We start from the raw sequence: 57,671 nt of genomic DNA, 5'->3' as shown, positions 1-57,671 counted from the left end.
CAAGGGCTTTCGAACATGGGGGCCAGATTTAACTTGGCATAGCTCTATATGTGCTGAAAAAATTCCTTAATAAAACCCCTTTCCCGATTTATATCTATATCGAGTTTAAGGTTATCTGATACATTTTTGTCCAGAAATCCTGCCAGAGTGATAAATAATTTTGTGTGGTTTCACGTAAAATAGTTTCACTTTCAGGGCTAATAGCCTGAATGCAAAGCATCCAGAGATCATTGGCATGATTATCATCATTGGCTAAATTATCCTCATCATTGGCTAAGCCATGACACGCGTAATAACCTTGATCAAAAATATCACCAAATTTTTTCAAATTTAGATGCAACGCTTCGCTAAAGACGATAACTTGTTTTTCAGTAATTGACAAAATAAGCAATAATGCTATGTAACTATCATAGTGCCCACGAATAAAATTTTGTAGCTCTAGAGCTTCAGGTTCAATGCTGTTTTGTGAAAGAGGATCTACTTCAAAGGTTTCCAGTATTTTTAGATAGTACGCAAGATGCGATTTTGCTGGTGAACTTTGCTGAAGATCAGCAGTATCAAAACCTAACTCATCCAATAAATTGAGTGAAAGTAAATAACGTGCATAGATCTTTGATAAAATTCGATTATGAAGATGAATATTCGTATTGCTTTCTAACTGTTGAGCTTGAAAGATCAGCATACTTAATGCATCAGTAAAAATTTTTACAATACAATTCAAGTAATTGATATGTATAATCTTTAATTGCTCAAAATTTATTTTTTGACTTTTTAGATCGCTTAAAATCGGATGTTCAAATAAAGCATGATCATCTATGTCCACTTTCAGACGCCTAACCAGTTCTGTATTAAATGTCCACAAATCCGTAGGAATGGCATTTTTAATAAAAGCCATGGCCTCAGCGCGTGAGTGTTCAGATTGCGTAAATGACAGATTGTGAATCATAGATTTTTCTTTCACATACAGAGCATTCAGTATATAAAAAAAGAAATAACCAATCTATAGAGAAGAGAGAGGAATCGTAAAAAAAACTTTTAGGAATAAATTAGTTATAAAAAATACCTGTTTATATAGAAAGTCATTCTTGTATCATCACTAGACTTGTGTTTTGATAAGCCCCCAGAACAAGCTAAGTGATTAAATTTTTATCACATTTTCATTTAAGCTTAAACTTAAATGTTATACTGTCGAAATTATTTAAACTAAATTATCTAGTTATCGCCGCTGTACGCCAAATGATGTATTTAGCAGGAATCTAAAAATATGTCGAAAAAAGATGACATTATTCATACAGCCTTACGACTCTTTAACGCCAATAGTTATAATTCTGTTGGCGTGGATCGAATTATTCAAGAGTCAGGCGTAGCGAAAATGACTTTTTACAAATACTTTCCTTCAAAAGCCAAGTTGATAGAAGAATGTCTGGATCAACGTAATATAAACTTACAAGAATCTTTAACAGCTTCTTTAGCAGCTTGCGATGAACACGACTATTTAGGTCGCATTAAAGCTATTTATTTCTGGTATTCCGCTTGGTTTCATACGGCTGATTTTAACGGTTGTATGTTTCAAAAAGCAGTGGAAGAAGTTTTTAAAATCTATCCTTCGACTATTCGACCTGCACTTGAATACAAAGAATGGCTAACCAATATTATCCTTGGGTTACTAAGCCAACTTCAAATTAAAAATCCAGTTTCTCTTACAAATTTGTTAGTAAGCATTCTGGATGGCATGACTATGCAAGCTCAGATTGATAAAAATTCAGTCAAAATTGATGAATACTGGGCAAGAGTTGAACGCTTGATAGAGTTTGAACAAAAGCTATAAAGAAATAAAGCGTGAGTGATTATTATTTTTTTATCGTTATCATTATATTATTTCACGCTTGCGTCTGAAACCTAAGCAACTTTTTGAATAAAAATAAATTTATTTAAAAAGCTGAATGTGCATAATTAAGATTATGCCTTCTTATACATTAGTACATGCACGTGGAGGCTTATGTACTAATCTCCGAAAACATACTGTCATCGTTTTGCTCTGCGCTATCCTCTCTTTGTTATAACGAACGGAATACTCTAAAATTATTATAAATATACATACAAGTCTGTATGGATAAATATCATTATAAATAAGTTCTAGAAAAGCACAACTTTTTTTTTAGATTATGCAATTTTACCTGTTTAGGTTTATCAAATTATTTGGCTTGGTTTTCTTCTTTTATCCTTATAACTCGTATAAAATTTGATTAGAAGTGATCTTGTATTTATTTAATTCAAGTCATTTGAATGCATTCGTTCTATACTTATGCCCGCTGTAAATTTGAGGGTAAAAAGATGCAAGCAGAGTTTAAAATCGAGGAGATGCGAAATTCCGCGGAGAGTGTGGTTACAACGTTAAAATCTTTGGCCAATACAGACCGCCTACTTATTTTATGTCATCTTGCCCAAGAAGAACTAAACGTGTCTCAAATTGAAGAAAGAACACAAATTAGTCAGCCTACCCTTTCCCAGCAACTCATGATGTTGCGCAAAAGTGAAGTCGTTCATACCCGTCGTGCAGGCAAACAAATTTTTTATTCAATAAAAGATCAAAAACTAATAGATGTTTTAGCAACGCTTTATCGCCTTTACTGTCCGCAGTCACTTTAATTTTTCATTTTATCTATCTTTTTATCCATATTTTTCAATTTGTTCTTGAATTGCTTTAAAAAAAATTTAAGTTTCAAAGTCATTATGTATAAAATACTTTTTTTGCTCATTTAGCAGTATATCGCTAAGGCTTATTTATGTTTTCAATTTTATCTCGCTTAAGTCTTGTTACTAAAATATTTATTGCAATTATTTTAGGTTTTTTTGTTGCTCTGCTTTTCCCTAGTTTTACTCCTTATTTGAGTTTACTCGGTGAGCTTTTTATTAAGGCATTGAAGTCTGTTGCTCCAATTTTAGTGTTCATCTTAGTGATGAGTTCAATTGCCAATTTTAAAGTAGGTCACAATGCTAACTTTAGACCTATTCTTTTGCTGTATGTCACGGGTATGGTTTTGGCTGCATTAAGTGCTATTGTCGCAAGTCATTTTTTCCCAAGTTTTTTATATTTAAATGTCAGTTCTCAGAGTGACTTACAACCAGCAGGTAGCCTTACCGAAATTTTAAAAAACCTTTTACTTAGCTTTGTGACTAACCCAGTTCAGGCACTTGTGGAAGCTAATTTTATTGGAATTTTGGGTTGGGCAGCTGGTTTAGGTATAGCTTTACGTCATAGTTCAAATACAACTAAACAAATGTTGACGGATACATCTCATGCGATAAATCATATCATTCGTGTTGTTATCAATTTTGCTCCGTTGGGTATTTTTGGGTTAGTAGCCGTGACATTTGCTGATGCAGGCTTGGCTACTTTAAAAAATTATGCTCAATTAATCGCGGTTCTGTTAGGAACTATGTTATTTGTGGCCTTAGTTATTAACCCTATTTTAGTCGCATTGGTTATTCGCTCAAATCCATATCCTCTGGTTTTAAAGTGTTTAAGAGAAAGTGGAATCACTGCATTTTTTACCCGTAGCTCGGCAGCTAATATTCCAGTCAATCTGGATTTAGCTAAACGCTTAGGTGTAAATGAAGCGACAGCAAGTGTTTCCATTCCACTTGGAGCAACCATTAATATGTCTGGTGCGGCAGTGACCATCACTGTATTAACTCTTGCTGCTGTGCATACTCTGGGCATTGAAGTTGACTTTGTAACCATGATTATTTTATCGATTGTTGCTACAGTCTCAGCATGTGGTGCTTCAGGCGTCGCAGGTGGTTCTTTATTATTAATTCCAGTGGCATGCGGTTTGTTTGGTATTCCATCTGAGATCGCAATGCAGGTTGTTGCAATTGGAATGGTCATTAGTGTTTTACAAGATTCTACAGAAACTGCGCTAAACTCATCTACAGATGTCATATTTACAGCGGCAGTTGATATTGCATCGCGCAAATAGTCATAATTAAAGTTGAGGTCTTATGCCTTTTCAAAGTCTACCAAACTGGGTGCAATTTGCAGCATTTTTACTGGCTATGAACGCGGGTATGATTAATGTCCTGTCACTCATTACGGTGCTGCATCAATCTATTTCACATATGACAGGCAATGTCAGTATGTTAGCAATGGATCTGGTTGACTTTAGATTTAGTAATGTTCTCTATTTATTTTTAGTCGTCATTTGCTTTGTAATTGGTTCATTTTATAGTGGGTTTATTTTGGGAAATAGCCAGTTCCTATTGGGTCGCCGTTACGGAGTTCCATTGAGTTTGGTGGCTTTATTTATTTTTATTTCCTGGCTGCTACTTCCCTACTTTCCTCGTTATGGTTTACTCTGGGCCTGTGCCGCAATGGGGATACAAAATGCAATGGTCAGCCACTACAAAGGTACAATCATTCGTACTACCCATTTATCTGGTGTTCTGACAGATATCGGTCTAGCGCTTGGGTATAAAGCACGTGGCTTACCATTGGATAAACGTCGTATTACTTTACATTTATTAATTTTAATTGGCTTTTTTCTGGGTGGAATTATTGCCGCAGTTATCCATCCTTTTCTCTCTATTCAAGCGTTCCTAGTTCCTGCGATTTTAAGTTTGATTCTGAGTATTGCATACTGGATCATTTACCTTCGTCATTCTTCTTTGCATCAATAATTTGGATTTAGTTATGGTTAAAAATGCATTACAGGCTCAACTGCTTAAAGCTGGGTTAGTTGATAATAAAAAGGCTAAGAAGCTCAATAAACAGACCCAACATGAGCAACGCACAGGTCAAAACAATGAAGCTGAATTAAAAGCGAATATTGAAAAGAGCAAACTAGAAAAGCTTGAAAAAGATCAGGCACTGAATCAGGAAAAGCAACGTCAGCTTGAAGAAAAAGCACTAAAAGCAGCAATCATTCAAATGATTTCTCAACATAAGATTAAAGATGTTGAGGGTGATATTGCTTACCAATTTATTGACGAAAATAAAGTCAAAAAAGTCTATATCTCTCAGACCGTTTATAATGCTCTGGTGTCTGGCAGTCTGGTAATCGCAAAGGATCAGGAAAATTATGCTTATTTGCCTAAAGCATTGGCTGATAAAATTAATCAGAAAATGGAAGGCTTCATATTAGTCAACAATGCTCAGAAAAATGAGCAAACGACAGATGAAGAGGATCCATATGCTGCATACGCGATTCCAGATGATTTAATGTGGTAATTTAATTTTATTTAAATAATTGATTTTATTATTGTAAAAAGTCTTTTTCAAATCGTATAAGAAAAGTAGCTTTATACAATGTTATAAAGCTCAACCTTTACACTTTAGCCCATTATTAATTTGTGCAAAGGTGTAAAGGCTTGGATTTTTTAAAACTTTTCCATGATGTTGAAAACTGGATTGATCAATATCCATGGCTTGAGATGTTGACCTCATTAAGCGTTCTCATCCTTCTAGCAATTATCGCAAATTTCATCGCAAAACAGATTGTTGTTCGCGGTATTCGTAAGATAATTAGCAAAATTAAATTCGCCAATCAATCTATTTTTGCGCAACATAGTGTAATTCGTCGTATCGCTAGCATTGTCCCGGCTATTGTGATTATGAACGGGATTACTACTGTTCCACACTTATCCGAGAAAGTGATTATTTTTGTACAAATGGCTTCGCAAGCCTTTATCTTTTTGACAATCGCTCTTGCGATCAGCGAAATGCTGAACATTTTTAATCTAGTTTATCAACGTAATCCAAATTCTAAAAATAAGCCGATCAAAGGGTATCTACAACTGGTCAAACTGATGATTTTCATCGTTTGTGCTTTAATGGTTCTTGGTACTTTCCTGAAAAAAGATGTTTTTACTTTACTTGCTGGTTTCGGTGCAATGGCTACCGTGTTAATGCTGGTTTTTCAGAATACCATCCTTTCCTTAGTCGCCAGTGTCCAAATTTCATCTTACGATATGGTTCGTATTGGTGACTGGATTGAAATGCCTTCACTTAATGCGGATGGCGACGTCATTGATATGTCATTACATACGGTGACTGTACAGAATTTTGATAAGACTTTTACCACCATTCCAACCAATAAGCTTATTACTGACACCTTTAAAAATTGGCGTGGAATGAGCCAAGCGGGTGCAAGACGCATCAAACGTTCACTATTTATTGATCAGAGTAGTGTTCACTTTATGGCTGAACATGAACAAGAGAAGCTGAAAAACTTTTTATTACTCGATCAATATCTTGATACCAAACAATCTGAACTAGAAACTTTTAATCATCAGCTCAGTAATCAGACGGTATATAATCAACGCCGTTTAACTAATCTGGGAACATTCCGCGCCTATATTGAGTTTTATTTAAAACAACATTCTGGTATTGCTCAAAATCAGTCTCTAATGGTACGTCAATTACAGCCCACCAGTAATGGTTTACCTCTTGAAATCTATGCATTCACAAATACCACTGTATGGACTGCTTATGAAGCGATACAATCAGATATCTTTGATCATTTACTTGCAATTATTCCTGAATTTGGGTTAAGAATTTATCAAGCACCTTCGGGAGCAGATGTGAAATCTTTATCATCAGGTATAATCGTTGAGAATTTTACGCAAAAAGACTAAGAGAAAATTATGCTGCTGCAATGGTTCGAAAAACTGGTTAACCCCTATCCCGAAACAAATTTAAATGAACCATTGCCTACTTCTTTTTTTGCATTCGTATGGCAATCCACAAAAGGCGTACGCCCTTTTCTGATTTTATTAATGCTTTGTACAGCAGGTGCAGCTAGTTTTGAAGCTTTATTATTTTCACAAATTGGCCATTTGGTGGACTGGTTAAGTCAAAGTAAACCAAGTAATTTTCTTGAAAATCATACTCAGCATTTGATTATTTTAACATTTATTCTTTTTGGAAATATTCTGTTTATTTGTTTGCAATCTATTGTGAAACACCAAGTGTTATTTAGTAGTTTTCCAATGCGTCTACGCTGGCGTTTTCATAATTTGTTATTACAGCAAGGTTTGGATTTTTTCCATAATGACTTTGCAGGACGTTTATCAGCTAAAGTTATGCAAACCGCATTGGCTGTGCGCGAGTTCTGGATGATTCTAGGTGACATGCTGGTTTATGTAATTGTCTATTTCATTACTATAAGCGCAGTCCTAGGTGCAGTCTCACCGATCCTATTAATACCTCTGGCTGTATGGCTGGGCTTGTTTATTTTAAGTGCTTGGTTTTTTATTCCTCGACTCAGTAAAGTGTCCAAAGAACAAGCTGATGCACGTGCGGTTATGACAGGACGGGTAACCGATGCCTATACCAATATTCAGACGGTTAAACTCTTTGCACATGCTGGCCGCGAAAGCAAATATGCCAAGGAATCTATGAAGGAATTCATGGAGACTGTGTTTAAACAAATGCGTTTAGGGACTTTATTTGAAGTCAGTACCACCTTACTAAGTGCTGTATTATTTATTGGTGTTATTGGTACAGCAGTCTGGTTATGGCTTAATGGTCAGGCTGGTTTAGGTGTTATTGCGGCAACAACCGCCATGATTTTAAAATTAAATAGCATGTCAGAATTTATGATGTGGCAAATGTCAATGCTTTTTGAAAATGTCGGAACTATTCAGGATGGTATGCATACACTTGGCAGACCAGTCACTATTCAAGATAAACCTGATGCCAAGGCCTTAGTCGTGACCCAAGGACAAATCAAATTTGAAGATGTCTGTTTTGCTTATAATAAAAAAAATGTGATTGACCATTTTAATCTTGATATTCGTTCTGGCGAAAAAATAGGAGTGGTTGGTCGTTCGGGGGCTGGCAAATCGACACTGATTCAATTGCTTTTGCATTTTTATACCCTTAACCAAGGTCGTATTTCGATTGATGGTCAAAACATAGAAGATGTTACTCAGGACACTTTACGAGCCAATATTGCATTAGTCACACAAGATACTTCTCTTTTGCATCGTACCGTTGCTGAGAATATTAAATATGGTAAACCAGATGCAACATGGGACGAAATCTATGAAGCAGTCAAAAAGGCACAGGCAGAAGAATTTATTCCGCAATTGACTGATATGCGCGGCCGTAAAGGTTATGAAGCCTATGTGGGCGAACGTGGCGTCAAACTTTCAGGTGGTCAACGCCAGCGTATCGCAATCGCTCGGGTATTTTTAAAGGACGCGCCTATTTTAATATTGGATGAAGCCACGAGTGCTCTGGATTCTGAGGTTGAAGCAGCTATCCAATCTAGCCTTGATGCATTGATGCAAGATAAAACTGTAATCGCGATCGCCCATCGACTTTCAACTATTGCGCAAATGGATCGTTTGGTTGTTTTAGATGAAGGTCGTATTGTGGAACAAGGTACACATGAAGAACTCATTGAAAAAAATGGTTTATATGCCCAATTATGGAAACGTCAAACGGGTGGCTTTTTAGTAGAACAACATGAAGTTGAGGACAAGGAATAATGCTGTATCTGGAAGATTTAAACGTTGGGGATCGTTTTATTAGTCGTGAATATGAAATGACGGTGGAAGAAATTAAACAATTTGCTGGCCAGTATGATCCCCAACCTTTCCATCTGGATGAGGAAGCCGCAGAAAAAAGTTCAATTTTTCAAGGATTAGCTGCCAGTGGTTGGCATACGGCTGCTGTGACTATGCGATTATGGACAGAATGCTTCCCCATTCAAGGCGGTTTAATTGGATCTGAGTCCAGTTTACGTTGGCCACGCCCTACACGTCCTGGAGATAAAATTCATGTGGAAGTTGAAATCGCATCGATTACACCCTCAAAAACTAAAAATGATCGTGGTATTGTGAGCTATATCACACAAGCATTGAATCAAAATGGGGATGTTTTATTGATATCAACGACTAAAATTGTAGTTTTTAGGAAAAAAATATAAATTGTATGCATGAAATTTTGTCCAACAATTTCTATATTTTTATTTTAAATTTCATGCCAAGATGTAACAGTTTATACGAAGCAAATGTTAAGCCACGGATAGCGAATGAAAATTAATTCAGCTCGTCAAGAACAAGGAATACCAGGGGTTTATGGCTTATTGCTATTAGACGTTGTATCCCGTTGGGGGTATAACGATCAGACCTTATTTGCTCCATTTCATTTAACTAGTGAGCAATTGGCCGATCCTGAATATCGAATTCCCATTCATGTTGCCAATGAACTGGTTAAACATGCTTTACGTTTAACTGGGGAAAGTACATTGGGGTATCATTTAGGTAACCAGATGCGCATTTCCATTCATGGTTTTATTGGTTATGCCATCATGACTGCGCACGACATTACGGATGCTTTGGCTTTAGCCACGCGTTTTATTCAATTGCGTATGCCCTTTTTACAGCTTTACTTCTCGACCTTTGGCCCTAAAGCGACATTACAGTTGCAATGTGATTTTGATCTGGAACCCTTGCGAACCGAGATTATTTTAGCTTTGACTATTGGCATTATGAGTATGGCTAAAGCATTGACAGGTAATGATGAGCTAATAGGTGAAGTTGATCTGGATTTTGAAAAGCCAGAAGGCTTCGATAAATATTTAAGTAAAATGTCTTTAGATATGCGTTTTGGTCAACCGCATTTAATTTCAAGTTTTGACAAACACTATTTGGGATTAAAAATGGTGAATGCTGACCCCATTGCCAGTCAAATTGCCATTAATCAATGTGAATCCGAATTATCTGCTTTAGGTGAGCGTCGCCGACTTGCCATGCGTGTGCGTGATATTTTGACCCATTCAGAGCAACATTATCTAAGTATCGAAAGCGTTGCTGAACGCTTACATATGTCTGATCGTACTTTAAAACGTCAGCTTGCAGCGGAAGGAACCTCTTTTTCAACATTGGTCGATGAAGTTCGTTATCGACATGCAACCTCTTTGCTTTCAAGAACCGATTATAGTCTTGAACAAATTGCGGATGAACTCGGTTATTCTGACGTTGCTAATTTTAGCCGCGCCTTTAAACGCTGGAGTGGTCGTAGCCCAAGTAATTGGCGTAAAGACCCGTATTTATAAGCTTTTATTTCTATTTAAAAACATGTATAACCACTTTTAAAATAAGCGAACTTTGGATGTCGAGGAGCTGCAATGAATCATCCTTCTGAATTGAAATATGCAAGTACCCATGAATGGGCAAAAATTGAAGGTGATCTTGTCGTCACTGGTATTAGCGACCATGCACAAGATGCTCTTGGGGATTTAGTATATGTTGAAACCCCTGAAGTAGGTAGCCGTGTAACTGCGGGTGCTCAAGCGGGTGTAGTGGAATCTGTTAAAACAGCATCAGATATTCATGCTCCAGTGTCAGGCACGGTAGTTGAAGTCAATACAGCACTTGAAGATGACCCTGATTTTATTAATGAGGATCCATATGGTAAAGGCTGGATCTACAAAATTAAACCAGACAATATTGCGGATGTTGATCAGTTACTTTCAAATACTGCATATGAAGCTGGACTATAAATAAAAAACCTCTCCTGACAACAATGAAGGAGAGGTTTTAAAACTTAAGCTGATTGGCGTAATGGATTTTGACTAAGTTGACTAGACATATCCAATAATAAACGTTGAGTTTTATCCCACCCCAAGCATCCATCAGTAACTGACTGACCATAGTTCATATCACTGGATATTTTCTGATTACCATCTATCAAGTGGCTCTCTAACATTACTCCACGTACATGACTTTGTTGTCGCTCAGCGAGAATTTGCTTCAGAACTTCGGGTTGTTTCATTGGATCTTTAGAACTGTTGCCATGACTACAGTCAATTACCAGCGCAGGAAATTCGCCGTTGTGCTTTGTTTTGATCTGATCAATTGAAGCTAAATCGTAATTGGGACCATGATTGGCACCACGTAGAATCAAATGAGGGAATGGGTTACCCTCACTATGTAAAATCGCAGGCAAGCCGTGCTGATTCATACCTAAAAATTGATGTTGATTCTTAGCAGATTGAATAGCATCCAAAGCAATCTGGATTGAGCCATCTGTACCATTTTTAAAACCGATCGCATAGGGCATGTGGCTGGAAATTTCACGATGAATCTGAGATTCACTCGTACGCGCACCAATTGCGCCCCATGCTAAAAGATCATCAAAATAACCTGTTGCCATTGGACTTAGAATTTCGCTGGAAATCGGCAAACCCATTTCCACTATCTGTAAATACAAAGCACGTGATTTCTCCAGCCCCAATTGCAAATCAGATGAACCATCCAGATGTGGATCATATAAAAAGCCTTTCCAGCCTATAGTCGTACGTGGTTTCTCAATATAAGTACGCATAACCAGAAAAATTTGATCTTTCACTTGTTCTTGTAATTCAACTAATTTTGTTGCGTATTCTAGTGCAGAAACTGGATCATGAATGGAACATGGGCCTGTGATCACCATTAATCGTGAGTCTTTACCTGAAAGTATATTTTGAATCGTTTGACGATGTTCATTAACTTGTTTTGTAAAAAAAGGAGATAGCGGATATGCCGCTTTTAATTCAGAGGGTAAGCTCAGTGAAATTTCTTTTGAAGTATTTTGTGCTATTAAAGTTTTATTGAGTGCGTTCATTTAATTTTTCCTTTGGACTGATTTCATTTTCAGTCCGAGCATTTATCTAAGCGATGTGGGTCTATTTAGTTGCGGGTTCTGGCTAAAGTAAAACCAATAAACATTGCTAAAATATGAAGTCATAAAGTTATACATGGCACATCTCCAAAATAAATAATGGTTTGAAATAGATATAAAAAAACCTGACCGGGGTTGCCGATCAGGTATTAACTTGAAGGGCAACCATTTTTGCTGCCCGAATGCAATCAGGCAACTATTTAAATTGCCAAAAGTAATAATAAGCGTTGTTGATCACAGGTTGTTTTAACATTTCTATTTCAGTTAAATAAAACATATCTTGGTGTCCAACATACTCTGTGTTTAGGGATTTGACAAGTGTTTGTTATCTATTTTTACTCATTTTATCTGATTGAAGCATGTGGAAAAAATCATCAATACTGTTTAGACCCCTATCTACTTTATATAATTGGGCAGAACAATATACACATTTTAAATGTTTTCACTGTCACCTTATTAGTAGGTTTTATCTGTAAACTTTTATCAAAAAGACATCGAGATATTTATCTTCATCTGGCAGGAAATGGTAATGGAGAACATTTTTATGAATGGCCAATCCTCTGCCTCAGGAAAATTCATTCCTGAGGCATATATGTAGCTAAAACAAAAATAGGGCGTTTAGAAGTGAATTACACTACGAATCGATTTCCCTTCGTGCATCAAATCAAAGGCATGATTAATATCATCTAATGGCATAGTATGGGTCACGAATGGTTCAAGTTGGATCTCACCTTTCATGGCGTCTTCTACCATACCAGGCAATTGACTACGTCCTTTCACACCACCAAAAGCGGTTCCCAACCATTTCCGACCGGTTACTAACTGAAATGGTCGTGTTGAAATTTCTTGGCCAGCCCCTGCAACACCAATAATGACTGACTGCCCCCAACCACGATGTGCACATTCCAGTGCTGAACGCATTACATTAACATTTCCGATGCATTCAAAAGAATGATCTACGCCCCAACCTGTCATTTCTACAATCACTTGTTGAATAGGTTTGTCATAGTCTTTAGGATTTAAGAAATCTGTAGCGCCAAATTGTTTAGCCAATTCAAACTTATCTGGATTCATATCAATCACGATAATTCGGCCTGCTTTAGCTTGACGGGCACCTTGTACAACCGCTAATCCAATACCACCTAGACCAAATACAGCAACACTGTCACCCTCTTGAACTTTGGCTGTGTTATGTACTGCACCTATTCCTGTAGTCACACCACAACCGAGTAAGCAGACTTGTTCGTGATTGGCTTCTGGATTAATTTTTGCCAAAGAAACTTCGGCAACGACTGTATATTCACTAAAGGTTGAACATCCCATATAGTGATAAATTGGTTCGCCATTATAAGAAAAACGCGTCGTTCCATCTGGCATAACACCTTTACCCTGTGTAGCCCGAACAGCGACGCATAGATTGGTTTTCCCAGATTTACAGAATAAACATTCTCCACATTCAGCTGTATAAAGTGGAATTACGTGATCACCCGGCTTTACACTGGTCACCCCTTCTCCAACCTCAACCACAACTCCAGCCCCTTCATGGCCTAAAATGGCAGGAAAAACACCTTCTGGGTCATCACCCGAAAGTGTAAAAGCATCAGTATGACAAACCCCAGTATGGGTAACTTTAATAAGAACTTCACCCGCCTTTGGCGGAGCTACTTCAACCTCTACAATCTGTAAGGGCTGACCAGGACCAAATGCAACAGCAGCACGTGATTTCATGCGTTCTCTCCTTCTTATCTTTACTTTAAGTACGATTTCAAAATTTTGGCAATATCTGCCAATTCTTCATGACGCTGTTGTTCCGTGGTTTCTCCAACCACCAAAGTGTCTTTGAGGTGAATCTCTAGCACTTCATTCATTAAACCATTCATCGCTCCACGAGTAGCGCAAATTTGTTGAAGAATTGCGGTACATGAACTGTCTCCTTCCAGCGCGCGTTCGATGGCTTGAACTTGTCCCTTTATTTTACGTAGGCGAAGGATAATTTTCTTTTTATCTTCGATTTGCTTTGGCATAAGCAGTTCCATTTATATCTTTTCATACTATACCCCAGTATAGTACCAATGTGAATATACTTTTATCAAAAATAGATTTAAGTATCTGGCTACATGATGTCGTCACCTTTTTCTATTAAAATTTTATTAGCTAAATATCAACAATTCATATTTGAGATAATTGATACAATTCAAATAACTAGCTTGAAAATAATTTTTACTTTTCTCATGTTTTAAGGAATGGGTGTATGCAAAAAATTTGGAGTAAATGCTTTGAACCAATAATAAGAATATGTCTGACATGTATGTTTTTTATAGTGATGACGACTTGGTTCCCCCAATCTAGTTACGCCTCTCAAGGAAATAATATTTTGAATAAAAGTAATTGGTTAAATGACCCATCTACCAAAGAAAACCTTGAAAAAGGACGAACTGCATTTATTCCTCTAGATGATGCTTTTGCCAGCATTGCTTCACGTATCCATCTTATTCGGAAAGCTCAACATACCATTGATTTACAATATTATATTTGGCAGAACGATTATGTTGGCCAGCTTATGCTCAAAGAATTAGTAAAAGCAGCAGATCGTGGGATAAAAATTCGCCTGATGATTGATGACCAAAATGGTAATAAACTTGATCCAACACTGCGCGCTTTATCTCAACATCCCAATTTTCAAATCAAGCTGTTTAATCCTTATCAGTTTAGGCATTTTAAAGTCATAGACTACTTGTTTAGGTTCAAGCAGATTAATCATCGTATGCACAATAAACTCATTATTGCAGATGATACAATCGCGGTCACGGGTGGCCGTAATATTAGTAGTGAATACTTTGATGCCAGTTATAAGTTTCAGTTTACTGATCTGGACATTTTATTTTTTGGCACGGCTGCAGATCAAGCCGAAAATCTCTTTAATGAGTTTTGGAATAATGAACTGAGTATTCCCGCCAATCAATTGGTCGGAAATGGAACCGCCAAACAGCTTGTCGCACTTAGAAAAGTTTATGAAAAAATTGGTAATAGCTATACACCGACTGAAAATCGTATCAATGATGCACAAAATGAACTGAATGAAGCCTTGCAATTACGTTCTGTACAGTGGGCCAAAGCGTATTTTGTCGCAGATCGTCCCCATAAGATTCTTGGACAGGCGCGTGATCAAGAGCTGATTTATAATCAAATGATAAAAATTATGGGCTATCCTCAACAGCATATTGAACTGGTTTCAGCTTATTTTGTTCCTACTGAAAAAGGGGCAGAATATCTTTCCCAATTAAGTCGACAGGGAACAAAAGTTCGGGTTTTAACCAATTCATTTGCCGCCAATGATGTGGCTATTGTTCATGCTTTCTATTGCCAGTACCGAAAAAGACTATTGCAAAATGGCGTCAAACTTTATGAGTTTAAACCCTTATTAGAGCGAACAAAACCTACATGGTATGAAAAAGTGACTGGGCGAGTCATTCCTGCCAAGGGAAAGAGTAGTTCCAGTTTACACGCGAAGTTTTTTGATATTGATGGAAAGGTCTTTATTGGCTCATTCAATTTTGATCCAAGATCGGCACATTTAAATACTGAAGTGGGTTTGGTGGTTGAATCTGATGCATTACAAAATGAAATTACAGAAGTATTAGATCAATATTTACCCCAAGTTGCCTATGAACTGAAACTCAATGATCAAGGAAATATCAACTGGATAGAGTATAAGAGCGATGGAAAAACTATGACGTATGATCAGGATCCTGGAACCACAAAATTTCAGCGTTTTATGATGAAAATCGTGGCTTACTTACCTATTGAATGGATGATGTGATTAGACTTTACACTTAAATAAACATAATCCTAGAATTTCCAGTGGAATATCAACATTTATATCTTCACTTCTTAAACTAAACCAATATTTTCAAATAGTGGACGATAAGCCTCTGCTTTTTTTTCAAGAGATAAAGGATAAGCTCTGGAAGAAGATGGCATACGATATAAAGAAAGTTTTCGTTCTAAAAAATAGGCGTGAGTTGAATGTCCAATCTGTGGTTTTTCAGTATTTTCTGGTAAGGATAACATCAGTGTATCCGTGGCTTTATCTCCTGTCGTCATTACTGTATTACAGTAGGGAATTTGTTCAAGCAAATCCTGTAGATTGGTCGGCGTAATGATTTCCAGAAATTTATCTGAGGCGCTGCCTTTTAAACGTTGGATTTGTAATGCTGTATCAAAAATAGCTATCCCTTTTTCGATTAAAAACTCGCGTATTTGTTGTTCTTTAAAATTTTTATCAGCTAAATTCAGAAAATGGTTTTTGTCATTAAAAAAAACATAACCAAAAATTCGCCACATATCGTTCTGAAAATTTGGATAATAAAAATCCATTTTCCAGCGCTCTTTAGGAGGGGGAAAACTGCCTAACATCAGCAAACGTGCATTGGCTGGTAAAAAAGGTTCAAGTGGGTGAGATTCTATGATTAGCTCATTATTATTCATTGCATCTATCTTAATGAAATTTAAATCGTTTAAATATAAAAAATTGTTAAGTAGTCCCTATTAGACTAATCATATATAACCCTATGAAAAAAGCCCACCTTTTGGGCAAGCTTTTTATTGTTTAAACCGTCTTATCACGGATTAACGCAAACCATTTAACTCATCGTCTTTAGCAAGAACTACGGAGGTTAAAATTGGTGCCGCAAGAATTATAGGTACGATGATAATCCAAAGATCAGTCGTTAACTTACTTGAGAAGGAGAAGTGAATGATGATAGCAGCCAAAATTAATACGGCTAACAATACAGCCATGAATCGAATTGCAAATTTTAAAAGCATTTTATGATCTCATGTTGTTTATAATTATCCCCAGTATAGTCCTTATTTTTGCATTAGCCTATTGTTTTTATTATACCCTTTGATAAATTTTTAGTTCTTTCCAGTGTATAAACTACATTCAAAAATATTGTAGAATTTCAAAGACCATCACGAGATTTTTAGTTCGATTATTTGATTGATTTTTCAAATAAAATAATGAAGTTATCTGCTTTATTTTGGTGAGCCAACACTGTATTTTTAACATGTAAATTAACTCAATAACATTTGGCGAGAGTCAAGATGAATATACGTCCAGTTAACGAAAATGATTTCAATCAATGGCTTCCATTATGGGAATGGTTATCAAGCATTTTATAAGACCATCATAAGCGATGAGATAACTAAAACCACTTTTGCTCGATTTAACAATGCCCATGAACCCATTTATTGTTTGGTTATAGAAGATGAAGCGCATGAGCTTGTAGGATTCGTGCATTATATCTTTCATCGAAGTACATGGACGATCGAAAATTATTGTTATTTACAGGATTTATTTGTTAGTCCACAGCGACGAGTTATGGTTTCGGACGCAAGCTTATAGAAGCTGTGTATGTGGAAGCGAAGCAAAATAATTGCTCACGCGTGTATTGGCTAACGCAGGAGAATAATGCTCAGGCACGTATGCTGTACGATCGTGTTGCAGATCAGTCAGGCTTTATTCAATATCGAAAATTACTCAAATAACGTAAAAATGAGATAGCATTAAATTAAACACTATCTCATAAAATAAAAACTAGCCTAATTTATTGACCAGTCTAAGCGGTAAAACTTTCATGGCAATTCCCATTGGAAGCCACGGCCATTGTGGTACATAAGCTTTTACTGGTTCTTTCTCAATCGCTTTAACCAAAAGACGCGATCCAGTTTTTTCATCCACTTCAAACGGTAAATGTTTAGCCCCTTCATTTAATTCGGTACGAATATAACCTGGAAAAATGGTAGAAACTTTGATGGGTGTATCAATCAATTCAGCTCGAATACCTTCAGCTAAGTGGGCAACAGCAGCTTTACTTGCAGCATAAGTTGAAAGATGTTTTGGTAATCCACGCATTGCACTCATTGATGAAATAACCACCAAATGCCCAGCATTTTGTTCACGAAAAATTTCAACAGCAGCTTCACATTGAGCTAATGCAGAAATAAAATTGGTTTCTGCAGTGGCGCGATTAATTTCAAAATTACCTTTACCAATACGACGACCGTTACCCACACCGGCATTGACAATAATACGATCAATTCTTCCAAACTCATGTTTAAAAGCTTTAAATACCTCAAATACTTGATCGTAATCAGTGACGTCCAGCACTTTTGCAATCACTTTTATGCCATATTGGTTTTGCAACTCCGTTTGCAGCTCCTCCAAACGTTCCAAACGTCTAGCACAAATGGCTAAGTTGTAGCCTTTTTTTGCAAACTCTCTTGCCATGCCCGCTCCCAATCCAGAGCTAGCACCCGTAATTAAAATTGTTTTTCTCATAATAAAATCCTTTTATATCCATGTAAGCAAGTCAGGATTTGCTGCTTTGATAAAATGATGTTCGTTTAAACTCAAAAGCTGTGGTTCATTTCCAACTAATCGCAGAGTCGTCAAACTGGTATTGGCAATTGCCCAATTTAATGCAAAAGTACGATTAGGATTCAGTTCCAGAATCTTTCCTGCAACAACAGAAATTACGCCACCCGAAGTGAAAACCACCGCGTAGCGCGGTTTAGTTTGCGCTAGTTCGTCGCATAAATCCTGTAAAGTTGTTTCTACGCGCTGCTTGAAGTGTGGCCATGACTCTTCATATTCATGATGGAATTCACCATCTGTCCAGCGTGAGATTGCACCTTCAAAAATTTTAGCCAAATAAGCACGAGGGTTTTCTTCTTTCGCTACATCTTCCTTAAGAAGCTCTGGTTGTTTAAATCGAGGTTCATAATGGGCAAAAACTTGTTGATGATTAAACTCATTCCAACCCGCATCGGTATAAATGACAGCTTCAGGAAAACATTCATTTAATGCGCCTTGTGCAGTTTGTAAATGACGTTGCATTGTACCCGCTACTATATAAGGCTGTTCCTTCAAAATATCCTTAAAATATTGCCCTAATAATGTGGCCTGAGCTTCACCGTTTGGAGAAAGCTCATCATAATTACTTTTGCCAAAAGACGCCTGACCATGACGGACTAAATAGATCGTGGTCATTGTTTTAGCACTCGCTTCACTTGGGTTAGATATTTTTGAGCAATCTCTGAATCCTGTAATTTTTTCTGTGCAATCAATTTCAAAGCACGCACATGCAAGGCATGAATAACAATCCAGAAGTCTTTAAACGCTGGATTTTTAGTTTGTTTATGAAAGTAGCGATAATAAATTTGCTGAGCAATGACAGCCAGACGAAATACACCAAAGACTTCGTAAAAGGTCCAATTTTCGGTGCTTAGACCTGTTTTTTCCAGATAATAATTTACTACTTGTTTACGGTTAAACATGCCTTTTAAATTGGTAGGTTGTCTGCGAGTAGATTTAAAAATCATGTTATCTGTATCTTCTACCCAATAGGCTAAGGCACTACCTAAATCCATCAATGGATCGCCTAGTGTTGCCATTTCCCAATCCAGTACCCCAATGACCTGAGTCGGTTGTTCAGGATTTAAAATTACATTATCAAAACGCCAGTCATTATGAATAATACAGGTGGTTGAGTCGTTCGGAATATTGTCAAGTAACCACGTCCTGACATAATGAAAAGATGGAACATTGATGGTCTTGGCTTTTTCATAGCGTTTATCCCAACCTTCCACTTGTCGACGGCAATAGCCTTCACCCTTACCAATATGAGTAAGCGGCGTGTCTTGATAAGGCACTTGATGCAGTTCGATTAATTTATCGAGCACATTTACACATAATTCATGGACATCCTGCTCTGTAAAATTGAGCTCAGGAGGAAGTTTGGCTCGAGGAATAATACCCTCAATACGTTTCATGACATAGAAGTCACAGCCAATGATAGATTCATCCTGACACAAAGCCACCATTTCTGGCACAACGGGATAAGATTGTGCAAGATTCTTCTGTACTAAATATTCACGCGCCATGTCATGGGCCGACTTCGCTTTGGTTCCTACAGGTGGTCGGCGTAAAATTAAGTCAGCATTGTCATATTGTAAGCGATAAGTCCAATTTGATGCTCCACCTGTATATTGAGTCACCTTTACTTCGCCATGTAAAGCAATGCCTTGTTGTTTAAGCCAGTTTTCTACTGCCACGACATCTAGCTCTTCACCTTCCCGAACCTGACTGCCAATATCGATGATCGACATATATTTTCCTTTAATGCTTTAAGTCTAATCTTAGGAGTTCTTTTTTGTACTATAACCACGTTTTGCCAATTCGAGTTTAGCAATCATGCCTTTATGCACCTCATCAGGACCATCGGCCAGACGTAAACTACGGGCCTGTGCAAAAAATCCTGTTAAAGGGGTATCTTTAGAAACCCCTGCACCGCCATGTAGCTGTATCGCCATATCGACTACTTTTTCCAGTACACTTGGTGCAACCACTTTAATCGCTGAAATTTCAGTGAGAGCAGCCATATTACCAAAAGTATCCATTTTATAGGCCGCATATAAGGTTAAAAGCCGTGCCTGATCAATCGCAACTCTTGCCTCGGCTACACGTTCCAGATTACCTCCGAGTTTTAACAGTTCTTTGCCAAAAGCTTTACGAGACATACCTCGATCAATCATTAGTTCGAGTGATTTTTCCGCAGCACCTATACAACGCATACAATGATGGATGCGGCCTGGCCCCAGCCGACCTTGAGCAATTTCAAACCCTTGACCTGCTCCACCAATAAAACTCTCTAAAGGTACGCGAACATGATCAAAACTGATTTCGCCGTGACCATGTGGCGCATCATAATCGCCAAATACAGGTAACATACGTTCAATCGTTACCCCTTTTGTATCAATAGGTACAAGTACCATGGAATGTTGATGATGACGATCTTTAGTTTCGTCAGGAGTATGTGCCATAAAAATGATGATTTTAGCATTTGGATCACCTAGACCTGATGACCACCATTTACGCCCATTTAGAACAATTTCATTTCCTTCCACTACAGCTGTAGCTTGCATATTGGTAGCATCACTAGAAGCAACCGCAGGTTCTGTCATACAAAATACTGACCGAATTTTTCCTTCTAATAAAGGTTTTAACCATTGCTGTTTTTGTTGCTCAGAACCATAACGCCAAAGGACTTCCATATTGCCACTATCTGGCGCGTTACAATTAAATACGGTCGGTGCCACTAAACTACGTCCTGAAAGCTCTGCAATATGAGCATATTCCTGAACGGATAAACCCGCCCCTAATTCAGCATCGGGCAAGAACATATTCCAAAGCCCAGCCTGCTTTGCTTTGTCTTTTAAAGTTTCAAGCTGCGCGGGCCAAGTCCAATTTTTCCAGTTTCCATCTGGGTTAAGCAAGTGAACTTCATGCCAAAAGTCGGCTTCAATCGGCTCAATTTCATTGTCTATAAACGCTTTTGTTCTTGAAATAAAATCCTGTGCGCGTTCGGAAAGCTCAAACATGATAATTCCTTCAATAGATGTGTCATTTTACTTTACTTGAACATACGCTCAAATTTATTATGCATGAAATGATTTTATTGAATAGAAAACTATGAATAATATTCATGACCAAGTCCACCTTAATCATTCTTTGGAATTAGGCTTATTTCATCGCATTGATATCAATTTATATCCACTGTTTGTTGCAATTTTTGAACAAAAAAGTATTTCTAGTGCAGCATTGAGTCAATCGATTAGCCAGTCTGCTGCCAGTCATGCCTTACAAAGATTAAGGGTGCAACTCAATGATGAAGTATTTGTGCGTCATGGCAATAAAATGCTACCCACGCCGTTTGCTGAACGCATTTATCCTATTGTCAGAACAGCCTTGCTTTCGATTCAAAGTATTAGTCAACAAAAGCAAAATTTTGATCCGAGTCTGATTAAAACTTTAAGAATTGCAATTCATGATGAAATTGAACCCTTAATTTTTCCTAAAGTAATTCAACATTTCCAGCAAATTGATCCAGACATTCAGTTTAGTAGCATTAAGCTGAACCGAAAAACTATTCAAAATGACCTGAATACCCAACAATTGGACTTTGTCATTGATCTTGAAAATAACATGGGTGGAAACATTGGTTTTAACCCCTTGGTTTCTGACCGCTATGTAATCTGTACCCAACAAAATGAAATCACACAGGAATCTTATCAATCCGCCCCTCATATTGGAGTTTCATCACGACGTACTGGTATTTTACTTGAAGATATTTATTTAAATCATAACAATATATCTAGGCATATATTTCTGAGATGTCAACATTACTCCACTGCGTTACAAATTATTGAGCAAAACCCTCTGGCCATGCTAACGCTGCCTAAAACTATTTTAGAACATCTTTTTTATGCGGAACATTTAAAGATTCATGAATTACCTTTTCAGTTTCCTCCCATTAATATCGGGATGTTTTATCATAGTGATTTGAATGAAAATTTAAGATATCAATTTTTAAAGAAAGAAATAATTGCTTTATTTGCTTAGGCTATTTTGTTTTTGCTTCATGGTTCAAGCTGCCATATTCATGATAAGAAGTTCAGTTTAAGATAGATTTAAGATGTATTTCTTAAATTGCTTGCTTCCCATCAGGTGCTGATTTATGTTGCATTTTCTACGTCAAGTCAGAGCATCTCTACCCAAAGTTTCACTTGCTTGTTTTAATTTAATCATTGCGTTATGGCTAGCGCTTGCCTTGAATTTTTGTTTTTTTAGACATGTTCAGTCTTTGTCAGGATTTCAAGGTTGGTTTGAATGGATCTGGTTAGCAATTGTCGCTATCTCTTTGGTCGCTTACTACAATCTATATTTACAAGTTTTAAATTGGAAATGGACAGCAAAACCTATTTCCATTGTGTTAATTTTTTTAGGTGGTACGACTGCTTATTTTACCAATCAATTAGGTGCATATATCTCGCCTGAACAAATTCAGAACGTTGTACAAACCGATCTGGCAGAGACCAAGCAACTGATGACTATTCCTTTTTCGCTGTGGTGTATGGGAATGGTCGTTTTACCTATTATATTTGTTTGTTTGATTCAAATTGAATATCCCCTTATTAAAAAAAACCTACTTCAAAAAGCAGTCTATATTATTATTTCTTTTATTATTTTACTTATCCTCGTATTAAGTAATTATTTAAACTTTACGAATATATTTCGACAGCATAAAGATATACGACAACTTATTTCACCTGACAATGTATTAACTTCAAGCTATAAATATTTCCATCATTTGCATGAGAAGCATGAACCACTGGTTATTTTTGGCAAAGATGCAAAGATGCTCTTGCCTCAATCAGATCAATCAAAGCCAAAACTTATGGTATTGGTGGTAGGTGAAGCAGCACGAGCAGAGAGTTTTTCATTAAATGGTTATTCGCGGAATACCAATCCAAAGCTTAGTCAAATTGAAAATCTGATTAATTTTAGTCAAGTGACTTCCTGCGGTACAGCAACGGCTGTATCCGTACCTTGCATGTTTTCGGGCATGACAAGAGAGCAATATGACGCAAATCTGGCTGCACATCGCGAGGGCTTACTCGATATAGCGCAACGCGCAGGTTATAAAGTCACATGGATCGATAACGACTCAGGCTGTAAAGGTGCTTGCGATCGAGTTAATAATATTAAAATTAGTAAGGCGCTGAAAAAACAATATTGTCGTGATGATGGCTTTTGTCTAGATGATGTCTTATTAGTCAGTTTACAGCGCTATTTGGCTTCTATCCCACATAAAGATAAAACACCGCAACTGATTGTACTTCATCAACGAGGGAGTCATGGTCCCGCCTATTATAATCGAACAACCACTGATTTTTCTCCGTTTCAGCCAACCTGTAAAACCAGTGCAATTCAAACCTGTGATCGTCAAAAATTGATTAATAGTTACGATAATACGATCGTTTATACCGACCATATTTTAAGTGAGATTATTCAAAGTATTGATAAAAACAAACATTATCAATCTGCACTTTGGTATTTATCAGATCATGGCGAATCTACGGGTGAAAATGGTATCTATCTACATGGCACGGTTTACGCACTAGCCCCTTCCCAGCAAACGCATATTCCTATGTTGATGTGGTTTTCAAATGATTGGAAAATGCAACATGATGCTCACATCGAATGTTTAAAATCGAAACAAAATCAAGTGTTGAGTCAGGATAATTTATTTCCAACTTTACTTTCACTTTTAGATATTCAAAGCAGTGTAATCAATGCCCAATTGAATATATTGAACCAATGCCAAACTGTACTGGATTAAAGTAGCTCATAAAAAAACCGAATTTAACATACGCTAAATTCGGTTTTTTGAAGCTGAGTTTTATTTAAATACTTTAAAACGGACTGCATCATCAATATAGGCTTTTTCACCTGCTGGCGCTTCAATTGACCCAAATACGAGTTGGGCACGTAGTTTCCAACTGCTTGGAATTTCCCATTCTGCGTGCACTTTATCATCTACAATCGGATTATAATGCTGTAAAGAAGCACCCACATTTTCTGCTGCCAATGCTGTCCAAACCGCGAGTTGTGCCATTGCAGTTGAATGCTCTGCCCATATTGGGAAATTATCTGCATATGACGTAAATTGTTCTTGTAAACCTTTGATCACATCCTGATCTTCAAAAAATAAAACCGTACCCACTCCAGCAGCAAAGCTATCCATTTTTGCACTGGTTTTAGCAGCGGCTGCATCATCAGTTGCATATTCACGTAATTTTTCTTTTACAAAGTTCCAAAATTTTTCGTGTTCAGCATTTAATAAAATAACCGCACGTGAAGACTGTGAGTTAAAAGACGATGGGCTTTGACGGATTGCTTCCTGAATTAAATCAGTGAGCTGTTCAGGAGTTTGAGAGAGTTTTTTACCAATAGCATAAATGGTACGACGATTTTGCAAGAGCGGAAGAAAAGTGTTCGACATTGTATTTTTCCTGATGATTTGCAACAAAATTTTAAAGAAAATGAAAACGATGTTTCATTTTCTTTTATAGCACTTTTTATGCCATTTTGTCGTATTGTTTCATTAGAAAAAATACAATAATACTTTGAATTATTAATGATAATTAAAAATTACTAAATAAAACTTGTTCAGAAACTTCATTTTTCCAGATTTGGCGTAATGTCGGTAAATAAAAACTTTCGCCAATTTCAATAAGTTCTGCATCTAGCAGGCTATGTACTTCATGTATAAAGATATAATCCAAATCAACCAATGAAAGCTGGGAGTGTTTTATAGAGAGCTGCTTACGTTTAATTTGAGCTTTTTTGACGATTTGATTGGCAAACTCTTTATCCTTAAATGCAGTCATGGCATTCAGACGTAATTCAATAATGCCCCATGCTTCCAACAATTTTTTAAAGATTTCAAAATCTGCTGAAGTCGATTCCCATGTCACATTTTCCAGATTATTGTCTTCAGGCAATACAGGAAGCAATAACTCAGCCGTACTTGGAAATATTTTTTTTAGATTAATTAGAAATTTAACAGGTTGTTCACTGGGATAATCATTGAATTGAATATGTTTTTGAACATCTGTCAAATAAACATCAAGCATAGTAAATTTCATCAGCAGTCGGTATTAAGAGGCATATATTGTACGCACATCCAGACTAGATACAAACTGCTGATGTGTTTATTTTGGCTTATTTCGCGTTAGGAAAGACCATTTTTTCAGGTTTGACCACTTCATCAAACTGTTCAGCGGTTACCAATCCTAACTCTACAGCAACCTGTTTTAAGGTCTTATTTTCCTTATAAGCAGTTTTAGCTACTTTGGCAGAATTTTCATAACCAATAACAGGATTTAACGCAGTTACCAGCATCAATGAGTTATGTAAGAAATAATCGATTTTATCTTTGTTTGGCTCGATACCCACTGCACAATGTTCATTGAAACTATTACACGCATCTCCCAATAATTGAATCGATTGTAAGAGATTAAATGCGATCACAGGCATAAATACGTTTAGCTCAAAGTTCCCCGATGCACCCGCAACATTAATGGTGGTGTCATTCCCTAACACTTGAGCCACCACCATCGTCATTGCTTCGCTTTGAGTTGGATTGACTTTACCTGGCATGATACTTGAGCCTGGTTCATTTTCAGGAATTCTGATTTCACCAAAACCACAACGTGGCCCACTCGCTAACCAACGAATATCATTGGCAATTTTGTTTAAACTTGCTGCCAAAGTTTTCAGTGCACCTGAGGCAAATACAGCAGCATCACGCCCTGCTAACGCTTCAAATTTGTTTGGAGCAGTTATAAATGGCAATCCTGTTAAATTTGCCAGTTGCTGTGCAGCTTTGACCGCATAATCAGGATGAGCATTTAGACCTGTACCAACAGCCGTACCACCAAGTGGCAACTCATAAAGCCCCTCAAGCGCTTGTTGTAAGCGTTTTAAGCCATGATCAAGCTGTGAAACATAACCACTAAATTCCTGACCTAAAGTCAAAGGCGTTGCATCTTGTAAATGAGTCCGACCGATTTTTACAATATCAGCAAACTCATCTGATTTCTTTTGTAAGGTATCGCGTAGACTTTGCACAGCAGGAATCAATAATTCATTAATCTGTAGTGAAGCAGCAACATGAATAGCTGTCGGGAATGAATCGTTTGTAGACTGCGCACGATTGACATGATCATTCGGATGCACAGGTGACTGTGAACCTAAAGCATTACCTAGCTTTTGATTGGCAATATTGGCAATGACTTCATTACAGTTCATATTACTTTGAGTACCAGAACCTGTTTGCCAAACAACCAATGGAAACTGAGAGTCCCATTGCCCTGCAATGACTTCTTCAGCCGCCCCGACAATATATTGACTCAAATCCGAAGGTAACTGAGCTAATTCAGCGTTGGTGATTGCTGCAGCTTTCTTAACCAAACCCATTGCACGGATCATTGGGCGAGGTAACCGTTCCTGACCTATCTTAAAGTTTTGCAAACTACGTTGCGTCTGGGCACCCCAAAGTGCATCATTTGGGACTTCAACTTCACCCATGGTGTCATGTTCAATTCGAGTTTGCATAAAAACCTCTATTCATGTTGTTTAAGACAATACGGGCTGGAGCAATCAAATTGCTTGGCTAGTGGCAAGATACTAATCAACCTGTCCATTTTTGTAAATAAGAATCATTTTCTTATTGACCTTTTAATGTATTTTGATAGAAACGCCATTCGTCTTCGATCATTTTTTCTAAACTACGTTTTGGCTTCCAGTTCAATAATTGTTCTGCTTTGGAAATATCGGCACCCAATTGTGCAATTTCATTATGAGTATATAAGGCATCATGCGTTTCAATAGGTGCGTTTGTTACTTCGCTTATAACTTTAATCAAAGAGCCGATTGAGGTTAAATTATCTTGAGCGATATTAAAACTTTCACAACAATGATGCTGATTGTTTAACCAGTATAAACTCGCAAATACTGCTTCACAGACATCAAGGACATGGATAAAACTACGTTCGACAGTTTTGTCAGTGGTGTCCACATTTTTTTGTAGTTCTAGAGAATCACGTTGCATCGCAGCCACTTGTAAAGCTAAAGGCACAATATTCTTTGGTAGCTGAGCAACATTTTCGCCTAGAACGCCGTGTTCAAAGGCCCCTACAACATTTGAAAGACGAAGTATGGCAACTTGCCACTCATTATCCGTCTTCACAGTATCCCGAATGATTTCTTCAACCATCTGTTGCGATTTGATGTAGGGATTATCATAGCTGAAATCAAAAGACTCTTCTTCGCTCAGTGCGATTCCACTCTTCCCATATATGGCCAAACTAGACAGATGGACAAGTCTGCGTACACCTGTACGCTGCATAGAACGTAATAAACTCATGATACAGCTAACATTATCGTTATAGTATTCAAGTGGCTTTAATCTGGATTCTTCTAAAGATTTAAAGCCAGCCGTATGAATTACAGCATCTATCGAATATTGCTCAAACACTTTATTTAGCGCAGGTGTATTGCGGACATCCACTTTAACAAAAGGAACATACATTCCTGAGATATATTCAAGACGTTCTAGTGTTTGTAATGATGCATTTGCCAGATTATCGACTAATATAACTTCTTGACCTTGAGCCATAAGACTCAAAGCAATATGTGAACCGAGAAAGCCTAAACCACCTGTCACCAAAATCATTGTATACTTACCTACTTAATACGATGTGTATGACCCATCACTGACCAGACTCATGACCAAAGTGAAATTTCAATGAGTACATTACTGTTAGTTACTTCTGCTCCTACATCTGTTCATGCATGGCATGCTTTTGAATTAGCTCAAGCACTTCACAAAAAAGGTGAAACACTTCATGTTTTCTTTTACCAAGATGGCGTGCAAGTTGCAAATGGTTTGCAGTGGTTTCCCGATGATCAACGCCATTTAACAAACGAATGGCGAAAACTTTCCATCCGTTTACCAGTTTGTGTAAGTGCTGCCTTAAATCGCGGCATAACTGATGAAGAAAATGCTAAGCGGCATCATCTGTCAGATTCCAATCTAGCTCATGGTTTTGAACTCGTTGGGCTTGGAGAACTGGCGGATGCCTTGCAATCATCTGCACGTATTGTTCAATTTTAAACACGTTTTATATGGTTAGAGTGTTGCTTTTAAAAGGTAAATTGTGTGAAAACTGTACTCGTGATTTTAACACAGGCAAATTTAAGTACCCTGCAAGTCAATGAGAGCATTGCAGCCACCATGGTTTTAGCGACGTTTGGTACTCCAATAAAAGTACTATTACAAGATGCTGCCCTGAGTCTGCTCAAATCAGAAGTCACATTTGAGCAGATTAAGCATGCATTTAAACCCGCCTCAAATATGATCGAAAGCTTTGAATTTTATGATCTTAGCCCCATTCTAGTTGAATCCAGATTTCAAGATCATGCTTTTGTACGCGATAGCCAACAAGAAATTGAATTTATTGAATTGGATGCAAAATTCATTCAATCTTTTAACTATGTTTTGTATTGGTAAGGAAACAAGGCAATGAATTCTTCACTTTATTTGATTCAATCTTCCTCCTCTGCTACACAAAGCGTTTTAGCCAAACTCAAACAAATCTATGATCAGCAAGATCAGGTTATTTTTTTTGGTGAGGCTCTTTCTTTGCTCACTCAAGCAGATTTAGACTATTTTGCTCAATGCTATTGTCTTGAATCTGAACAGGTTTTGTTGGATTTGAATTTAATCCCATCTTTTACCCTATTAAACTCTACTCAGTTTGCAGATTTGGTTTTACAATTTGAACGTTGTATTTCGTTAAAATAATTTTTATGTGTTGCTTAGGCTATTTTATGCAGTTAGAACTCGATCATGATGGACATCTTGTGGATTATACAATCTGGAATAATCAGGTTGCTCAAGAGCTCGCAAGATCTTTGGATTTAGAGTTAACAAATTGGCATTTTGAAATTTTGCATGCCGTTCGCCAATTTTATCAGCAATTTGGCCATTCACCTGCAACCCGCCCTCTAATTAAATATTTAATGAAAACTGTTAGTCCAGAAATTGATAACGCTATACTTCAGCAAAGATTTAATACAGGTCTGGTCGCTCGACATTTAAGCCGTTTAGCTGGCGTGCCCAAACCTGCAAATTGTCTATAAATTTAGGCAAATTTTTTGGCAAATGCTACACATATAATGATTCCTAAAAGTATAAGTAACATGATCCAGCTGATCGATTCATGTAATAGCAATGCTGCTAATGCCAATCCAAATAAAGGTTGTAATAATTGTAATTGACCTACCGTTGCGATTCCGCCTTGTGCCAAACCATTATACCAAAAGAAAAAACCAATGAGCATGCTAAACAAAGAAACATACAGCAATGCAAGTAACGCCGAGAAAGATAAATGGCTTATGGTTAGAGTCGAGTAATTAAGAATAGTGATCATCAACATCACAGGTAAAGAGATCACGAGTGCCCAGCAGATTACCTGCCATCCGCCTATTTTTCGTGATAATTTTCCCCCTTCTGCATAACCTAAGCCACAGACAATAATTGCTGCCAACATATACAAAATACCTAACATATGTGTAGCACTAGGCGTCCTTTCCAAAAAAATATATAGCAGCACCAGAGCACTACCTAAAAGTGCAAATATCCAAAAAATCGGTTTAGGGTGTTCACCGCCCCGTATAACCGCGAAAACGGCTGTACTTAAAGGTAATAACCCGACAAATACGATTGAATAAGCAGCAGTCATATACTGCAAGGCCAATGCAGTAAAGAGAGGGAAACCAATCACTACGCCTAAAGCCACGTAGATTAGTCCAACTCGATCCTGTGCATCGGGTCTTTTGACTTTTAATAATTTTAATAAAATCAGGGCAATCATTCCTGCAATCACTGCACGGCTTCCTGTCAATAACCACGGGCTCATATCCATGACCGCTATACGTGTAGCAGGGAGTGAACCAGAAAAAATGATCACTCCAATTAAACCACTGCACCATGCCAAAATCTGTGGATTCATATCGGTATTACTCTTATTTCATTACTATTTTTATAATTCTGTGTTATGTTTTTTAACAGAGACAATCCAGTACAATTTCAAAGAACTGTACTGTAACAATGACCAGTACAGCAAAATTTGATCATCATGACTAAAATTGAGCAAGTGATTCACCACATCGATGAACTGTTAAAAAGTCGTCGACTGACTCCAGGCATGCGTTTAGCTTCAGTCAGAGCTTTAGCCAAAGAACTCAATTTTTCAGTTGCTACTATTGTAGAAGCGTATGAACGTATGGCTTCCCTAGGGATTATTGAATCACGGGCAGGTGCTGGTTTCTTTGTCTGTGCGCCACTTGAACCCCTAATTCTTTCTCATATAGATCCAATTCGTGAAAAAAATCTGGATCCTCTATGGATTTCACGTCAGCTTCTGGAAGCACCACCGCAATTGATCAAATTGGGCTGTGGCTGGCTTCCTGATGACTGGATGCCGCATGAAACTTTGCGTAAAGCGATTCGAGATGTATCTAAGGGTTCAGTCTTTGAATTAGTGAATTATTCTCCACCTTTAGGTTTATTAGGTTTACGTGAACTATTGGCAAGGCGTTTATATACTAAGGGGATAGAAGTGACACCCCAGCAAATTTTATTGACTGATTCGGGTTCTTATTCAATTGATTTAATTTGTCGTTTTTTATTAAAACCTAATGATGTCGTATTGGTTGATGACCCTTGTTATTTTAATTTTCGTGCTTTGCTTAAAGTTCATCAAGTCAAGATTATTGGGATTCTGTATACTGCACAAGGCCCAGATATTGATGCATTTAAACACGCCATTGAGGAACATCGTCCACGAATGTATATCACCAATTCGGGTATTCACAATCCCACTGGTGCGACCCTTTCACAGCCTACAGCACATCAATTGGTTTCTCTCATTGAAGAAGCCAATATGGTGGTAATCGAAGATGATATATTTTCAGATTTTGAAACGACACATTCTCCACGTTTTAGCGCTTTAGATGGTCTTAAACATAGTATTTATATTGGTAGCTTTTCTAAAACGCTTTCAGCTTCAGTGCGTTGTGGCTATATTGTGGCAAAAGCTGAATGGATTGATCATTTAGTCGATCTAAAAGTTGCAACCAGTTTTAGTCATAGCAATTTATCGGCTCAGATTTTGTACAAGACATTGACTGAAGGTGGCTATCGTAAACATATGGAGCAACTCAAAAGTCGATTAGCTGAGGCAAGGCAATTTTCTGCTCAAATGCTTGAAAAATTAGGAATAAAACTCTGGATTTTGCCTAAAGCTGGTATTTTCCTTTGGTGTGAACTGCCAGCAGACATTGATATTGAAAAAATGGTGCAGTATTGTGCTGAAAAAGGTGTGATCTTGGCTCTAGGAAACTCATTTAGTCAATCAGATAAATTCCAGCAATTTTTAAGGTTTAATGTCGCACAATGCATGCATCGAGACGTTTATGCAATTCTACAAAAGGCCATGCATTACGCACGGCGTTCGTAGATTTAATTTTAAGCCTTTTTCTTTTGAATCTGTTGCATATAAATCGAGTAAGCAGGACTTGGTTTAGCTAAGACCTGTTTAGGATGTATTGCCTCACCACACTCTGAACAGGCTAAAACGGGTTTAAATATATGCCCACAAAGCTTATGCTGATATAACATCGGCGCGCCATTTCCACCATCCATCCATTTATCCGCCCAATTCGCCATAGACAAAAGAACAGGATAAAGCTCTAAGCCTTTTTCAGTTAAACGATATTCAAAGCGTTCCTGTCGATCAACATAAGGGGTTTTCACCAATATTCCATGTTCAACCAGGCGTTTTAAACGTTCTGATAATACATGACGGGTGACTCCTAGGTGTGACTGAAAATCATCAAAGCGTCGAGTATCTAAAAAGCAGTTACGCAAAATAAGCATCGTCCAGCGATCACCCATAATGGATAATGTCCGAGCGATTGAGCATGGCTGTTCACCAATATCATCCCATTTCATCACTGTTCCCGATTTTATTTAGCTACGCCTTAATCATACTTTTCATTGCATAAAAATATCTAGCCGTACTCATCATTTAAACACTCAAATAAGACTATTTTTTATGGGTAAAGCCATAGTTTAATAACAAAGAGCTCACTTTAGGATTGGTTAAAATAAATCGCTCAAACTGGATTGCAGTTTTGTTGGTTTTGCCTTGCGAAGTTAAACTCATATAGTAATCAATAGGATCATGCGTATTTGAGGGAAAGAAACCCATCATTTTGACTTTCTTGCTTGTTAAGGCATCGGTTTGGAACGTGATTCCAACGTCACATTTTCCATTTTGAACGGAATTTAAAATGCTAGTTGTATCATCATGTTGTGTGATACGCGACTGTATATTTGATAACCAACCCAAATGAGTTAAGCTTTGTTTGGTATAAACTCCCAAAGCGCTCGAATCGAGTTGAGCAGTGCATAGATTTCCCTTAAAAGCCTGAGCAAAATTAAACTGTTTTGATTGACCAAATGGAATATCCATATTCACTGATGTAATCGCGACCAATTGATCACTGATTAAATATTTGGCGCGGTTTTTACTGATCAATTTCTTTTGGCTAAGAGACGGTAACTGTGTTTTGTCTGTTGATAAATAAATATCAGCATTTGTTCCCTGTTGCGTTTGTTTTAGCATAGCCATTGGATCTGCAAATACAGTAATAACTTTACTCTCACTATGTTGCTGTTGATAAAGTTTTACAATGTCAGTTAAAGCATTGGCTAAACTTGGTGCCGCGTAAACTCGTACTTCCCCCGCCGAAACAACGCATGTGGTGATGCATAAACAGGAAAATAAACCAAACTGTTTTAACATTATGAACCTTTTATTTTTAGATAAATAGACCTTCTACCAGCTCACCTATGTTCATTTGTTTAGCTGCTGGTATGCGTACTAAACAATTGGTTTGCATCAGGTTGCTTAACATATGAGATTGTTGCCTAGCTAAAGCACTCACTTCAAGTGTGCTTTGATTAAAAGTTGCAACCATCCGTAAAAAACGTTCACGGTTATCCGCTTTAAGTTCTTGGGTGAGGCGCGCTTTAAACCATAGCTGTGGCTCACGTTTATTTTGTAAAGCATCTAATAATAATTTGCCATAAATTTGCATGCAGACATATACTGCAGCTGGATTTCCCGGCAAACCCAGTAAATAGCAACTTCTTTGTTGTTTTTCATACTTGGCAAAATAAAGCGGTTTACCCGGTTTCTGTTTAACTTTCCAAAACATCTGTTCAAAACCGACCGTCATTGAGCATGGGCGTACAAAATCATAATCTCCAACAGAAACTCCACCGGTTGTAATGATCACATCATATTCTGACTTTAAGCAGTCAAATAGCTCTGTTACTGCCTTTGCCTGATCTTCTATATGAAGCACATTGGCATGAATTCCATATTGTTGAAGCCAATTTTCTAATAAAGGACCATTGGCATCAAAAACGTGTGCATTGCTTAGGCTATTTTGTGATTGATTAACTTCATCGCCTGTTACGACTACAGCAACCTTAGGCAATTTAAATACAGTAACGATGTCAACGCCAGCCATACTTAGCGCAGCAAGACTTCCAATATTCATATATTGTCCTGCATTTGCTAAACATTGTCCTTGCGTTACTTCCTCACCTTGCCTTCGAATATCAGCAGAAATATTTAAATGTTCAGTTATCTGGATATTCTGATTATCAATCTTTTTTACGATTTCCTGTCTTGCAACGGTGGTGGTTCCTTCAGGGATTTTTCCACCCGTAAAAATACGAATTGCCTCACCCGCAATTAAACGTAACGTACTTTCCTCACCCGCTCGAATTTCACCGATTAATTTAAACTCTTGATCTTTGATCTCGGTTTGATTTGAGCATAAAGCATAACCATCTACAGCACTTTGATCAAAGCCGGGTAAATTTACTGGAGAATACACAGGTTCAGCCACATATCTGCTTAGGCTATTTTTTAATGGAATAGACTCTGTCGCCAATGCTTTTGGTGTGCTCAAAATATATTGAATTGCCTCATCAATACTAATTAGTCCATGTTCAAAACCACAGGCAGACATTATTCATACCCTCCCGGATGTGGTAAATCACGGCAGACATCGAAAATATGCACAATTGCAGGCAAAAGTGCAGCCATTGATTCAGAAGCGCCACCGCGGCTTCCTGGTAAAGTCATGACCAAAGAACGATCGATAAAACCAGCAACACCACGAGACATAGCAGCATAAGGGGTACGGCGCTGACCAAAAGCACGGGCTGCTTCCATCAGCCCATCCAGTTTACGTTCAAGCAGTGGTTCGAGTGTGTCGACGGTAACATCTCGGTTGCCAATTCCTGTACCCCCTACAGTAATAATACAGGCATAAGATTTGGTCAGTTCTAATACCAGTTCTTTAATCTGCTCTGCGTCATCTGGCAAGATTTGATAATGGATAGGCGTAAAACCTGCCTCCGTTAAAGTCTCTAAGACTGACTTCCCAGCAGTATCTGGCTTTTTCCCCGCGGCTACAGTATCGGAAAGTACAATCACAGCAGCTGAAACAGGCTGACGTAGGGTACGTTTAAAGTGCGATTTACCCCCCTTTTTCTTCAATAACTTACATTGATCCAGCACCAAGTCTTCAGGTTCACAATGCGGTTTTAGCATGTCATAAAGCGTTAATCCGGCAATACTCGCAGCAGTTAGCGCCTCCATTTCTACTCCTGTTGGCCCAATAGTTTCAACAGTTGTTAAAATTTCTACAGAGTTCTCATGCAGTTCATAATCAACTTCAGCACGATAAATAGGCAACGGATGGCAAAGTGGGATTAACTCATCAGTACGTTTTGCCGCCAAAATACCAGCGATACGACCAGTTTTCAGTGCATCGCCTTTTTCAGTATTCCCTTGACGCAATAATTCAATACAATGGGGCGGCGCATATAAAATAGCTTGAGCTTCGGCAATCCGATAACTTTCAGGTTTCATGCCTACATTTTTCATTCATTGATCCGTAAATAAAATTAGTGCTGATGTTGATGTGAATGGTGATGATGTTCGATAGAGTCATGATCTTTACGAATACAACAACCTTCTACAAATTGACTGGTTCCATCCATATAAAATTCTTCTTTCCAGATCGGAACTTCATGTTTGACGCGCTCAACCGCTTCTTCACACGCCTGAAAAGCTTCACGGCGATGCGCTGCATAGGCCACTGCAATAATCGCCATTCCTCCAATATCCAAAGCACCAATCCGATGAATAACACGCACATAGGAAACCCCATATTTTTGGGTAATCTCCTGTTCAATCTGACGAATCATTTTTTCAGCTACAGGTGTATAAGAGGTGTACTTTAAAGCTTTTACTGCACGTCCTTCATGATGATTGCGCACAGTTCCCTGAAAAATACCAATACCACCACATTCTGGAAATTCACTGATAGAGTCAAAAGTTTCCAGACGTAAATCTTGTGCTTGTATTCGTTGAAATTCTTTCATATCACCCTCCTGCTACAGGTGACAAAAGTACTAACGTACAATCATGCTTTAAAGTGGCTTGACGCGACACGATATCTTCACCTATCGCACAGGCACAGCGTTCTAATGCTTTTTCTGCCTGAGGGAATTGTTCAGTAATTTGATGCAGTACATCACCGACCAAAATTGCACTGGGATAATCCAAAGCCAATTGAGGAGGAAGCTGTCGTTCTATGGCACCATAGGCTTCTATTTTGACCTGAATAGTGGACATGTTTACCCTCCTAACATATGCATACTAATTTTTCGGGATTGTTGGTTCAGGCTATGAAAACCTTTTGCTTTGCGCCAGATATACGCAGAGGTTTGCTGATAGAGAGTTTGCTGGACAAACTGACGAATCTTCTCATCTTTTTCTGACACCAATTGATTAAGTAATGGCTTAAGCATAAGCCCTTGTGTTGCAAATAAGCAGTTATAAAGTTCGCCTTGTGCGGTTAAACGAATACGATCACATTCACCACAAAATGAATGGCTAATCGTCGAGATAATCCCCACCTCATATTCACCATTTAAACGATACAATCGGGCAGGTTCATGTTCTTGTTTGAGTTCTTGGATGTGAAATTGGTTAGATAAAGTCTTTAAAATATCCTGCTCTGTAACTACATCTGCCTGCGTCCACTTTTGATCTCCATCTAGCGGCATAAATTCAATAAATCGTAATGAAATATTATGCTGGTTTGCCCAGTTCACCATAGGTAAAATCTGGTCATCATTTTTACCTTTCATCAAAACAGTATTAATTTTAAACGGCAAGTCCACTGCTTGAACGGCAGCAATTCCATCCAAAACGGGTTTTAATTTTTTTTTAGTTAATGATAAAAATTGTTCAGGATCTAAGCTGTCCAAGCTAATATTCAGATCATCCAGACCCGCCAGTTTCAAATCATGTGCATATTTAGCCAGATAATGGGCATTGGTCGTGATTGAAATACGTTTGAGGCCTTTATGCCGCAATTTTTGCAAATCCCTAATAAAATGAACAACCCCTAAACGCATGAGGGGTTCACCACCCGTAATACGGATTTTTTCAATTCCATTTTGCACCATAAAATCACAAAACTGATAAAGTGCTTCAAAGCTCAGTAAGTCTTGTTTCTTCATCCATTCAGGATGTTCTGGCATACAATACACACATTTGAAATTGCACCGATCCGTTACGGAAATTCTTAGTTTCCGTTTATTACGCCCATATTGATCCTGAAAAATCGATGGGGTTATCGAAGCAATTCCATTCATGCATTTAAACTCGTTTCATGCTGCATATATATTTATCATCGGGTCATGTAAGATAATTCAATTGTTTATACTGCTGAAGTTCATCCAGTGAATTAATACTATGAAAAAATAATCGATGTTTACGAAAATATGCAACCTGTGCATGCAAATCTTTTCTGCATTTATTTAAGCTTAATTGCTTTTCCTGCAAATGTTGTTGTAAAACTGTGCAACTGGTTCGCTTCATCAAACAAAATGGATAGAGTGCATCTCCATTTATATTCACATAAGACATCATTGCGTGTTGATCCTGAAGTAAAGTCTCATACAAAGTTTGGATGACCTTATTAGGAATATAAGTGACATCACAAGGAATAAATAAGACATAATCGGCCTGAACATGTGCCCATGCACTTTTCATCCCCATCAATGGCCCTAAAAAGCCAGCCTGATCATCTGCATAACATTGAATATCAGGAATAATTTGCTGATAAAGCCCACTATCGCGGTGACTATTGATCCAAATCTTTCCAACCTGATCTTTGAATGTATTGTAAATCTTTAAAAGTTGAATTTGATCATCAAAGGTTTGTAATAATTTATTTACGCCATTCATACGTCGCGCCTGGCCACCGGCTAAAATGACCAAATCTGTATGAGGATATTTCTTCATACTTCAGCCTCCTGCTGACAAGCTTTAATAAGACCACGAATTTCAGGTAAACATGAACCACAGTTTCCACCCGCTTTTAAGCATGCAGTGACTTGTTTTTCATGCGTGATATTTTGCATTTTAATGGTTTCAATAATCTTATTTTTTCCTACTTTAAAGCAACTGCAGACCAATGGTCCATCATTATTCGAGGCAGACATTGGAGTCCCTGCAAGCAATGCTTTACGATGCAAGGCGCTCAAACGCTCACGCTTAAATAGACTTGCGACCCAATCCCGATCAGGCAATAAATCAGAAGGTGCAATATACAAACTTGCAATCAAAATGCCATTTTGCAAAATAATACTATGACTGAGTTGCGATGAAATATCTTCCAGGCTTAACCATTCATAAGTCTCATCGACAAAAGGTAAAAAGTTTTTTAGATTTTTCTGAATTTGATGAAAACTTTGACGATCCGCTATCTCATAACGTATTGCCTTCGCCGTCTTAATCTTGGTCCACCATGCGCAATTTTGCAATGATGACTTGATGTAATGTTCAAAGCCATCACGCACATATAAAACCCCTTGCCACGTAGTATGAAATGGCTGAATAGCAACTGGCGTGTGTTTAAACTCTGGCTCCCCTGAGATTACATCCACCACGGGATTGACCACTTTGCCAATCCGGGCATCTGATGCCACTTGCTCCGTCCAGTGAATTGGGGCAAAAATTTGTCCACGGCGTATGCCTTGAGCGAGTGTTACCCGTAATACACAACTGCCCCATTCTGAACGCACTTCAACTAAAGCTCTATCTCGAATACCAAATTTTAATGCATCATTGGGATGTATCTCACAAAACGGCTCGGCTCTATGGGTGGTTAGATTTGCCGATAAACCAGTGCGGGTCATAGTATGCCATTGATCACGAATACGACCTGTATTCAAAATTAATGGATAATCTGTGGAAAGAGCATGGACAGGATCAATCGCAACGGTCGCAATTAGCTTGGCTCTTTTATTTTTATGGCTAAAACTTCCTTGATCGAACAATTGCTCAACGCTTATATTTTGATCTTTTCCCCACACAGGCCATTGCGTGGGGCGAAGATGGTCATATTCTTCTACACTTAAATTCATTAAGCCTTTTAAATTGAAATAGCGAAAATTTTCGACGTGATCACGTTGTTCTACACTTACATTTTGATAAGCAGATAAAGCAGCATGTTCATTGAAAATGTCACAAGCCTGATTAAAATCAAAACCTGCAAATCCCAGTTTTTTTGCAACTTCACACACTGCCCACCAATCTGCTTTGGCTTGCTTAGGAGGAGCCAGAAATGCGCGTTGCCGTGAAATGCGGCGCTCAGAATTGGTGACCGTTCCATTTTTTTCACCCCAACCTAATGCAGGCAAGAGCACATCAGCATAGGCCGTAGTATCCGTATCTGCGCAAATATCTGAAACCACTACAAACTCACATTTTTCCAATGCGCGTTTAACTTGATCTGCATCTGGTAAGCTCACTACAGGATTGGTGGCCATAATCCAGATTGCTTTAATTTTGCCGCTTTCTATGGTTTGGAACAGATCAACAGCTTTTAAACCTGCTTGTTTGGCAATCAAAGGACTATTCCAGAAATCTTGTACCAGATTTTGGTGTGAGGGATTATCTAAATCCAAATGAGCTGCCAACATATTGGCAAGCCCACCCACCTCACGACCGCCCATAGCATTCGGTTGCCCTGTCATTGAAAACGGCGCTGCTCCTAATTTCCCAATTTTTCCAGTCAATAAATGACAATTGATAATACTATTGGCTTTATTCACCCCCTGTGAAGATTGATTCACCCCCATTGAAAATAACGTCATTACTTTCTTGGTGTGCGCAAATTTATTAAAAAACAGTTGTAATTTTTCTGCTGAAATTCCTGTGCGTTTCTCTAGCTTATTGAAATCAGATTCACTTTTACTAACATCTAATAAAGCCTGTAAACCTTCTGTGTATGTTTCAACAAAATGATGATCGACATGATTATGGTTATATAAGTGCTGAAATAAACCATTGAATAAAGCCACATCCTGACCAGGTAAAATAGGCAAATGTAGATCTGCTTGCTCACAGGTACTGGTAAAACGAGGATCCACCACCACCACAAATAAATCTGGATTCTTGGTCTTGGCTTGCATAATGCGTTGATACAAAACTGGATGGCACCATGCGGTGTTAGAACCAACTAAAACCACCATGTCCGTATGTTCAAAGTCTTCATAACTGGCAGGAACAATATCTTCCCCAAAGGCGCGTTTATGTGCCGCAACCGCAGATGACATACATAAGCGCGAATTAGTATCAATATTAGCAGTGCCCAAATAGCCTTTAACGAATTTATTGACTACATAATAGTCTTCAGTCAACAACTGACCTGAGACATAAAATGCAATACTATCGCGTCCGTATTGGTCAATACAGGCTTGAAACTTAACTGCAATTTTTTCAATAGCTTGATTCCATGTAGTGACTGTACGATGGTTTTTACGACCAAACATCGGATGTAATACACGGGTTTCCAGTCCCAAAGTATCAGCCAGATTGCTACCTTTAATACACAACCGTCCAAAATTTGAAGGATGATTCATATCACCCGCAACTTTTACTATAGCGCCCTGTGCTTTATGTTGGACACTGACATCTACCCCACATCCAACACCACAGTAAGGACACGTTGTTTTTGTAACGATGGTTCCTGCTTGCTCGGAGCGACTGTGTTCTAAAGGTTGAATACTGTTCATAACTGCCCCTTTAACTCGTTAATCTCTCTAAAGATGCTTACTCTCAAGAGTCTTGCTGAGTTTTCATCTTATTTTCAGGAATTTAACCTCTTAGAAATATTACCCTGCCTTTTTCATTGCAAAATCCTTACCAAATAACAATTTATTTCTAAATGTTGAAACGGGTGTTTGATCTGCGATCAACTCGGCATACCACATTCCATCTTCAGTATCCCCGAACAAAACTGCGCCAATCACTTTGTCTTTTTGGATAATAATACGTTTGTAAATTTGACGTTTATCGTCATTTAAAATGATGTCTTCATAATCTTCTTTTGTTTCGCTATTTTCTAAATCAATTCGACCAGCAGAGAAAACATCCACACCACTGACTTTTAACTGAGTTGGAACTGTAGGTGATTTAAATGTCAAACTTCCATGTTCAGCCAAGTGCGTTGCACAAATAAATGCTTGTCCCCAAAGTGGCTCAACCAAACCAAAAGTTTGATTACGATGCTCGATACATTCGCCCACTGCATAGATACTTGGGTCAAAGGTTTGCATCGTGTCATTGACTAAAATACCGCGATTACATCGTAATCCTGCATTATGAGCCAAGCGAATATTTGGACGAATACCGACTGCGAAGATGACTAAATCAGCTTCAAGCAACGTTCCATCCTTAAGCCGAACTTGGCTGACATGACCGTCATTACCAATTAAAGCCTCTGTATTCGCTTCAGTAATAATATTAATGCCTTTTTTCTCAATGCTATGGCGTAACATCGCGCTGGCACGTTTATCCAGTTGACGATCCATAATTCGGTTCATCAAATGCAGCACTGTCACATTCATGCCTCGTTGTTTGAGACCATAAGCTGCTTCCAGTCCCAATAAACCGCCACCGATTACCACTGCATTTTTCTTGGTTTCACAATATTTGAGCATAGTATTCACGTCATAAATATCACGAAAACTAATCACTCCATTCAAATCGGAACCTTGCACTGGAGGAATAAAAGGCTTCGAGCCTGTTGCAATGATCAATCGATCATAATCTACATGTTCACCTTTCTCTGTGTGTACGACTTTCCGGGTACGATCAATCTTTACAGCAGGATCATCGGCAATCAATTTAATGCCTTTTTCGCTATACCACACATGTGGATGTAACATAATGTCATCAATGGTTTTTTCGCCTGACAAAACGGGTGATAGCATAATACGGTTGTAATTACCCCAAGGTTCTTCCCCAATAACGGTCACCTCATAACGATCTGGTGCCATGTCAAGTAGGTCTTCTAAACAACGCATACCCGCTAAACCATTACCAATCAGCACCAGTTTCAGCTTTTCTTGTGAAATGCCATTATTAGTAATATACGTTTTTTGTGGAACTGTACCCACCCAAACCCGGCCATTCTCAATTTTAGTCGGGAAAACCAATAATTTTTGGTCTTTATCTTCCAGACAACGTCCAGTTGCCAAACTAAAATGTTGCTTGTAAATTGGCGATGCGATGACACGTTCCCCTTGTAAATCTCCAATAATGCCACGACACATTACATTGGCTTGGCTGAATGGGTCTTTATTACTAAGCGCATAAATGCGTTTCTCGTAACCTACACGAAATAATGCGACTGACTGACCTTCAATGAGCGCGCCCACACCTGTATTAGGCGTAATATCGTCTAAGTTACATACATCCACCCAGTGACTTTCTGGTAGCATATTGATGTTCTTTAAACTGGTCATCTCTATTTCCTTATGCTTCAACCATAGGTATACGGTCTTCTGAACGTTCAGCCTGATTCAAAGGACGAATCTGATTCCGAACTTTAGTAAATTGAATATGCGGATCAGCTTGTTGATCTGAACTTGCATTAATATAGGTTTGAAAGCGTTTGCGAATTTCTGGATCTTCAACCGCTGTGCGCCATTCATCTTGATATGTACCCACGACGTGACTCATACGGCGCTCAAGTTCTTCAGCTAAACCCAATGAATCATTGACGATAACTGATTTCAGATAGTCCAACCCACCTTCCATATTGTCACGCCACACACTTGTGCGTTGTAAACGATCTGCTGTTTGGATATAAAACATGAAAAAACGGTCGATATAACGAATCAGGGTTTTGGTATCAAGGTCGGAAGCCAGTAACTCTGCATGCCTTGGTTTCATACCACCATTACCGCAAACATATAAGTTCCAGCCTTTTTCAGTCGCGATCACACCCACATCTTTACTCTGCGCTTCAGCACATTCACGGGTACAACCTGATACTGCCATTTTCAATTTATGCGGCGAACGCAGACCTTTATAACGGTTTTCCAGCTCAATCGCTAAACCGACAGAATCATCTACACCATAACGACACCATGTACTTCCTACACATGATTTCACGGTACGCAATGATTTACCGTAAGCATGCCCAGACTCAAAACCTGCTGCGTTGAGTTCTTCCCAAATGAAAGGCAATTGATGAATTTGTGCGCCAAATAAGTCGACACGTTGTCCGCCTGTGATTTTGGTATAAAGATTGTATTTTTTAGCAATTTGTCCTACAGCAATCAAACCATCAGGTGTAACTTCACCTCCTGCCATCCGCGGCACGACAGAGTAAGAACCATCTTTTTGTATATTGCCCAAGTAGTAATCGTTACTGTCTTGTAGACCTGCATGATTTGGTTTTAAAACAAAATCATTCCAGCATGATGCCAATATATTTGCAGCTGTAGGTTTGCAAATATCACAACCTAAACCATGACCATAGTGTTGAATTAAATCATCAAAGCTTTTGATTTCATTGACACGAACCAAGTGATACAACTCTTGGCGTGAGTATGGAAAATGCTCACAAATATGGTTATTGACCGTTACACCCTGACGTTGCAATTCAGATTTTAAGACTTGAGTCACAAGGGGCGCACAACCACCACACGCCGTTGCAGCTTTAGTACATTTTTTCAAAGCGCCTAAAGAAGTTGAACCCTCACTGATGGCTTGGCAAATATCCGCTTTAGAGACATTGTTACATGAACAGATGATTGCACTATCCGGTAACAAATCGACACCACTGCCACCCGTTTTTGCACCTACATCGGCAAAACCAGGCATGATCAAACTTTCAGGAGTTTCTGGAAGCGAGAGTCCATTCAACATCATTTGCAAAAGATCATTATATTCTTTGGCATCACCTACGAGTACTGCACCAAGCAATTTAGTTTTGTCGGCATCAACCACAATTTTTTTATAAACCAATGCATCTTCATCAGCATAGAAATAGCTAACTGAGTTTGGGGTCATGCCATGTGCATCACCCACCGAAGCGACATCCACACCCATCAGTTTTAGCTTGGTGCTCATATCTGCACCTGCAAAACAATGGGTTTCTTCAGCAAGAATATGTTTTGCAGCAATTCGTGCCATGTCATAGCCTGGTGCGACTAAACCATAGATTTTATTATCCCAAAGTGCGCATTCACCAATCGCATAAATATTATCATCTGAGGTTTGGCAATAATCATTGATTTTAATACCCCCTCGTTCGCCAAGTGCTAAACCACTCACACGTGCTAATTCATCACGCGGACGGATCCCCGCTGAGAATAGAATAATGTCAGTTTCAAGCTCGCTACCATCCGCAAACTTCATAACATGAGTAGTAGTTTGACCTGCTTCAATACAGTGTGTGGCTTTCTGGGTATGAACGTTTACCCCAAGATTTTCAATCTTACGGCGTAAAACTTTACCGCCTAAATCATCAATCTGTACTGCCATCAAACGCGGTGCAAACTCGACCACATGAGTTTCCAGATTCAAATCACGCAAGGCTTTAGCAGCCTCCAAACCGAGCAAACCGCCACCAATTACCACACCTGATTTGGCATTTAAGCTTGCTGCACGAATCGCATCTAAATCTTCAATAGTACGATAGACAAAACAGTTTTCACGATCATTGCCGGAGATAGGAGGAACAAAAGCATATGAGCCGGTTGCTAAAACCAATTTATCGTAGTGAATAACATCACCAAAATTGGTGGTAACCGTTTGTTCAGCAGCATCGATTGCAATCGCTCTGGTATTTAGTCGTAGATCAATACCATGTGCATCAGCAAAGTCAAAACGCGCCAATGATAAATCTTTTACTGATTTTCCTGAAAAATATTCGGTTAAATGTACGCGGTCATAGGCAATACGCGGCTCTTCAGCAAGGATGGTAATTTCCAGTTCATCATCTGCTTTTTCTAAGATGGCTTCGATAAATTTGTGGCCGACCATACCATGGCCAATCATGATGAGTTTCATGGGTGTTCTCCTCTGAATGATGTTAGATCTGTCTAAACAAGGTTGTTACGTTCAAGAACTGCCTGTTCAAATAGGCGCTGTTCTTTGACTTTATGTTCAACCGAGAAACGAATCAGCATCACAAAACCTGCAGCAATCACCACCAAACCACCTAACACCATTAAACACGTTTGAATGTCCATCATTCCTTTAAGCAGGAAACCTGCTGCGACTGCACCGACATTTCCACCAGCACCAATAATGCCAGCAACGCCACCTAAAGCATCACGATCAATAAACGGCACCAAAGCATACGTTGCACCACACGCCATATGAGTAAATAGTGCAAACACAGTCATACTGATGATCGCCAGCATTGCACTGTTCATTTGAGAAAATAAAATGAGAAATAACCCTTCCCCCAAAATCATCACAAATAGCACTTTAGTACGACCATCCAGCCCTTTTTTGATGGCAACTTTATCTGAAACAATTCCGCCCAAAGCACGTGCAAATAAAGCAAGCAGACCAAAAATCCCCGCAGCAAAACCTGCTTCTTTTAATCCAAAGTTAAAGTTATTGACGTAATACATTGCAATAATGTTATGAATGAAAATTTCAATACCAAAGCAGGCAGCATACGCACCGAATAGAATCCAGACACGATAGTTACGTGCGGCATGCATCAAAATTGCTACACCACCTTTTTTATCACTCCCAACTTGAATACCTTGCGCACGTAGATCTTTATAATTTCCTTGAGGGGTATCTTGGGTCAATTTCCAATAGAGAATACCAACCACCACCATCATCAAGCCCGGTACAATAAGTGCAACTCTCCAGCCCATTGCCTGTTCAACACCGAACATGACTAATGCGGATAACAACACTGGCATAATTGCCTGAGTTGCTCCACCACCAGCATTACCCCAACCCGCAGAAGCGGCATTGGCGGTTCCGACCACATTAGGCGCAAACATAATACTGGTGTGATATTGAGTGATGACAAAGCTTGCCCCAATCGCACCAATTAATAATCTAAAAAAAAGAAAGGATTCATAACTATTGGCAGCAGCCACTCCAAATACAGGAATACTGCCAATAAGTAATAAAGCGGTATACGTTTTCCTTGGCCCATATTTATCACATAATGGCCCAACAATAAGACGTACCAAAATCGTAATTGCGACTGCTGCAATATTGATATTGGCAATTTGATCTTTGGTTAAATGGAACTCACCAGCAATCACAGGCATAAGTGGTGCGCATGCAAACCATGCAAAAAAACAGACAAAAAAAGCGAGCCAACTCATATGGAAGGCTCGCATCGCTGGAACACTAAAATTGAATAAATTTATTTTTGTCGCTTTCTTAGCGTTTAAATCTAAATTTGAAGACATCGCCTTCTCCTGAACTGAACGTAATATGGGCTTTACAGCACAAAGCTGTATTGGCAATCGATCAGAACGGACATCGTTGGCCGTCTTACAAATTTTCAATTTGAGTCGTCATTGACTCAGATAAGATTATGCAAGTGTTGTGCCAGCTTTCTCAGACATTATTAAAATTACTTTATATATTTGAAATATAAAAATAAATATCAAAATCACAGTGCTTTTCTTTAATTTATTTCTGAAATACTTTAATTTCATCCTCATAAGGATCTGTTTTAAAGTTGCGTCAAAATGATCCTCTGCTGCGCTATTACGGGTCAAACCCAATCAAAACTCTAATAAAATTGTTAGAAATCGATATTTTTCTGTGTGGCATCAATTTTGCTAGTATGCCTTTCATTTATTTCGCTTAAACTATGTCAAGCGTATCAATACTCATGTTCTATTATTTATGCCAAAATTAAAAATTGCACTGATTGATGATGATCTTGAACGTGCTGAATTTGTTCAGCAAAATTTACGTGCTCATGATTTCGATGTGGTTGCCTGTTTGACACTTGAACATTTGGGTGACTTTCAACTCGAGAACTTACAAGCAGACGTGATTCTTCTGGATATGGATCATCCACATCGCGACTTGATCGAAAGTTGCGTGAGTCATTTTGATTTGCCGACAGTTCTCTTTACCAAGAATACCCACAAAGAGACCATTAAACAGGCGATTGCTGCGGGTGTAACTGCGTATATTGTAGATGGTATTGATCCCGCTCGTTTAGACACAATTTTGGAAATCTCAATCGAGCAGTATAAGAAACATAAACAGCTTGAAAGTGATCTTAAAGAAACAAAACTTAAATTGGCTGATCGTAAAGACATTGAAAAAGCGAAGGTGTTATTAATGCAACTACATCACCTCTCTGAAGATACGGCTTTTCAACTATTAAGAAAAAATGCGATGAGCCACCGTATCACGATGGGTGAAATGGCCCGGAGAATGATTGATGCACAACAATTACTGAACCACCCTATTAAGGAGGATTAAATGAGCTCACTTGAAAAAACCAAAATCCAGCTCGGTTATATCCCTCTGTTAGATTGTATTGCACTACTTTGGGCTAAGAGACGTGGTTTCTTTGAAGAGTTTGGTTTAGATGTTACTTTGGTAAAAGAAGCCTCATGGGCAAGTTTAAGAGACCGATTGGCATTTGGTGTACTAGACGCAGCGCACTGTTTGTCTGCCATGTTACCTGCTGCTGCAGTGGCTGATGACCAAATTGGTATTCAACTAAAAACCCCTTTGGTTTTAAGTATTAATCGCGCTTATATCAGTTTGAATCAACATTTAAGCTATACACTTGCTATTGAGACAACAGACTCTGCGCAAATGGCGGCACAAAAATTAGTAGATCACATAAATCAAGGCCATCCAGTTGCTTTAGCGCATGTATTTAAACATTCTATTCATCATTATTGCCTTCGGGAATGGCTGGCTTTGGCCAATCAAAACTTAGCACAGAACATTGTATTGAAAACGCTGCCCCCTCCATACTTGGTAGAAGCACTCTCATCAGGTCTTATCGATGGTTTCTGCGTTGGAGAACCGTGGAATACACAGGGAGAAATTGAAGGTGTCAGCCAAATCGTCGCTTCCAGTCGCGATATTATTCCGGCTATTGCCGATAAAGTTTTAGCGGTCACAAGTGAATGGGCCTCTCAACATCCCAATACATTAATTGCACTTACCGCAGCCGTAATTAAAGCGCAAAAAGAATTAGAAACGTTGCAAAACTTTGAACCCGTTTGGCAAATATTATCTGAATTCAATATTATTCGTTTTGAATGTTCGCCCCAAGTTCACGTAAAAAAATATTATGCCATTGAATCGATTATTCGACATTTTGTGGATGATTCAGCGGTTCCAGATGTTGAACATTTTGTCTGGTTATTTGAACAGATGCAAAAATGGGAAAATATTGAAATTGTTCAAAATAATATTGAACAATTAAGCAATTCTTGTATTCATACAGCTACTTATCTGGCTGCACGAGAAAAAGTTAGATAACTAAAGGAGTAATCAAAAAGTGCTGATTACTCCTTACAAAGTGACAAAATTATTGCCCATTTTTGATAGTACGCTTAAGTGGGTTTGATCATATCTCTCGCATAGGCCAGACCAATTCCATATCCTCCTGCGAATCCTTCAACGATGGCACGTGCCCCGTCATAGGTATCTTTACGTGTCCAGTCACGTTGTAATTCAAGCAAGATTTGAATCCAGCTAACCATTTGAATATTCTTCGACTGCATTCTTTGCAGAGCCAACTCGTGACTTTCCAGCGTCAACCCGCCACAAGTATCCGCAACCACAGAGACATTCAAACCCGAAGCAGCCGCAGACAAAGCAAGAAAACTCACACAGGCTTCAGTTAGCATGCCTGAAAGCAAAATATGTTTACGGCCTGTGTCCAAAATGGCCTGACGTACAGTGTCATCTTCCCAAGCATTCATATTTCGTCGTTCAATTGGCTGAACTTCCGGAATTTCACGATGTAAAGCCGGAAGCATTGGGCCACTATAGACCTTACTGGCCGAAGTAGATGCAATGATAGGAATATTAAAAACTTTAGCCGTACGCGCTAATGCAATCGCATTATTAAGCAAAACCTGCCGGTCTTTAGAGCCTACACCGAAGGCTAAACCCGCCTGATGATCAACGAGTACCAATACACATTCATCTGGAGTAATAAGAGGTAACTGCATAATTCATTAACCTTTTTGTTCATTTCAATAGTTTTTCTAGTTTCTAATCATTTTGTAATTGTCTGTAGATCTAGCTTTAAACACACAATATAGAGACTTTAGACACAAAAATGATAAATAATAAAAACAAAAACTCGTTTTTATTGCTTTTACATTCTAGTCATTTCTCCTATACAAAATGGCTTTTTTTGGTTTTAAAATGTGAATTACAAAAAATACTTAATTGAATCAATATGATATTTATGGATGATTGGATGTTGTTTGAGGCTCAGTTTCCTCAAGATGAACTAATAAAATTCGTCGCATCTCATTGATTGCCGATGTCGTCATCTGTACATAATGATCACTACGAATAATTTTTTCTGATTGAGCTCCCTCTAAATGGGAACTTTGATACGGCACAATACCATCACTCATAAACGTAGGCTGCTCTGAATCCACTGAATTACCCATAATCGAGTGGTATTTGATGGCTCGAACAGGTATTACATCTTTGGTCAAAAGCATAAAATCAGAACTTTCACTCAAGTTACTTGCACCATTTTCAATTAACCCATGATGTGGCGATGGGTTGGTTTTATCCAGTAAAGAAGTGGATTGAACACTATTATAAAATTCATTTGGAAGCTTAATGATATTCCTTGCCAAGCGTGTAAACCAACGATCTGCATACATTGTTCCACGATGCGGCGCAGCAATAAAAATGGCACGAGAAAAATTTGGAATGGGTTTGAATTGAAATCGCTCATAAATTACTGGATGTTGTAGCAACATGTCATATTGTGATTTCGTCATTTTTTTAATGGCAGCTTCAGAAATATCCTGATGGCTGACCAATAACCGACTAATCACGCCTCCCATGCTATGCCCAATCAAAACCGCATTTTTCACAGGTGGATTTTTTGTTTGAATATTCTTAAAGATTTGAGTCAATAAAGTGTAAATCTGATAGCGACTTTCAAAAATTGGCATATTGGTTGAGTAAAAAACCTGCCAAACCTGATAATGATCACGTAGTTGCTGATCCCCCATAATATCATTAGTTAAAGATACCCACGCCTCTGGACTGCTGGCCAAACCATGGATAAAGACAATCACTTTCTTATTTGGATTATAAGGTTCCAGCATATATAAATGTGGCATTAATAAGTCATTTTCTTTATTTAATAATGTCCAGTAACCTGCCTGACCCAATTTATTCTGGGATAACCAGTAACCATAAGGTGCTGAATAATTCGCAGTTAAAGTGTAATCCGCCTGATTAACGTCAACTTGCTGATAAAGATAAGGATCTATTAAACGAATTTTAAAATTACTTGTCTCAACATCAAACGGCACACTAGGATCCTCTGGAACCATAAGTGCAGTTAATGGTAATACTTTGGGCTCATGAATATTCGGAGAGAGTAAATTTTGATAAAACTGTACAGGATCTAAAATAAAACCATTATTTTTATAATTTTCAGTAAATTCCACTACAAATTCAGCGCCCAAACCATCCGTTCGATTCACCGTATGAAAGCCAGAAAAGTTCATGTTATAACTTGATTTAATATCTACAATCATGCGCTCGTTTAGATGCGGAAATTGTGAAGAATCAACTTTATATGTATGTCCTGCAATTAAAATTGTATCTGGCAAATGTGTGTGGTGATGAAGCTCATAATATCGACTAATTAGCTTTGAAATCGCGACATTGTAAAATATACGTACCTGATTTTGACGAAAATCAAAGGCCCGATGTGAAGGTGTATTTTTAGATTCAAATAAATAATAATAACTATGTCTTAAACTTAGATCCAAGTATTTAAGTTCCATGTCACTACAATTGGAAGCTGAGACGACATGGCATTTCTGTTCTAACTCAAGTGCTTTTGCTAGATAAAGTTCACTTAAAGCCGCATGATAAGCATCTTTATCAGTAGAATGGATATCATCAAAAGCTTTTAAACATTGATCAAATTTTGCCAAACAGGATTTTTGAGTAAAATTGGTCAAATAAATAATATTCGCAGTTGCCGAACTTAAGTGCTGACTGGTTAATATATTCGTGACTTTGTTATTTAAAGACTGACTCAATTGATTTTCATGTAACTGAACGAGTTGGCATCCTGAAAGCATAAGCATCGACGTTAAAAAACTCATTCCAAGTATTTTAATTATCGCGCCATTCATGCCACCCCCTCAAACCCACTCATTATTTTTTACTTTAGATTCGCAATGCGCTCCCCCCCGACTACGAGGGACATCATAAAACTAAATCTTTCAATATAGACTACAAATTGTTTGACTATTAATAATCTAATTAAAATTTAAATAATCTAAATATGCGTATGCTTTCCATAGCGATCAATACTTAAATCATCCGCCTCAATCTGTGGAGTCTGATTGGACACCAAATCTGCTAATAATTTGGCAGAACCACATGACATCGTCCAACCCAATGTGCCATGCCCTGTATTGGTAAATAAATTTGAATACTTTGTTTTCCCTACGATTGGTGTACCATCGGGGGTTGCAGGTCGTAGCCCTGTCCAAAAACTGGCTTGATTTAAATCACTGGCAAAGGGAAATAACTGGTCTAATACCATTTTTAGAGTATCTTCACGGCTGGTATCGAGTGAACGATCAAAACCATTAATTTCCGCCATTCCGCCTACACGAATACGGTTATCAAAACGAGTGAGGGCGATCTTATAACTTTCATCTAAAATGGTTGACACAGGCGACATAGCAGTATCAATAATAGGAGTCGTAATCGAATACCCCTTGAGTGGATAAACTGGCGCAAAAATCCCGATTTGTTTAAGTGTTTCATGGCTATAACTACCCAGCGCCATCACATAAGCATCGGCTTTGAGTTTTTTTCCATCTTGCAAGACGACAGAACTGATTTGATCAGCATCTTTTTCAAGATGACTAATCGTGGTATTAAACATAAAATGTACACCTTGCTTTGCAGCCAGCTCTGCCAGTTCAACTGTGAATTTTTGACAATCTCCAGTTTGATCATTAGGCAAACGCAGCCCCCCAACAAAATCAACCGTTGCTTTGGCTAACGCAGGTTCAGCCTGAATGACACCATCTTTATCCAGAAGCTGGTAAGGAACTCCTTCTTCCTGAAGTACAACCGTATCTTTTTCGGCAGCATCAAGTTGCTGCTGTTTCCTAAAAAGCTGTAAAGTTCCGAGCTGACGTTCATCAAAGTGAATTCCTGTGTCTTTACGCAGTTCATCCAGACAATCACGGCTATATTCTGAAATGCGTACCATCCGCTCCTTATTAATTTTATAACGATGAATATTACACTCTGCCAACATCCGTACCATCCAATGATACTGATACATATCCCCTGTAATTTTAATAGTTAAAGGCGCATGATGCTGAAACATCCACTTAAATGCTTTTAACGGTACACCGGGTGCCGCCCATGGCGAAGCATATCCTGGCGAAATCTGCCCCGCATTGGCAAAACTGGTTTCCAATGCCACTCCTGGCTGCCGATCAATCACGGTCACTTCATGACCTGCCTGTCTTAAATAATAAGCTGAAGTTGTTCCAATAACGCCTGCACCTAACACGATAATATGCATACAAGGCCTGCTGTTTTTATGAAGTAAATGAAAAATGTAGTGCTATATTTTTTAATAAAAAGAAATTCAGTTATGAGAATTAAAAATATAGATCATTTTTAAATTAATTCTGAATAGAGGTGATGACAAGCATTGTTATGTGAATGCTTGTCACTCATAATTACAATTAAATTTGTATTCACTTAAAAAGAGTTAGTGGCGCTGTTGAGCTGCCAGTATTAAGCGTGCTAATTCCAAATCATCTGCGTAGGTGATCTTAATATTATCAGAACGTCCCTGTACTACATCAACAACAACACCTGCATGTTCCAATGCGCTCGCTTCATCCGTGATATTAATTTTATCATTGAGCGCTTTTTCAATCGCCTCACGAAGTACACCCAGTTTTGCCATTTGTGGTGTTTGCGCTTGCCATAAATAATCACGACTCACCGTATGTTGAATGTGGTGTTCTGTTGCAAACTTCAATGTATCCCGTACAGGAATCGCCAAAATAGCAGATGTATCCTTTTTAATACAATAATCTACTAACTCCTTGAGGTTTTGCGCACTGACACACGGACGTGCAGCATCATGCACCAGAACATAATCATTATCCGATGCCAGATCTGTTAAATAATACAGTGCATTTAAAACGGAATGGACACGCTCAGTTCCACCTTGGCAAAAGTGAATTTTTTCAAGCGCAGTAAAATTTAGGGTTCTGGCAACACTATCCTGTTCATTGACCGCCAACACATACCCTTCTAAAGATAATGTATTCAACCGATCAATCGTATATTCGAGTACCGTTTTATCTTGGATAGTTTGATATTGTTTAAGCTGGGTTTTAGAAAAACGACTTCCAGACCCCGCAGCAGGAATAATTGCCCACAACTTAATCTGGGACGTCTGGGTTTGGCGGGGTTTCATTGGTTTCCAAGTCTACTTTGGCATTTGGATCAATATAAATCGGTTTGTAATGGGTACTAATGGTACTCATTTGTACAAAAGTTTCACGAGGCTTAATCAGACCTAGATCTAAACGTGCATGTTCTTCAATGGCTTCGCTGCCATTTTTAAGATCAAACACTTCTGCCGCTAATATCCGGTTACGTTCTTTCAATTCTTCGTTTATTTCAGCTTGTTGGGTAATTTGCTGACGTAAAGTCTGGTGAGCAAAGTAACCACCTTCACCCCACCAGAAACTGTACTGTAAACCCGCCACCAAAACGATGACGAGTAACAGTATCAATTTGCTCGAAGTCGATTTAAATACTTCTAACATAGCATCCAAAGATTAGTTTAAACCCTTGAACTCAGCTTTACCGCGATATGCAGCATGAGTCAATTCTTCAATACGAAGTAATTGGTTATATTTTGCTACACGATCAGAACGGCATAGCGAACCAGTCTTAATTTGACCTGCTGCTGTGCCTACTGCCAAATCTGCAATCGTAGAATCTTCTGTTTCGCCAGAACGATGTGAAATTACAGTCGTATACCCATTGGCTTTAGCAAGATAAATCGCATCTAGAGTTTCAGTCAATGTACCAATCTGGTTGTATTTGATCAAAATTGAGTTTGCAACGTGTTCATCAATACCACGTTGTAAAATCTTAGGATTGGTCACAAATAAATCATCACCCACTAACTGGATTTTATCGCCCAGAATTGAAGTTAAATAGCTCCAACCTTCCCAATCTGACTCATCCAAACCATCTTCAATTGAGATAATTGGATATTGATTAACTAAACCAGCCAAATAGTCTGCAAATTGATTGCTGGTAAATGCTTTGTTGCCTTCACCTGCAAGAATATACTGACCATTTTTATAGAATTCAGAAGATGCGCAGTCCAAAGCCAGCATAATATCTGAACCTGCTTTGTAGCCCGTTGTTTCAATAGCTGAAAGAATGACAGTGATCGCTTCTTCATTTGAACGTAAGTTTGGCGCAAAGCCCCCTTCATCACCTACCGCAGTATTTAAACCTTGTTTTTTCAACACCGATTTAAGTGCATGGAAAATCTCTGCACCAGCGCGCAGGCTTTCAGCAAATGAGGTAAAACCTACTGGCTCAATCATAAACTCCTGAATATCAACGGTGTTGTCAGCATGTGCTCCACCATTCAGGATATTCATCATTGGTACAGGCATAGACAAAGTGGTTTGACCACGTAAGTCTGCGATGTACTGGAACAATTCAGTTTTCTTTTCAGACGCAGCAGCACGTGCAGCAGCCAAAGATACTGCCAATGTTGCATTTGCACCTAATTTTTCTTTGTTTTCAGTACCATCCAGCGCAATCATTTTTTCATCAAGCGCTTTCTGTTCAAATACATTTTGACCTTTTAATAGATCCTTGATTTGACCATTTACATTTTGTACTGCAGTGCGAACACCTTTACCCAAGTAACGTGATTTGTCACCGTCACGAAGTTCTAAAGCTTCACGAGAACCAGTTGAAGCACCAGATGGTGCACATGCACGGCCAACAACGCCAGATTCTAAAATGACATCAGCCTCGATGGTTGGGTTACCACGAGAGTCCAAAATTTCACGTGCACGAATGTCAACGATTTGGCTCATGAACAATTCCTCGGTTAAATGAATATTAAATAAGTCTTTTACTATTTTGCCCGACAATAAAACCCTTTATTGTCGTTAGTGATCAAAATGTACAAAAACTCAATGGGTGTCTAACGCTTTGAATCCTTTTACTAAGGTATCCAATTCTTTAATTTGTGCCAAAAATGGTTCTAACTGTGATAAACGTAAAGCAGATGGTCCATCACATTTAGCAGTATCTGGATCAGGATGAGCTTCCAAAAATAATCCAGCTAAGCCTGTTGCCATACCTGCACGTGCTAAAGTTGTAATTTGTGCACGGCGACCACCAGCCGAATCAGCACGGCCACCTGGAGTTTGCAAAGCATGTGTCACATCGAAGAATACAGGAACATTCATATCTTTCATGATATCGAAGCCCAGCATATCTACGACCAGATTGTTATAACCAAATGCAGAACCACGCTCACATAAAATCAGTTTATCATTGCCTGCTTCAAGACACTTATGCAGGATATGTCGCATTTCATGTGGGGCAAGGAACTGTGCTTTTTTGATATTAATAATCGCTTGAGTTTTTGCCATCGCCACGACTAAATCAGTTTGACGACTTAAAAAAGCTGGAAGCTGGATAATATCCGCCACTGAAGCTACAAGTTCTGCCTGATACGGTTCATGTACATCCGTAATAATAGGCACATTAAAATGCTTTTTAATTTCGCCAAGCCATTCAACGCCTTTTTCCAAACCTGGTCCACGAAACGAATTTAAGCTCGAACGATTGGCTTTATCAAAGCTGGCTTTAAAGACATAGGGAATATCAAGACGTTTGCAGATATCAATATACGTTTCTGCAATTTCAAAGGCTAAATCTTTAGACTCTAATACGTTCATACCGCCGAATAGTACAAATGGCAAATGATTTGCCATTTGTATATCGCCTAAACGTACAATTTCTTGTGGTTTTAATTGTGACATTTAAACTTCCTGATTTATGCGTCGATTACTTGCTCTTTTGATACTGTTTTTTTGCCGCATCAATAAAGCTTGCAAATAATGGATGTCCATCACGAGGTGAACTTGTAAATTCTGGATGGAATTGTACAGCAATAAACCACGGATGTTCAGGAATTTCGACAGTTTCTACCAAGTGTTGTGCAGTTGAATAACCTGAAATTTTCATGCCTGCTTGTTCAAGTGGTTCAATGAAACGGTTATTCATTTCATAACGATGGCGATGACGTTCAGTAATTTCAGCTTTACCATACACGTCACGGGTTTTGGTACCTTCAACCAGTTCAGACTTTTGTGCGCCTAAACGCATCGTTCCACCCAAATCAGATTCAAGACTACGCTGTTGCAATTCACCACGTTCATCGAGCCATTCGGTAATCAGACCAATTACAGGAAATTTGGTGGTACGATTAAACTCAGTTGAAGTTGCGTCAGCCATGCCTGCAACATTACGAGCATATTCCACCACTGCAAGCTGCATACCCAAACAGATCCCCAAAAACGGCACCTGTTTTTCACGCGCATACTGAATAGCTTTCATTTTACCTTCAGTACCACGCTCACCAAAACCGCCAGGCACTAAAATCGCATCCGCATTATTCAATACAGAAGCATCCAATTCTTCAAATTTTTCAGCATCAACATAGTCAATCTGTACTTTGACACGATTTTGGATACCTGCATGCAATAAAGCTTCATTCACAGATTTATAAGCATCTGGAAGTTCGACATATTTACCCACCATCGCAACGCGCACAGTATATTCAGGATTAAACAAGCCTTCACACACCTGATCCCAATCAGACAAATCTGCTTCAGGTAATTCATTGAAGCCAAAACGCTCACAAATTAAATCATCAACATTTTGTTCATAGAAATCACGTGGAATCTGGTAAATGGTTTTTGCATCTTTACACACCACTACTGCACGAGCTTCAACATTGGTGAACAATGCAATTTTACGTTTAGTATCGGCATCAACATCATGTTCAGTACGACAGATCAAAATGTCTGGCTGAATACCAATCGACAACAACTCTTTTACAGAATGCTGTGTCGGTTTGGTTTTAAGTTCAGCAGCAGATTTAATATAAGGAAGCAACGTCAAATGCATGAGCATTGTGCGCTTATGACCCAGCTCTACCATTAGCTGACGTACAGATTCCATAAAAGGAAGAGATTCAATATCTCCTACTGTGCCGCCAATTTCAACGATCGCTACGTCATAGCCTTCACCAGCAGCTAATACACGCTCTTTAATATTGTCGGTAATATGAGGAATGACTTGTACTGTGCCACCAAGATAGTCTCCGCGACGCTCTTTATTTAAAACGTCCTGATAGACTCGGCCACTAGTAAAGTTGTTCAATTTGGTCATTTTCGCACGACGTAGGAAACGTTCGTAATAACCCAAATCTAGGTCAGTTTCGGCACCATCCTCTGTGACAAAAACCTCACCATGCTGGAAGGGACTCATTGTTCCCGGATCGACATTAATGTATGGATCCATTTTTACCATGGTCACTTTTAAACCACGGGCTTCTAAAAGTGCAGCAACTGAAGCAGCTGAAATACCTTTACCTAGTGATGAAACAACACCACCAGTCACGAAAATAAAATGGGTCATTGAGTTTCTCGTACAATCGAGCCTAAATCGGCCTACAATGTTGGGCAATTTTACTTTACTCTGTACCTATAAA

The 57,671-nt window shown here is 38.4% G+C and carries 56 protein-coding genes and 1 pseudogene (1 of these 57 cut by a window edge); 22 read left to right on the top strand and 35 right to left on the bottom strand.

What is annotated here, in order from left to right:
- On the top strand, nt 1-70 hold the end of the coding sequence (locus IAE19_RS07230) for a YcbK family protein (RefSeq protein WP_200460255.1). The gene continues 629 nt to the left of window position 1, outside the view; 70 of the gene's 699 nt are visible here — the last part of the coding sequence; the start codon falls outside the window, past its left edge; its stop codon occupies nt 68-70.
- 24 nt (nt 71-94) lie between these two features.
- Here the strand turns inward: IAE19_RS07230 and IAE19_RS07225 are convergent, their stop codons facing one another.
- Nucleotides 95-946 (bottom strand): hypothetical protein, encoded by an 852-nt coding sequence (locus tag IAE19_RS07225; protein WP_200460254.1) that lies wholly within the window; start codon nt 944-946, stop codon nt 95-97.
- Between the two features lie 318 nt (nt 947-1,264).
- Here IAE19_RS07225 and IAE19_RS07220 point away from each other — a divergent pair, with 318 nt between their 5' ends.
- From IAE19_RS07220 to gcvH, 10 genes are all read left to right on the top strand, one after another.
- Nucleotides 1,265-1,828 carry a TetR/AcrR family transcriptional regulator gene (locus tag IAE19_RS07220; RefSeq protein WP_200460253.1) on the top strand — a complete coding sequence of 188 codons (564 nt, stop codon included), beginning with the start codon at nt 1,265-1,267 and terminating at the stop codon, nt 1,826-1,828.
- Between the two features lie 506 nt (nt 1,829-2,334).
- The gene (locus tag IAE19_RS07215) at nt 2,335-2,649 is read left to right on the top strand and encodes an ArsR/SmtB family transcription factor (RefSeq protein WP_200460252.1); all 315 of its coding nucleotides are present in this window, start codon (nt 2,335-2,337) and stop codon (nt 2,647-2,649) included.
- Nucleotides 2,650-2,786: 137 nt separating this feature from the next.
- On the top strand, nt 2,787-3,983 hold the full coding sequence (gene sstT, locus IAE19_RS07210) for a serine/threonine transporter SstT (protein WP_200460251.1): 1,197 nt from the start codon (nt 2,787-2,789) through the stop codon (nt 3,981-3,983).
- Nucleotides 3,984-4,005: 22 nt separating this feature from the next.
- Nucleotides 4,006-4,680, top strand: coding sequence for a YoaK family protein (locus tag IAE19_RS07205; RefSeq protein ID WP_200460250.1), 675 nt, complete (start codon nt 4,006-4,008; stop codon nt 4,678-4,680).
- A gap of 13 nt (nt 4,681-4,693) precedes the next feature.
- On the top strand, nt 4,694-5,230 hold the full coding sequence (locus IAE19_RS07200) for a DUF2058 domain-containing protein (RefSeq protein WP_200460249.1): 537 nt from the start codon (nt 4,694-4,696) through the stop codon (nt 5,228-5,230).
- Nucleotides 5,231-5,370: 140 nt separating this feature from the next.
- Nucleotides 5,371-6,636, top strand: coding sequence for a mechanosensitive ion channel family protein (locus tag IAE19_RS07195; protein ID WP_200460248.1), 1,266 nt, complete (start codon nt 5,371-5,373; stop codon nt 6,634-6,636).
- Nucleotides 6,637-6,648: 12 nt separating this feature from the next.
- The gene (locus tag IAE19_RS07190; protein WP_200460290.1) at nt 6,649-8,496 is read left to right on the top strand and encodes an ABC transporter ATP-binding protein; all 1,848 of its coding nucleotides are present in this window, start codon (nt 6,649-6,651) and stop codon (nt 8,494-8,496) included.
- The gene (locus tag IAE19_RS07185; RefSeq protein WP_200460247.1) at nt 8,496-8,936 is read left to right on the top strand and encodes a MaoC family dehydratase; all 441 of its coding nucleotides are present in this window, start codon (nt 8,496-8,498) and stop codon (nt 8,934-8,936) included. The genes IAE19_RS07190 and IAE19_RS07185 overlap by 1 nt, the downstream gene beginning before the upstream one ends.
- A 105-nt stretch (nt 8,937-9,041) precedes the next feature.
- Nucleotides 9,042-10,067, top strand: coding sequence for a helix-turn-helix transcriptional regulator (locus IAE19_RS07180; protein ID WP_200460246.1), 1,026 nt, complete (start codon nt 9,042-9,044; stop codon nt 10,065-10,067).
- A gap of 72 nt (nt 10,068-10,139) precedes the next feature.
- Nucleotides 10,140-10,514, top strand: coding sequence for a glycine cleavage system protein GcvH (gcvH, locus tag IAE19_RS07175; protein ID WP_200460245.1), 375 nt, complete (start codon nt 10,140-10,142; stop codon nt 10,512-10,514).
- Nucleotides 10,515-10,558: 44 nt separating this feature from the next.
- Here gcvH and IAE19_RS07170 read toward each other — a convergent pair whose 3' ends face one another.
- From IAE19_RS07170 to IAE19_RS07160, 3 genes are all read right to left on the bottom strand, one after another.
- Entirely contained in the window at nt 10,559-11,617 is a 1,059-nt protein-coding gene (locus IAE19_RS07170; RefSeq protein WP_200460244.1) for a 3-deoxy-7-phosphoheptulonate synthase, read from the bottom strand.
- A 675-nt stretch (nt 11,618-12,292) separates the two neighbouring features.
- On the bottom strand, nt 12,293-13,402 hold the full coding sequence (locus IAE19_RS07165; protein WP_200460243.1) for an S-(hydroxymethyl)glutathione dehydrogenase/class III alcohol dehydrogenase: 1,110 nt from the start codon (nt 13,400-13,402) through the stop codon (nt 12,293-12,295).
- Nucleotides 13,403-13,422: 20 nt separating this feature from the next.
- Entirely contained in the window at nt 13,423-13,698 is a 276-nt protein-coding gene (locus IAE19_RS07160) for a metal/formaldehyde-sensitive transcriptional repressor (RefSeq protein ID WP_200460242.1), read from the bottom strand.
- A gap of 299 nt (nt 13,699-13,997) precedes the next feature.
- Between IAE19_RS07160 and IAE19_RS07155 the strand changes: the two genes are divergently transcribed.
- A complete protein-coding gene (locus tag IAE19_RS07155) occupies nt 13,998-15,494 on the top strand; it encodes a phospholipase D family protein (RefSeq protein ID WP_227612203.1) in 1,497 nt (498 codons plus the stop codon).
- 71 nt (nt 15,495-15,565) lie between these two features.
- Here IAE19_RS07155 and IAE19_RS07150 read toward each other — a convergent pair whose 3' ends face one another.
- Nucleotides 15,566-16,162, bottom strand: a complete 597-nt coding sequence (locus IAE19_RS07150; protein WP_200460240.1) for a uracil-DNA glycosylase family protein — start codon at nt 16,160-16,162, stop codon at nt 15,566-15,568.
- A 141-nt stretch (nt 16,163-16,303) separates the two neighbouring features.
- Nucleotides 16,304-16,501, bottom strand: coding sequence for a hypothetical protein (locus IAE19_RS16580; RefSeq protein ID WP_227612202.1), 198 nt, complete (start codon nt 16,499-16,501; stop codon nt 16,304-16,306).
- A gap of 279 nt (nt 16,502-16,780) precedes the next feature.
- On the opposite strand from IAE19_RS16580, the pseudogene IAE19_RS07145 reads away from it, so the two are divergent.
- Nucleotides 16,781-17,224: pseudogene (locus tag IAE19_RS07145) on the top strand (N-acetyltransferase family protein).
- A 49-nt stretch (nt 17,225-17,273) separates the two neighbouring features.
- On the opposite strand, the gene IAE19_RS07140 reads toward IAE19_RS07145, so the two are convergent.
- The 4 genes from IAE19_RS07140 to IAE19_RS07125 are packed head-to-tail and all read right to left on the bottom strand — an operon-like array spanning nt 17,274 to nt 21,118.
- Nucleotides 17,274-18,017, bottom strand: coding sequence for an SDR family oxidoreductase (locus IAE19_RS07140; RefSeq protein ID WP_200460239.1), 744 nt, complete (start codon nt 18,015-18,017; stop codon nt 17,274-17,276).
- A gap of 12 nt (nt 18,018-18,029) precedes the next feature.
- Complete coding sequence (locus IAE19_RS07135) at nt 18,030-18,728, bottom strand: histidine phosphatase family protein (RefSeq protein WP_200460238.1); 699 nt, start codon at nt 18,726-18,728, stop codon at nt 18,030-18,032.
- Entirely contained in the window at nt 18,725-19,846 is a 1,122-nt protein-coding gene (locus tag IAE19_RS07130; protein ID WP_200460237.1) for a phosphotransferase family protein, read from the bottom strand. Before IAE19_RS07130 ends, IAE19_RS07135 begins: the two co-directional genes overlap by 4 nt.
- Before the next feature lie 30 nt (nt 19,847-19,876).
- Nucleotides 19,877-21,118 (bottom strand): acyl-CoA dehydrogenase family protein, encoded by a 1,242-nt coding sequence (locus IAE19_RS07125; protein WP_200460236.1) that lies wholly within the window; start codon nt 21,116-21,118, stop codon nt 19,877-19,879.
- A 91-nt stretch (nt 21,119-21,209) separates the two neighbouring features.
- On the opposite strand from IAE19_RS07125, the gene IAE19_RS07120 reads away from it, so the two are divergent.
- Nucleotides 21,210-22,139 (top strand): LysR family transcriptional regulator, encoded by a 930-nt coding sequence (locus tag IAE19_RS07120; RefSeq protein ID WP_200460235.1) that lies wholly within the window; start codon nt 21,210-21,212, stop codon nt 22,137-22,139.
- 115 nt (nt 22,140-22,254) lie between these two features.
- Entirely contained in the window at nt 22,255-23,919 is a 1,665-nt protein-coding gene (locus IAE19_RS07115) for a phosphoethanolamine transferase (RefSeq protein WP_200460234.1), read from the top strand.
- 60 nt (nt 23,920-23,979) lie between these two features.
- Here the strand turns inward: IAE19_RS07115 and IAE19_RS07110 are convergent, their stop codons facing one another.
- The 4 genes from IAE19_RS07110 to galE all read right to left on the bottom strand — a co-directional run bounded on the left by IAE19_RS07110 (nt 23,980) and on the right by galE (nt 27,819).
- A complete protein-coding gene (locus IAE19_RS07110) occupies nt 23,980-24,582 on the bottom strand; it encodes a nitroreductase family protein (protein WP_200460233.1) in 603 nt (200 codons plus the stop codon).
- Nucleotides 24,583-24,724: 142 nt separating this feature from the next.
- The gene (locus tag IAE19_RS07105) at nt 24,725-25,216 is read right to left on the bottom strand and encodes a hypothetical protein (RefSeq protein ID WP_200460232.1); all 492 of its coding nucleotides are present in this window, start codon (nt 25,214-25,216) and stop codon (nt 24,725-24,727) included.
- Between the two features lie 88 nt (nt 25,217-25,304).
- On the bottom strand, nt 25,305-26,699 hold the full coding sequence (gene fumC, locus IAE19_RS07100) for a class II fumarate hydratase (protein WP_200460231.1): 1,395 nt from the start codon (nt 26,697-26,699) through the stop codon (nt 25,305-25,307).
- 112 nt (nt 26,700-26,811) lie between these two features.
- Nucleotides 26,812-27,819: a UDP-glucose 4-epimerase GalE gene (galE, locus tag IAE19_RS07095; protein WP_200460230.1), complete on the bottom strand. Its 1,008-nt coding sequence runs from the start codon at nt 27,817-27,819 to the stop codon at nt 26,812-26,814.
- Nucleotides 27,820-27,891: 72 nt separating this feature from the next.
- Between galE and tusD the strand changes: the two genes are divergently transcribed.
- From tusD to IAE19_RS07075, 4 genes are read left to right on the top strand one after another with little or no spacing between them, the layout of a single operon-like run.
- Complete coding sequence (gene tusD / locus IAE19_RS07090; protein ID WP_200460229.1) at nt 27,892-28,260, top strand: sulfurtransferase complex subunit TusD; 369 nt, start codon at nt 27,892-27,894, stop codon at nt 28,258-28,260.
- 45 nt (nt 28,261-28,305) lie between these two features.
- Entirely contained in the window at nt 28,306-28,656 is a 351-nt protein-coding gene (locus tag IAE19_RS07085) for a hypothetical protein (RefSeq protein ID WP_200460228.1), read from the top strand.
- A 12-nt stretch (nt 28,657-28,668) separates the two neighbouring features.
- Complete coding sequence (locus IAE19_RS07080) at nt 28,669-28,950, top strand: hypothetical protein (protein ID WP_200460227.1); 282 nt, start codon at nt 28,669-28,671, stop codon at nt 28,948-28,950.
- Nucleotides 28,951-28,976: 26 nt separating this feature from the next.
- Entirely contained in the window at nt 28,977-29,288 is a 312-nt protein-coding gene (locus tag IAE19_RS07075; protein WP_200460226.1) for a TusE/DsrC/DsvC family sulfur relay protein, read from the top strand.
- Between the two features lie 2 nt (nt 29,289-29,290).
- On the opposite strand, the gene IAE19_RS07070 is transcribed toward IAE19_RS07075, so the two are convergent.
- Nucleotides 29,291-30,160 carry a DMT family transporter gene (locus IAE19_RS07070; protein WP_200460225.1) on the bottom strand — a complete coding sequence of 290 codons (870 nt, stop codon included), beginning with the start codon at nt 30,158-30,160 and terminating at the stop codon, nt 29,291-29,293.
- Nucleotides 30,161-30,286: 126 nt separating this feature from the next.
- Between IAE19_RS07070 and IAE19_RS07065 the strand changes: the two genes are divergently transcribed.
- Complete coding sequence (locus IAE19_RS07065) at nt 30,287-31,669, top strand: PLP-dependent aminotransferase family protein (protein WP_200460224.1); 1,383 nt, start codon at nt 30,287-30,289, stop codon at nt 31,667-31,669.
- 8 nt (nt 31,670-31,677) lie between these two features.
- On the opposite strand, the gene IAE19_RS07060 is transcribed toward IAE19_RS07065, so the two are convergent.
- The 12 genes from IAE19_RS07060 to IAE19_RS07005 all read right to left on the bottom strand — a co-directional run bounded on the left by IAE19_RS07060 (nt 31,678) and on the right by IAE19_RS07005 (nt 46,062).
- Nucleotides 31,678-32,163 carry a winged helix-turn-helix transcriptional regulator gene (locus IAE19_RS07060; RefSeq protein ID WP_200460223.1) on the bottom strand — a complete coding sequence of 162 codons (486 nt, stop codon included), beginning with the start codon at nt 32,161-32,163 and terminating at the stop codon, nt 31,678-31,680.
- Nucleotides 32,164-32,257: 94 nt separating this feature from the next.
- On the bottom strand, nt 32,258-33,019 hold the full coding sequence (gene modA, locus IAE19_RS07055) for a molybdate ABC transporter substrate-binding protein (RefSeq protein WP_200460222.1): 762 nt from the start codon (nt 33,017-33,019) through the stop codon (nt 32,258-32,260).
- A gap of 16 nt (nt 33,020-33,035) precedes the next feature.
- A complete protein-coding gene (locus IAE19_RS07050; protein WP_200460221.1) occupies nt 33,036-34,259 on the bottom strand; it encodes a molybdopterin molybdotransferase MoeA in 1,224 nt (407 codons plus the stop codon).
- Nucleotides 34,259-35,182 carry a bifunctional molybdenum cofactor biosynthesis protein MoaC/MoaB gene (moaCB, locus tag IAE19_RS07045; RefSeq protein WP_200460220.1) on the bottom strand — a complete coding sequence of 308 codons (924 nt, stop codon included), beginning with the start codon at nt 35,180-35,182 and terminating at the stop codon, nt 34,259-34,261. The genes IAE19_RS07050 and moaCB overlap by 1 nt, the downstream gene beginning before the upstream one ends.
- Nucleotides 35,183-35,202: 20 nt before the next feature.
- Nucleotides 35,203-35,682: a molybdenum cofactor biosynthesis protein MoaE gene (locus IAE19_RS07040; RefSeq protein WP_200460219.1), complete on the bottom strand. Its 480-nt coding sequence runs from the start codon at nt 35,680-35,682 to the stop codon at nt 35,203-35,205.
- A 1-nt stretch (nt 35,683) separates the two neighbouring features.
- On the bottom strand, nt 35,684-35,935 hold the full coding sequence (locus IAE19_RS07035; protein ID WP_200460218.1) for a MoaD/ThiS family protein: 252 nt from the start codon (nt 35,933-35,935) through the stop codon (nt 35,684-35,686).
- Between the two features lie 2 nt (nt 35,936-35,937).
- Nucleotides 35,938-36,963, bottom strand: coding sequence for a GTP 3',8-cyclase MoaA (gene moaA, locus IAE19_RS07030; RefSeq protein WP_200460217.1), 1,026 nt, complete (start codon nt 36,961-36,963; stop codon nt 35,938-35,940).
- 43 nt (nt 36,964-37,006) lie between these two features.
- Entirely contained in the window at nt 37,007-37,615 is a 609-nt protein-coding gene (locus IAE19_RS07025) for an NTP transferase domain-containing protein (protein ID WP_200460216.1), read from the bottom strand.
- Nucleotides 37,612-40,392 (bottom strand): nitrate reductase, encoded by a 2,781-nt coding sequence (locus IAE19_RS07020; protein ID WP_200460215.1) that lies wholly within the window; start codon nt 40,390-40,392, stop codon nt 37,612-37,614. The genes IAE19_RS07025 and IAE19_RS07020 overlap by 4 nt, the downstream gene beginning before the upstream one ends.
- Nucleotides 40,393-40,491: 99 nt before the next feature.
- Complete coding sequence (nirD, locus tag IAE19_RS07015) at nt 40,492-42,126, bottom strand: nitrite reductase small subunit NirD (RefSeq protein ID WP_200460214.1); 1,635 nt, start codon at nt 42,124-42,126, stop codon at nt 40,492-40,494.
- A gap of 10 nt (nt 42,127-42,136) precedes the next feature.
- Nucleotides 42,137-44,683, bottom strand: coding sequence for a nitrite reductase large subunit NirB (gene nirB, locus IAE19_RS07010; protein ID WP_200460213.1), 2,547 nt, complete (start codon nt 44,681-44,683; stop codon nt 42,137-42,139).
- Between the two features lie 32 nt (nt 44,684-44,715).
- Complete coding sequence (locus IAE19_RS07005; protein ID WP_200460212.1) at nt 44,716-46,062, bottom strand: MFS transporter; 1,347 nt, start codon at nt 46,060-46,062, stop codon at nt 44,716-44,718.
- Nucleotides 46,063-46,507: 445 nt separating this feature from the next.
- Between IAE19_RS07005 and IAE19_RS07000 the strand changes: the two genes are divergently transcribed.
- Nucleotides 46,508-47,098: an ANTAR domain-containing response regulator gene (locus IAE19_RS07000; protein WP_200460211.1), complete on the top strand. Its 591-nt coding sequence runs from the start codon at nt 46,508-46,510 to the stop codon at nt 47,096-47,098.
- Complete coding sequence (locus tag IAE19_RS06995) at nt 47,099-48,118, top strand: ABC transporter substrate-binding protein (protein WP_200460210.1); 1,020 nt, start codon at nt 47,099-47,101, stop codon at nt 48,116-48,118.
- A gap of 74 nt (nt 48,119-48,192) precedes the next feature.
- Here IAE19_RS06995 and IAE19_RS06990 read toward each other — a convergent pair whose 3' ends face one another.
- From IAE19_RS06990 to IAE19_RS06955, 8 genes are all read right to left on the bottom strand, one after another.
- Nucleotides 48,193-48,816, bottom strand: coding sequence for a hydrolase (locus IAE19_RS06990; protein WP_200460209.1), 624 nt, complete (start codon nt 48,814-48,816; stop codon nt 48,193-48,195).
- 240 nt (nt 48,817-49,056) lie between these two features.
- Nucleotides 49,057-50,991, bottom strand: a complete 1,935-nt coding sequence (locus tag IAE19_RS06985) for an esterase/lipase family protein (protein ID WP_200460208.1) — start codon at nt 50,989-50,991, stop codon at nt 49,057-49,059.
- Between the two features lie 146 nt (nt 50,992-51,137).
- Nucleotides 51,138-52,409 carry a D-amino acid dehydrogenase gene (locus IAE19_RS06980; RefSeq protein ID WP_200460207.1) on the bottom strand — a complete coding sequence of 424 codons (1,272 nt, stop codon included), beginning with the start codon at nt 52,407-52,409 and terminating at the stop codon, nt 51,138-51,140.
- A 192-nt stretch (nt 52,410-52,601) separates the two neighbouring features.
- Nucleotides 52,602-53,321 (bottom strand): 2-C-methyl-D-erythritol 4-phosphate cytidylyltransferase, encoded by a 720-nt coding sequence (gene ispD, locus IAE19_RS06975; RefSeq protein ID WP_200460206.1) that lies wholly within the window; start codon nt 53,319-53,321, stop codon nt 52,602-52,604.
- Nucleotides 53,287-53,676 (bottom strand): cell division protein FtsB, encoded by a 390-nt coding sequence (gene ftsB, locus IAE19_RS06970; RefSeq protein WP_200460205.1) that lies wholly within the window; start codon nt 53,674-53,676, stop codon nt 53,287-53,289. Before ftsB ends, ispD begins: the two co-directional genes overlap by 35 nt.
- Nucleotides 53,677-53,688: 12 nt before the next feature.
- On the bottom strand, nt 53,689-54,978 hold the full coding sequence (gene eno, locus IAE19_RS06965) for a phosphopyruvate hydratase (protein WP_200460204.1): 1,290 nt from the start codon (nt 54,976-54,978) through the stop codon (nt 53,689-53,691).
- Nucleotides 54,979-55,077: 99 nt separating this feature from the next.
- Nucleotides 55,078-55,935 carry a 3-deoxy-8-phosphooctulonate synthase gene (gene kdsA, locus IAE19_RS06960; RefSeq protein WP_200460203.1) on the bottom strand — a complete coding sequence of 286 codons (858 nt, stop codon included), beginning with the start codon at nt 55,933-55,935 and terminating at the stop codon, nt 55,078-55,080.
- Between the two features lie 25 nt (nt 55,936-55,960).
- Nucleotides 55,961-57,598, bottom strand: a complete 1,638-nt coding sequence (locus IAE19_RS06955; RefSeq protein WP_200460202.1) for a CTP synthase — start codon at nt 57,596-57,598, stop codon at nt 55,961-55,963.
- Nucleotides 57,599-57,671: the final 73 nt, after the last annotated feature.

Source organism: Acinetobacter sp. S40 (genome assembly GCF_016624705.1).
GTDB lineage: Bacteria > Pseudomonadota > Gammaproteobacteria > Pseudomonadales > Moraxellaceae > Acinetobacter.
This window is presented reverse-complemented; position numbering and strand designations above follow the sequence as displayed.

Coding starts and splice junctions, on each gene's coding strand:
- nirB (WP_200460213.1), bottom strand. CDS start 44,683: ATGAAACTCATCATGATTGGCCATGGTATGGTCGGCCACAAATTTATC.
- IAE19_RS07225 (WP_200460254.1), bottom strand. CDS start 946: ATGATTCACAATCTGTCATTTACGCAATCTGAACACTCACGCGCTGAG.
- IAE19_RS07120 (WP_200460235.1), top strand. CDS start 21,210: ATGAATAATATTCATGACCAAGTCCACCTTAATCATTCTTTGGAATTA.
- IAE19_RS07075 (WP_200460226.1), top strand. CDS start 28,977: ATGCAGTTAGAACTCGATCATGATGGACATCTTGTGGATTATACAATC.
- IAE19_RS07130 (WP_200460237.1), bottom strand. CDS start 19,846: ATGTCGATCATCGATATTGGCAGTCAGGTTCGGGAAGGTGAAGAGCTA.
- tusD (WP_200460229.1), top strand. CDS start 27,892: ATGAGTACATTACTGTTAGTTACTTCTGCTCCTACATCTGTTCATGCA.
- IAE19_RS07000 (WP_200460211.1), top strand. CDS start 46,508: ATGCCAAAATTAAAAATTGCACTGATTGATGATGATCTTGAACGTGCT.
- IAE19_RS07215 (WP_200460252.1), top strand. CDS start 2,335: ATGCAAGCAGAGTTTAAAATCGAGGAGATGCGAAATTCCGCGGAGAGT.
- IAE19_RS07200 (WP_200460249.1), top strand. CDS start 4,694: ATGGTTAAAAATGCATTACAGGCTCAACTGCTTAAAGCTGGGTTAGTT.
- IAE19_RS06990 (WP_200460209.1), bottom strand. CDS start 48,816: ATGCAGTTACCTCTTATTACTCCAGATGAATGTGTATTGGTACTCGTT.
- ftsB (WP_200460205.1), bottom strand. CDS start 53,676: ATGTTAGAAGTATTTAAATCGACTTCGAGCAAATTGATACTGTTACTC.
- sstT (WP_200460251.1), top strand. CDS start 2,787: ATGTTTTCAATTTTATCTCGCTTAAGTCTTGTTACTAAAATATTTATT.
- kdsA (WP_200460203.1), bottom strand. CDS start 55,935: ATGTCACAATTAAAACCACAAGAAATTGTACGTTTAGGCGATATACAA.
- modA (WP_200460222.1), bottom strand. CDS start 33,019: ATGTTAAAACAGTTTGGTTTATTTTCCTGTTTATGCATCACCACATGC.
- IAE19_RS06955 (WP_200460202.1), bottom strand. CDS start 57,598: ATGACCCATTTTATTTTCGTGACTGGTGGTGTTGTTTCATCACTAGGT.
- IAE19_RS07080 (WP_200460227.1), top strand. CDS start 28,669: ATGAATTCTTCACTTTATTTGATTCAATCTTCCTCCTCTGCTACACAA.
- IAE19_RS07050 (WP_200460221.1), bottom strand. CDS start 34,259: ATGTCTGCCTGTGGTTTTGAACATGGACTAATTAGTATTGATGAGGCA.
- ispD (WP_200460206.1), bottom strand. CDS start 53,321: ATGAAACCCCGCCAAACCCAGACGTCCCAGATTAAGTTGTGGGCAATT.
- IAE19_RS07105 (WP_200460232.1), bottom strand. CDS start 25,216: ATGCTTGATGTTTATTTGACAGATGTTCAAAAACATATTCAATTCAAT.
- IAE19_RS06985 (WP_200460208.1), bottom strand. CDS start 50,991: ATGAATGGCGCGATAATTAAAATACTTGGAATGAGTTTTTTAACGTCG.
- IAE19_RS07220 (WP_200460253.1), top strand. CDS start 1,265: ATGTCGAAAAAAGATGACATTATTCATACAGCCTTACGACTCTTTAAC.
- IAE19_RS07140 (WP_200460239.1), bottom strand. CDS start 18,017: ATGAGAAAAACAATTTTAATTACGGGTGCTAGCTCTGGATTGGGAGCG.
- IAE19_RS07125 (WP_200460236.1), bottom strand. CDS start 21,118: ATGTTTGAGCTTTCCGAACGCGCACAGGATTTTATTTCAAGAACAAAA.
- moaCB (WP_200460220.1), bottom strand. CDS start 35,182: ATGAAAAATGTAGGCATGAAACCTGAAAGTTATCGGATTGCCGAAGCT.
- IAE19_RS07115 (WP_200460234.1), top strand. CDS start 22,255: ATGTTGCATTTTCTACGTCAAGTCAGAGCATCTCTACCCAAAGTTTCA.
- IAE19_RS06980 (WP_200460207.1), bottom strand. CDS start 52,409: ATGCATATTATCGTGTTAGGTGCAGGCGTTATTGGAACAACTTCAGCT.
- IAE19_RS06995 (WP_200460210.1), top strand. CDS start 47,099: ATGAGCTCACTTGAAAAAACCAAAATCCAGCTCGGTTATATCCCTCTG.
- IAE19_RS07205 (WP_200460250.1), top strand. CDS start 4,006: ATGCCTTTTCAAAGTCTACCAAACTGGGTGCAATTTGCAGCATTTTTA.
- IAE19_RS07110 (WP_200460233.1), bottom strand. CDS start 24,582: ATGTCGAACACTTTTCTTCCGCTCTTGCAAAATCGTCGTACCATTTAT.
- IAE19_RS07135 (WP_200460238.1), bottom strand. CDS start 18,728: ATGACCACGATCTATTTAGTCCGTCATGGTCAGGCGTCTTTTGGCAAA.
- galE (WP_200460230.1), bottom strand. CDS start 27,819: ATGATTTTGGTGACAGGTGGTTTAGGCTTTCTCGGTTCACATATTGCT.
- IAE19_RS16580 (WP_227612202.1), bottom strand. CDS start 16,501: ATGCTTTTAAAATTTGCAATTCGATTCATGGCTGTATTGTTAGCCGTA.
- IAE19_RS07165 (WP_200460243.1), bottom strand. CDS start 13,402: ATGAAATCACGTGCTGCTGTTGCATTTGGTCCTGGTCAGCCCTTACAG.
- IAE19_RS07005 (WP_200460212.1), bottom strand. CDS start 46,062: ATGTCTTCAAATTTAGATTTAAACGCTAAGAAAGCGACAAAAATAAAT.
- eno (WP_200460204.1), bottom strand. CDS start 54,978: ATGAGCCAAATCGTTGACATTCGTGCACGTGAAATTTTGGACTCTCGT.
- fumC (WP_200460231.1), bottom strand. CDS start 26,699: ATGCAAACTCGAATTGAACATGACACCATGGGTGAAGTTGAAGTCCCA.
- nirD (WP_200460214.1), bottom strand. CDS start 42,126: ATGACCAGTTTAAAGAACATCAATATGCTACCAGAAAGTCACTGGGTG.
- IAE19_RS07155 (WP_227612203.1), top strand. CDS start 13,998: ATGACGACTTGGTTCCCCCAATCTAGTTACGCCTCTCAAGGAAATAAT.
- IAE19_RS07020 (WP_200460215.1), bottom strand. CDS start 40,392: ATGAACAGTATTCAACCTTTAGAACACAGTCGCTCCGAGCAAGCAGGA.
- IAE19_RS07035 (WP_200460218.1), bottom strand. CDS start 35,935: ATGTCCACTATTCAGGTCAAAATAGAAGCCTATGGTGCCATAGAACGA.
- IAE19_RS07185 (WP_200460247.1), top strand. CDS start 8,496: ATGCTGTATCTGGAAGATTTAAACGTTGGGGATCGTTTTATTAGTCGT.
- IAE19_RS07065 (WP_200460224.1), top strand. CDS start 30,287: ATGACTAAAATTGAGCAAGTGATTCACCACATCGATGAACTGTTAAAA.
- IAE19_RS07160 (WP_200460242.1), bottom strand. CDS start 13,698: ATGCCAAAGCAAATCGAAGATAAAAAGAAAATTATCCTTCGCCTACGT.
- IAE19_RS07180 (WP_200460246.1), top strand. CDS start 9,042: ATGAAAATTAATTCAGCTCGTCAAGAACAAGGAATACCAGGGGTTTAT.
- IAE19_RS07060 (WP_200460223.1), bottom strand. CDS start 32,163: ATGAAATGGGATGATATTGGTGAACAGCCATGCTCAATCGCTCGGACA.
- IAE19_RS07150 (WP_200460240.1), bottom strand. CDS start 16,162: ATGAATAATAATGAGCTAATCATAGAATCTCACCCACTTGAACCTTTT.
- moaA (WP_200460217.1), bottom strand. CDS start 36,963: ATGAATGGAATTGCTTCGATAACCCCATCGATTTTTCAGGATCAATAT.
- gcvH (WP_200460245.1), top strand. CDS start 10,140: ATGAATCATCCTTCTGAATTGAAATATGCAAGTACCCATGAATGGGCA.
- IAE19_RS07170 (WP_200460244.1), bottom strand. CDS start 11,617: ATGAACGCACTCAATAAAACTTTAATAGCACAAAATACTTCAAAAGAA.
- IAE19_RS07040 (WP_200460219.1), bottom strand. CDS start 35,682: ATGAAAGAATTTCAACGAATACAAGCACAAGATTTACGTCTGGAAACT.
- IAE19_RS07025 (WP_200460216.1), bottom strand. CDS start 37,615: ATGAAGAAATATCCTCATACAGATTTGGTCATTTTAGCCGGTGGCCAG.
- IAE19_RS07070 (WP_200460225.1), bottom strand. CDS start 30,160: ATGAATCCACAGATTTTGGCATGGTGCAGTGGTTTAATTGGAGTGATC.